The organism is Desulfofundulus salinus (assembly GCF_003627965.1).
Taxonomy (GTDB): Bacteria; Bacillota; Desulfotomaculia; order Desulfotomaculales; family Desulfovirgulaceae; genus Desulfofundulus; species Desulfofundulus salinus.
The window spans coordinates 2,108,572-2,166,242 of the sequence record NZ_RBWE01000001.1; the positions used below are offsets into that span (position 1 = coordinate 2,108,572).

General features: G+C 54.2%; 60 protein-coding genes and 1 other annotated feature (1 of these 61 running past the window's edge). Of the genes, 2 read left to right on the forward strand and 58 right to left on the reverse strand.

Going from position 1 to position 57,671, the window contains the following annotated elements; genetic code table 11:
• Positions 1-83: 83 nt before the first annotated feature.
• The 19 genes from D7024_RS10820 to D7024_RS10910 form a co-directional block, all read right to left on the reverse strand.
• Positions 84-881 (reverse strand): sporulation protein, encoded by a 798-nt coding sequence (locus D7024_RS10820; RefSeq protein WP_165859346.1) that lies wholly within the window; start codon positions 879-881, stop codon positions 84-86.
• 33 nt (positions 882-914) lie between these two features.
• Positions 915-1,154, reverse strand: a complete 240-nt coding sequence (locus tag D7024_RS14980) for an FAD-linked oxidase C-terminal domain-containing protein (protein WP_207666924.1) — start codon at positions 1,152-1,154, stop codon at positions 915-917.
• A 103-nt stretch (positions 1,155-1,257) separates the two neighbouring features.
• Positions 1,258-1,575 carry a hypothetical protein gene (locus tag D7024_RS10830; protein WP_121451818.1) on the reverse strand — a complete coding sequence of 106 codons (318 nt, stop codon included), beginning with the start codon at positions 1,573-1,575 and terminating at the stop codon, positions 1,258-1,260.
• A 756-nt stretch (positions 1,576-2,331) separates the two neighbouring features.
• Positions 2,332-5,115 (reverse strand): isoleucine--tRNA ligase, encoded by a 2,784-nt coding sequence (ileS, locus tag D7024_RS10835; RefSeq protein WP_121451819.1) that lies wholly within the window; start codon positions 5,113-5,115, stop codon positions 2,332-2,334.
• Positions 5,116-5,181: 66 nt separating this feature from the next.
• Positions 5,182-5,423 (reverse strand) — a binding site (T-box leader).
• A 175-nt stretch (positions 5,424-5,598) separates the two neighbouring features.
• Entirely contained in the window at positions 5,599-6,759 is a 1,161-nt protein-coding gene (locus D7024_RS10840; RefSeq protein WP_121451820.1) for a M20 family metallopeptidase, read from the reverse strand.
• Between the two features lie 2 nt (positions 6,760-6,761).
• Positions 6,762-7,664 (reverse strand): carbon-nitrogen hydrolase family protein, encoded by a 903-nt coding sequence (locus D7024_RS10845; RefSeq protein ID WP_279220997.1) that lies wholly within the window; start codon positions 7,662-7,664, stop codon positions 6,762-6,764.
• The gene (locus tag D7024_RS10850; protein ID WP_121451822.1) at positions 7,648-8,592 is read right to left on the reverse strand and encodes a methyl-accepting chemotaxis protein; all 945 of its coding nucleotides are present in this window, start codon (positions 8,590-8,592) and stop codon (positions 7,648-7,650) included. The genes D7024_RS10845 and D7024_RS10850 overlap by 17 nt, the downstream gene beginning before the upstream one ends.
• A gap of 140 nt (positions 8,593-8,732) precedes the next feature.
• Complete coding sequence (locus D7024_RS10855) at positions 8,733-9,167, reverse strand: acyl-CoA thioesterase (RefSeq protein WP_121451823.1); 435 nt, start codon at positions 9,165-9,167, stop codon at positions 8,733-8,735.
• A complete protein-coding gene (locus tag D7024_RS14985; RefSeq protein ID WP_435374073.1) occupies positions 9,157-9,324 on the reverse strand; it encodes a porphobilinogen synthase in 168 nt (55 codons plus the stop codon). Before D7024_RS14985 ends, D7024_RS10855 begins: the two co-directional genes overlap by 11 nt.
• A 184-nt stretch (positions 9,325-9,508) precedes the next feature.
• Positions 9,509-10,288 (reverse strand): enoyl-CoA hydratase/isomerase family protein, encoded by a 780-nt coding sequence (locus D7024_RS10865; protein ID WP_279220998.1) that lies wholly within the window; start codon positions 10,286-10,288, stop codon positions 9,509-9,511.
• A 66-nt stretch (positions 10,289-10,354) separates the two neighbouring features.
• Positions 10,355-11,197 carry a 3-hydroxybutyryl-CoA dehydrogenase gene (locus D7024_RS10870; protein WP_121451826.1) on the reverse strand — a complete coding sequence of 281 codons (843 nt, stop codon included), beginning with the start codon at positions 11,195-11,197 and terminating at the stop codon, positions 10,355-10,357.
• Between the two features lie 32 nt (positions 11,198-11,229).
• A complete protein-coding gene (locus tag D7024_RS10875; RefSeq protein WP_121451827.1) occupies positions 11,230-12,411 on the reverse strand; it encodes a thiolase family protein in 1,182 nt (393 codons plus the stop codon).
• Positions 12,412-12,545: 134 nt separating this feature from the next.
• The gene (locus D7024_RS10880; protein ID WP_207666925.1) at positions 12,546-13,871 is read right to left on the reverse strand and encodes an MFS transporter; all 1,326 of its coding nucleotides are present in this window, start codon (positions 13,869-13,871) and stop codon (positions 12,546-12,548) included.
• A 59-nt stretch (positions 13,872-13,930) separates the two neighbouring features.
• Positions 13,931-14,695: an SDR family NAD(P)-dependent oxidoreductase gene (locus D7024_RS10885; RefSeq protein WP_121451829.1), complete on the reverse strand. Its 765-nt coding sequence runs from the start codon at positions 14,693-14,695 to the stop codon at positions 13,931-13,933.
• A gap of 137 nt (positions 14,696-14,832) precedes the next feature.
• Positions 14,833-15,699, reverse strand: coding sequence for a CoA-transferase (locus D7024_RS10890; RefSeq protein WP_121451830.1), 867 nt, complete (start codon positions 15,697-15,699; stop codon positions 14,833-14,835).
• A gap of 12 nt (positions 15,700-15,711) precedes the next feature.
• Positions 15,712-16,641 carry a CoA transferase subunit A gene (locus D7024_RS10895; protein WP_121451831.1) on the reverse strand — a complete coding sequence of 310 codons (930 nt, stop codon included), beginning with the start codon at positions 16,639-16,641 and terminating at the stop codon, positions 15,712-15,714.
• A gap of 6 nt (positions 16,642-16,647) precedes the next feature.
• Positions 16,648-16,977 (reverse strand): hypothetical protein, encoded by a 330-nt coding sequence (locus D7024_RS10900; RefSeq protein WP_121451832.1) that lies wholly within the window; start codon positions 16,975-16,977, stop codon positions 16,648-16,650.
• Between the two features lie 6 nt (positions 16,978-16,983).
• Positions 16,984-18,429 (reverse strand): 4-hydroxyphenylacetate 3-hydroxylase family protein, encoded by a 1,446-nt coding sequence (locus D7024_RS10905; protein WP_165859348.1) that lies wholly within the window; start codon positions 18,427-18,429, stop codon positions 16,984-16,986.
• A gap of 290 nt (positions 18,430-18,719) precedes the next feature.
• A complete protein-coding gene (locus D7024_RS10910; RefSeq protein ID WP_243113759.1) occupies positions 18,720-20,687 on the reverse strand; it encodes a sigma-54-dependent Fis family transcriptional regulator in 1,968 nt (655 codons plus the stop codon).
• A 514-nt stretch (positions 20,688-21,201) separates the two neighbouring features.
• Here D7024_RS10910 and D7024_RS10915 point away from each other — a divergent pair.
• Positions 21,202-21,909, forward strand: coding sequence for a flavodoxin family protein (locus D7024_RS10915; protein WP_243113854.1), 708 nt, complete (start codon positions 21,202-21,204; stop codon positions 21,907-21,909).
• A 304-nt stretch (positions 21,910-22,213) separates the two neighbouring features.
• Here the strand turns inward: D7024_RS10915 and D7024_RS10920 are convergent, their stop codons facing one another.
• The 16 genes from D7024_RS10920 to D7024_RS10990 all read right to left on the reverse strand — a co-directional run bounded on the left by D7024_RS10920 (position 22,214) and on the right by D7024_RS10990 (position 35,309).
• Positions 22,214-23,920 (reverse strand): IS200/IS605 family element transposase accessory protein TnpB, encoded by a 1,707-nt coding sequence (locus D7024_RS10920; protein ID WP_121451835.1) that lies wholly within the window; start codon positions 23,918-23,920, stop codon positions 22,214-22,216.
• Positions 23,877-24,035: a hypothetical protein gene (locus tag D7024_RS15215; protein ID WP_243113760.1), complete on the reverse strand. Its 159-nt coding sequence runs from the start codon at positions 24,033-24,035 to the stop codon at positions 23,877-23,879. Before D7024_RS15215 ends, D7024_RS10920 begins: the two co-directional genes overlap by 44 nt.
• A gap of 1 nt (position 24,036) precedes the next feature.
• On the reverse strand, positions 24,037-24,549 hold the full coding sequence (locus D7024_RS10925) for an IS607 family transposase (RefSeq protein WP_243113761.1): 513 nt from the start codon (positions 24,547-24,549) through the stop codon (positions 24,037-24,039).
• Positions 24,550-24,689: 140 nt separating this feature from the next.
• Positions 24,690-24,983: a DUF167 domain-containing protein gene (locus D7024_RS10930; protein WP_121451836.1), complete on the reverse strand. Its 294-nt coding sequence runs from the start codon at positions 24,981-24,983 to the stop codon at positions 24,690-24,692.
• Positions 24,984-24,998: 15 nt separating this feature from the next.
• Positions 24,999-25,787 (reverse strand): YlmH family RNA-binding protein, encoded by a 789-nt coding sequence (locus D7024_RS10935; RefSeq protein ID WP_121451837.1) that lies wholly within the window; start codon positions 25,785-25,787, stop codon positions 24,999-25,001.
• A gap of 12 nt (positions 25,788-25,799) precedes the next feature.
• Complete coding sequence (locus D7024_RS10940; protein WP_121451838.1) at positions 25,800-26,069, reverse strand: YggT family protein; 270 nt, start codon at positions 26,067-26,069, stop codon at positions 25,800-25,802.
• A gap of 12 nt (positions 26,070-26,081) precedes the next feature.
• Entirely contained in the window at positions 26,082-26,912 is an 831-nt protein-coding gene (gene proC, locus D7024_RS10945; RefSeq protein ID WP_341466980.1) for a pyrroline-5-carboxylate reductase, read from the reverse strand.
• 5 nt (positions 26,913-26,917) lie between these two features.
• On the reverse strand, positions 26,918-27,364 hold the full coding sequence (locus D7024_RS10950) for a cell division protein SepF (protein WP_121451840.1): 447 nt from the start codon (positions 27,362-27,364) through the stop codon (positions 26,918-26,920).
• A complete protein-coding gene (locus D7024_RS10955) occupies positions 27,342-28,064 on the reverse strand; it encodes a YggS family pyridoxal phosphate-dependent enzyme (protein ID WP_121451841.1) in 723 nt (240 codons plus the stop codon). Before D7024_RS10955 ends, D7024_RS10950 begins: the two co-directional genes overlap by 23 nt.
• Positions 28,065-28,082: 18 nt before the next feature.
• Positions 28,083-29,009, reverse strand: coding sequence for a biotin/lipoyl attachment domain-containing protein (locus D7024_RS10960; RefSeq protein ID WP_121451842.1), 927 nt, complete (start codon positions 29,007-29,009; stop codon positions 28,083-28,085).
• Positions 29,010-29,120: 111 nt separating this feature from the next.
• The gene (gene phoU, locus D7024_RS10965; RefSeq protein ID WP_121451843.1) at positions 29,121-29,780 is read right to left on the reverse strand and encodes a phosphate signaling complex protein PhoU; all 660 of its coding nucleotides are present in this window, start codon (positions 29,778-29,780) and stop codon (positions 29,121-29,123) included.
• A 76-nt stretch (positions 29,781-29,856) separates the two neighbouring features.
• A complete protein-coding gene (pstB, locus tag D7024_RS10970) occupies positions 29,857-30,618 on the reverse strand; it encodes a phosphate ABC transporter ATP-binding protein PstB (RefSeq protein ID WP_121451844.1) in 762 nt (253 codons plus the stop codon).
• 95 nt (positions 30,619-30,713) lie between these two features.
• Positions 30,714-32,105, reverse strand: coding sequence for a two-component system histidine kinase PnpS (gene pnpS / locus D7024_RS10975; protein WP_121451845.1), 1,392 nt, complete (start codon positions 32,103-32,105; stop codon positions 30,714-30,716).
• A gap of 3 nt (positions 32,106-32,108) precedes the next feature.
• Positions 32,109-32,819 carry a response regulator gene (locus D7024_RS10980; protein WP_121451846.1) on the reverse strand — a complete coding sequence of 237 codons (711 nt, stop codon included), beginning with the start codon at positions 32,817-32,819 and terminating at the stop codon, positions 32,109-32,111.
• 25 nt (positions 32,820-32,844) lie between these two features.
• Positions 32,845-33,663 carry a peptidoglycan editing factor PgeF gene (pgeF, locus tag D7024_RS10985; RefSeq protein ID WP_121452548.1) on the reverse strand — a complete coding sequence of 273 codons (819 nt, stop codon included), beginning with the start codon at positions 33,661-33,663 and terminating at the stop codon, positions 32,845-32,847.
• An 83-nt stretch (positions 33,664-33,746) separates the two neighbouring features.
• Positions 33,747-35,309: an MBL fold metallo-hydrolase RNA specificity domain-containing protein gene (locus D7024_RS10990; protein ID WP_121451847.1), complete on the reverse strand. Its 1,563-nt coding sequence runs from the start codon at positions 35,307-35,309 to the stop codon at positions 33,747-33,749.
• Between the two features lie 168 nt (positions 35,310-35,477).
• Here D7024_RS10990 and D7024_RS10995 point away from each other — a divergent pair, with 168 nt between their 5' ends.
• On the forward strand, positions 35,478-35,708 hold the full coding sequence (locus tag D7024_RS10995; protein WP_121451848.1) for an FmdB family zinc ribbon protein: 231 nt from the start codon (positions 35,478-35,480) through the stop codon (positions 35,706-35,708).
• Between the two features lie 53 nt (positions 35,709-35,761).
• On the opposite strand, the gene nrdG is transcribed toward D7024_RS10995, so the two are convergent.
• The 23 genes from nrdG to D7024_RS11105 all read right to left on the reverse strand — a co-directional run.
• Entirely contained in the window at positions 35,762-36,277 is a 516-nt protein-coding gene (gene nrdG, locus D7024_RS11000; RefSeq protein ID WP_121451849.1) for an anaerobic ribonucleoside-triphosphate reductase activating protein, read from the reverse strand.
• 24 nt (positions 36,278-36,301) lie between these two features.
• Positions 36,302-38,320, reverse strand: coding sequence for an anaerobic ribonucleoside-triphosphate reductase (gene nrdD, locus D7024_RS11005; protein WP_121451850.1), 2,019 nt, complete (start codon positions 38,318-38,320; stop codon positions 36,302-36,304).
• Positions 38,321-38,428: 108 nt separating this feature from the next.
• Positions 38,429-38,884 carry a transcriptional regulator NrdR gene (gene nrdR, locus D7024_RS11010; RefSeq protein WP_121451851.1) on the reverse strand — a complete coding sequence of 152 codons (456 nt, stop codon included), beginning with the start codon at positions 38,882-38,884 and terminating at the stop codon, positions 38,429-38,431.
• Positions 38,885-39,156: 272 nt separating this feature from the next.
• On the reverse strand, positions 39,157-39,453 hold the full coding sequence (locus D7024_RS11015) for a YlmC/YmxH family sporulation protein (protein ID WP_121451852.1): 297 nt from the start codon (positions 39,451-39,453) through the stop codon (positions 39,157-39,159).
• Positions 39,454-39,534: 81 nt separating this feature from the next.
• Positions 39,535-40,410: a stage II sporulation protein R gene (gene spoIIR, locus D7024_RS11020; RefSeq protein ID WP_121451853.1), complete on the reverse strand. Its 876-nt coding sequence runs from the start codon at positions 40,408-40,410 to the stop codon at positions 39,535-39,537.
• Between the two features lie 474 nt (positions 40,411-40,884).
• Positions 40,885-41,658 (reverse strand): RNA polymerase sporulation sigma factor SigG, encoded by a 774-nt coding sequence (gene sigG, locus D7024_RS11025; protein ID WP_121451854.1) that lies wholly within the window; start codon positions 41,656-41,658, stop codon positions 40,885-40,887.
• A gap of 135 nt (positions 41,659-41,793) precedes the next feature.
• Positions 41,794-42,525, reverse strand: a complete 732-nt coding sequence (sigE, locus tag D7024_RS11030) for an RNA polymerase sporulation sigma factor SigE (protein ID WP_121451855.1) — start codon at positions 42,523-42,525, stop codon at positions 41,794-41,796.
• 37 nt (positions 42,526-42,562) lie between these two features.
• Positions 42,563-43,474, reverse strand: a complete 912-nt coding sequence (locus D7024_RS11035) for a sigma-E processing peptidase SpoIIGA (protein ID WP_121451856.1) — start codon at positions 43,472-43,474, stop codon at positions 42,563-42,565.
• Between the two features lie 161 nt (positions 43,475-43,635).
• On the reverse strand, positions 43,636-43,779 hold the full coding sequence (locus D7024_RS14845; RefSeq protein WP_165859349.1) for a hypothetical protein: 144 nt from the start codon (positions 43,777-43,779) through the stop codon (positions 43,636-43,638).
• Positions 43,780-43,879: 100 nt separating this feature from the next.
• Positions 43,880-44,932, reverse strand: coding sequence for a cell division protein FtsZ (ftsZ, locus tag D7024_RS11040; RefSeq protein WP_121451857.1), 1,053 nt, complete (start codon positions 44,930-44,932; stop codon positions 43,880-43,882).
• Positions 44,933-44,969: 37 nt separating this feature from the next.
• Entirely contained in the window at positions 44,970-46,187 is a 1,218-nt protein-coding gene (gene ftsA / locus D7024_RS11045) for a cell division protein FtsA (RefSeq protein ID WP_121451858.1), read from the reverse strand.
• A 69-nt stretch (positions 46,188-46,256) separates the two neighbouring features.
• Entirely contained in the window at positions 46,257-46,604 is a 348-nt protein-coding gene (locus D7024_RS11050) for a small basic family protein (RefSeq protein ID WP_121451859.1), read from the reverse strand.
• A 6-nt stretch (positions 46,605-46,610) separates the two neighbouring features.
• Positions 46,611-47,318, reverse strand: a complete 708-nt coding sequence (locus D7024_RS11055) for a DUF881 domain-containing protein (RefSeq protein ID WP_121451860.1) — start codon at positions 47,316-47,318, stop codon at positions 46,611-46,613.
• Entirely contained in the window at positions 47,315-48,031 is a 717-nt protein-coding gene (locus D7024_RS11060) for a DUF881 domain-containing protein (protein WP_121451861.1), read from the reverse strand. Before D7024_RS11060 ends, D7024_RS11055 begins: the two co-directional genes overlap by 4 nt.
• Before the next feature lie 17 nt (positions 48,032-48,048).
• Complete coding sequence (locus D7024_RS11065; protein ID WP_165859350.1) at positions 48,049-48,759, reverse strand: cell division protein FtsQ/DivIB; 711 nt, start codon at positions 48,757-48,759, stop codon at positions 48,049-48,051.
• Between the two features lie 198 nt (positions 48,760-48,957).
• The gene (gene murA / locus D7024_RS11070) at positions 48,958-50,211 is read right to left on the reverse strand and encodes a UDP-N-acetylglucosamine 1-carboxyvinyltransferase (RefSeq protein ID WP_121451863.1); all 1,254 of its coding nucleotides are present in this window, start codon (positions 50,209-50,211) and stop codon (positions 48,958-48,960) included.
• A gap of 15 nt (positions 50,212-50,226) precedes the next feature.
• Positions 50,227-51,138 (reverse strand): UDP-N-acetylmuramate dehydrogenase, encoded by a 912-nt coding sequence (gene murB, locus D7024_RS11075; RefSeq protein ID WP_121451864.1) that lies wholly within the window; start codon positions 51,136-51,138, stop codon positions 50,227-50,229.
• Positions 51,135-52,517 (reverse strand): UDP-N-acetylmuramate--L-alanine ligase, encoded by a 1,383-nt coding sequence (gene murC, locus D7024_RS11080; protein ID WP_121451865.1) that lies wholly within the window; start codon positions 52,515-52,517, stop codon positions 51,135-51,137. The genes murB and murC overlap by 4 nt, the downstream gene beginning before the upstream one ends.
• Before the next feature lie 149 nt (positions 52,518-52,666).
• Complete coding sequence (gene murG, locus D7024_RS11085) at positions 52,667-53,776, reverse strand: undecaprenyldiphospho-muramoylpentapeptide beta-N-acetylglucosaminyltransferase (protein WP_121451866.1); 1,110 nt, start codon at positions 53,774-53,776, stop codon at positions 52,667-52,669.
• 15 nt (positions 53,777-53,791) lie between these two features.
• Positions 53,792-54,901: a putative lipid II flippase FtsW gene (gene ftsW, locus D7024_RS11090; protein ID WP_121452549.1), complete on the reverse strand. Its 1,110-nt coding sequence runs from the start codon at positions 54,899-54,901 to the stop codon at positions 53,792-53,794.
• Between the two features lie 34 nt (positions 54,902-54,935).
• On the reverse strand, positions 54,936-56,327 hold the full coding sequence (gene murD, locus D7024_RS11095; RefSeq protein ID WP_121451867.1) for a UDP-N-acetylmuramoyl-L-alanine--D-glutamate ligase: 1,392 nt from the start codon (positions 56,325-56,327) through the stop codon (positions 54,936-54,938).
• A 44-nt stretch (positions 56,328-56,371) separates the two neighbouring features.
• Positions 56,372-57,373: a phospho-N-acetylmuramoyl-pentapeptide-transferase gene (gene mraY / locus D7024_RS11100; RefSeq protein WP_121451868.1), complete on the reverse strand. Its 1,002-nt coding sequence runs from the start codon at positions 57,371-57,373 to the stop codon at positions 56,372-56,374.
• 97 nt (positions 57,374-57,470) lie between these two features.
• A protein-coding gene (locus D7024_RS11105) for a UDP-N-acetylmuramoyl-tripeptide--D-alanyl-D-alanine ligase (RefSeq protein WP_341467003.1) crosses the window boundary here: on the reverse strand, positions 57,471-57,671 show its 3' end. It continues 1,194 nt past the right edge of the window; 201 of the gene's 1,395 nt are visible here — the last part of the coding sequence; its start codon lies beyond the right edge, outside the window; it ends in the stop codon at positions 57,471-57,473.

A 57,671-nucleotide genomic window follows, 5' to 3' on the forward strand; every position in this document is an offset into this window, starting at 1 on the left:
CGTGCCGGGGTAAAATATTTTTGCCACTGCCCTAAAACGGCCTATTCATCTCTACTTCCGAACATCGCAATTGGCTCGTATAATCAGCAACTGGGTTCCTTTCCGGTTAAGTGGCTTTTGTCCACCGGCCTCAAAGCGTCCCATAAACGCCGGATAATCCTTTCCCCAATACACTGGTGGGCCGGCGTTCCATCGGAACGGAACATTTCCTGATAGGGAATGGCCACGGTGAAATAATTGTCGGCATCAAGATTACCCAGCAGGTCAACCTTTGCCTTCATGTGAATACGTAGCCCGTCCTCTTCGTTTACAAAAATCATTTCAATGTGTTCAATGTGGCGAAAATCCGCCGGCGTGCCCGGACCGGAACAAAACTTAAACACCTGCTGCCGGGAGGTAGAGGTAAGGCCACAGGAGGCAAAACCCAAATGCCAGGATAAGGCTTCCCATACGGCAGTGATAGCCGGGGAAGGCTTTATGGTCAGTTCGATCATGCGGGTGACATCGGGGGCAAAGGCAATCACCACCTGTACACGCAAAAAACAACGGTGGTGATCACTGCTGATGGCCAGGTTCAGGGGCAGGTGCAAGGTGAAAGGTAATTCCATCGTTTCGCCCGGATGTACGGTTACTTCCCTGGCCAGTTCCATTTTGGCCGCGCTTTCCCTTTGCCGGCGACGTCCCTTCCCCCCATCCTCCCCCTCGTACCATTCCTCCAGTAATTCCAGCTGTATCCCCTTGATGCGCCGGGAAGTTCTTACCGCTTTCAAGAAAACTTCCCCTTGTACCGTGCCTCCCTGGACATACTCCAGGAACGGCAAACGCACGTCCAGGGAGAGATCGGGGAAAACTTTCCCTTTTAAGTTATTCCATAAACTCAACCCCCACCCTCCCTCCAATAAATTGGTCTCTTGCTAATTATTCGCTGTGGGAGCAAGTAATTCCTGCCCTTGGCAAACAGAAGTTAAGGCAAGATGTGCAATGGTTTCCACATCAAGGGGCAAACCGATACGCAAAAAATTTTCCACGCAGCGAATGGTCACATCGTCCATTATTTCCAGGGCTGTGGGAATAACCCCGACACCAATTATGGCGGTGATGGTCCAGGCCGCCTCTTCGACAGTAATGACACCGGGCTCCACTATGGCCAACATCTCAGCAGGGTCTATTTTAACAATGATGTCACCTAACCTTATCCTGCTTTTTTCTCAAACATCTTGAAATAAAAAACCTGCCGGGAAGGCAGGTTTAATTCGGTTAAGCCGTCACTCTGAATGAGCGGGTCGATTCCAGTGGCTCTACCAACGTAACCCGGGAGCCATGTTCGACTGCCCAGAGAATCTGAGATACGAGGCTGCCCACATCTCCTTCCCGGATAGATTTGGCCGGCAAGGCCAGGGGAAGGCAGAACTCCGGGCGATCGGCATAGCGCAGGCAGACCTGCAGGTGCAACCGCTCCCCCACGGAACGAAGCGGGGCAACGCGCGTTATCCGCCCATCCCGGGACGACAGCTCGTCCTGGACCTGAGCCAGCAGGGCATTCAGGCTAGAGTCCCACAGACCGCCGCTGTACATAAAAGACACCTCACTCCATGCTCTGGGCTTTCTTTTATTATATTAATCGAGCCATGGCGGGGTAAATTTTCTAAAGGCCAACAACATAAATGAAGCACCTAACTGACAGCAGAAAAGTTAAATGGTAAACTTTGAGGGGGCCTGGCCGCAATAGTCTCTTCTTTTGCCATTCAACCGACTTTAAAGCAGTTTAAACGGAAAAAAGCAATTTGGTTTTATTTACCATTGAAGTAGTTGCATATAACCTGATAAAAGGGTAATAATACGAACAACAGGGTCGGTAATGGCCGAGCCAAGACTGCTACAGGGTCGCAAATGGCTCTGTAGCAGTCGGCCAAAGGTTGATATCGGGTCACATTGGCTCGATATCAGCCGGCGGGCAGATCAATGGAGGTTCCGGCAGGCTCGGCAGCAGTCCGAAGGACTGCTGCCGGGTCGTAAGGGATATCCATTGATCGAGCTAAGATCAGTACAGGTGCCGGAGTATTTTTGTCGGCTACGACTAAAATAGAGAGGTCTGGTGCAGTCGAGAGATTGCATCAGGCTTCCCAGGTATCTGCACTGGTCGAGCAAAGGTCATTACGGGTTCCGTAATGGTCCGCGGTAGCCGAAAGGTTACCGTGGGCTATGCAGGGATGCGTAATGGCTGTAGCGCAGGTCATTACCGGCTCGAAAAAGAAACCCTTCTCCAATGGAGAAGGGTTTCTTATTTATAGTGCTGCAGGTTTTAAAACTGATGGTGCGCCAGTCCCGCGTTTACCCCAGTGTTCCCACGACGTCCACACAGCGGGGGCACAGGGTGGGATGCTCCTGGTGCCGGCCAACGCCGGGGTGATACATCCAGCACCGCTCACATTTTTCTCCCGGCGCCCTTTCCACCACCACCGCCAGCCCCGGGATTATTTCAGAAACCACCGCCTTTTCCGGCAGGTCCCCGGTCCACTTTTTAAGCTCCACGGCGGAGACGATGAAAATGGTAGGTAAATCCTGGACCCTGGACAGAAAATCGTACATTTCCTCCCGGGCGTACAAGATCACTGCAGCCTCCAGGGAGTTGCCGATTACTTTTTCCCGCCGGGCCGCCTCCAGGGCCCGGGTAACCTCTCCCCGCACGGCCAGCAGGCGTTCCCACCTGGACTCCAGCTCTACATCCAGGTAATCTTCGTTAACCTGGGGCATGTCGGTTAACTGTACACTTACCGGCGCATCCTTTTCTTTCGGGGCATAGCGCCAGATTTCCTCCGTGGTAAAGGCCAGAATAGGTGCAAGCAAGCGTACCAGGGCATGTAATACCTGGTAGAGCACAGTCTGGGCCGCCCGGCGTTCCGGGGATTGGGCGGAGGTGGTGTAGAGCCGGTCTTTAATCATATCCAGATACAGCGCGCTCATATCAATGGTACAGAAGTGATGAATGGTATGGAAAACCACATGGTACTCGTAATCCCTGTAGGCAGCCAGCACCCGCTCCATCATCCGGTGCAGGCGCAAAAGCGCCCAGCGATCCATCTCGGGAAGCCGGTCATAAGGTACCTGGTCGCCGGGTCCGAAGTCATACAGGTTCCCCAATAAAAACCGGCAGGTATTGCGGATCTTGCGGTAGGCTTCGGTCATTTGCTTGAGAATGTTCTGCGATACCGCCAGATCACCCCGGTAGTCGGCAGAGCTCACCCACAGGCGCAAAATATCGGCACCCATTTGATCGACAATCTTCAGGGGATCGATTACATTACCCAGGGATTTGCTCATCTTACGGCCCTGTTCATCAACCACAAAACCGTGAGTAAGCACAGCCCGGTACGGGGCCTGACCCCGCACCGCCACCGCCGTGGACAGGGAACTGTTAAACCAGCCCCGGTGCTGGTCGCTGCCTTCCAGGTAGAGATCCGCCGGCCAGCGCAGTTCCGGCCAGATGTCCGGTTGCTCCAGCACGCCCACGTGGGAAGTGCCGCTGTCAAACCAGACATCCATGATATCGGTTTCCTTGGTAAACTCGCCGGCCCCGCAGGACGGGCATTTGAACCCGGAAGGAAGCAGTTCCGCCGCTTCCCGCACAAACCAGACATCCGAACCGTGCTCCTTGAACAATCCCTGCAGGTGGGATATGGTTTCTTCGGTAATAATTTCCTTGCCGCAACCGGTGCAGTAAAAGATGGGTATGGGAACGCCCCAGGTCCGCTGCCGGGAAATGCACCAGTCGCCGCGGTTGGCCACCATATTGTAAATGCGCTCTTCTCCCCAGGCCGGGATCCAGCGCACCTGGCGGATGGCCTCCAGAGCTTTCTGGCGAAAGCCCTCAATAGAAGCAAACCATTGTTCCGTAGCCCGGAAAAAAACCGGCCTTTTACAACGCCAGCAGTGGGGGTACTGGTGGTTTATGGTATCGCTTTTAAGCAGTTTACCCCTGGCCCTTAACTCGGCAATGATGCCCTCGTTGGCGTCCGTATAAAACTGTCCGGCAAACTGCCCCGCTTCCCCGGTAAAACGCCCCCGGCCGTCAATAGGAGACAGGATGGGCAAACCGTAGCGCTGCCCCACCAGGTAGTCTTCGTGGCCGTGGCCCGGAGCAGTGTGCACGCAGCCGGTACCGGCATCCAGGGTAACGTGATCCCCTAAAATGACCAGGGAATCCCGTTCAATAAAGGGATGCCCCAGAACCACGCCCTCCAGGTCACTGCCGGCAAACTCTTCTTTAATGGTCCAATCATTGAGTCCCACAGCCCGGGCAAAAGAAGGCAGCAGTTCTTTAGCCACCACATATTCCTCTTCCCCGGAGGCCACCAGAACATAGGTAAAATCGGGATGCAGGCAAACGGCCACGTTGGCAATTAACGTCCAGGGAGTGGTAGTCCAGATGACCACCTGGCTGCCCGCCGGCAAACGCCCCTTTCCATCCTTTACGGGAAAACGAACATAGATGGACGGGGACTTTTTATCCTGATATTCCACTTCCGCCTCAGCCAGGGCCGTTTCACAGGTGGCACACCAGTAAACGGGTTTTAAGCCCTTGTAAATGTAACCCCGGCGGGCCATTTCCCCGAAGACGCCAATTTGCGCCGCCTCATAGTGGGGCATCAGGGTGAGATAGGGATGCTCCCAGTCTCCACGCACGCCCAGGCGCTTAAACTCCTGCCGCTGGACGTCCACAAATTTCAAGGCGTATTCCCTGCACTTGTGCCGGAACTCCACCGGGTGAACGGCATGCCGGTTTAACCCCAGGTTTTTAATGGCCTGCTGTTCAATGGGCAACCCGTGGGTATCCCAGCCAGGCACATAGGGGGCATCGTAGCCGGCCATGGAGTGATACTTGATTACAATATCCTTGAGCACCTTGTTCAGGGCAGTCCCCAGGTGGATGTGCCCGTTGGCGTAGGGCGGCCCGTCATGCAGAATAAACTTGGGCCGGCCGGCATTTTTTTGCTGTACGAGGCGGTAAATATTAATTTCATCCCAGAATTTTAAAATCTCCGGTTCCCGTTGGGGCAGATTGGCCCGCATGGGAAAATCGGTTTTGGGCAGGTTTAAGGTCTGGCTGTAATCCATCAGTAACCACCCCAGTTTACGTATAATAGCTCAAGTGTGTCCGGCTAAAATAGAAAAAATCCCGCCCCAAGGGACGGGATTTTCCCGCGGTACCACCCTTATAGACAGGTTAACGTTCACTAACCTGTCCCCTCGTTTTGCCGGTAACGGCGGCCAGCCGTCCGGGCCTACTAAACGGGGGTAATCCCGCCGTTCAGCCGGCGCCTCCCGGGTGATTTTCGCCATGGTTTCCTGTACCCGGTTTCCAGCTTCCCCGGGCTCTCTGCAACAGGAGGGACCTGGCTACTCGTCCCGCTCACAGGCTTTGCAACATAAGCTTTTGCAACATAAACAACAAGTATTATACACAAAAAATAGGGATCAGGTCAACATGCCTGGGCCATTCCCCAGTAGGATCTCCAAGCTTTGGTCAATGGCCTAACTTTGCTCCCACTGTTTATATGGGCCTCGCACTTCAATGCTCATCCTTGGATTCTGAATTTTTTATCTTAAGTATTCAATAGCAAAATTACAATAAAAACCTATTGCCTCAAGGAGCTTTGAAATTTCTATATACTCATTTGGCTGATGTGCCAGCCTGGCCTCTCCCGGCCCGAATATGAAGAAGGGTAGTTTTGTGGGAGGAATTAAGACTGCCGCATCAGTATAGTAGCTAACCCCCTCTATTGCAACTTCCCTCCCCAAGGTCTGGCTGGCAACTTTTTCTCCCATCTTTACAAGTTCATGGTTCATAGGGGTATCAACGGAAGGCCTATCATTTATAATTTCTACTTCAGCTTCAAGACCTTGTTCTTCCAATATGTCCTGTATGTCCCTCAGTATTTCCTGATGAGCCATTCCCGGTACAGTACGTATATCCACCGTCAGCACACACTTATCGGGAACAACATTGGTTTTTATACCGCCGGAGATTGTCCCTATATTTAACGATGGTTTACCCAATAAAGGATGCTCCATGAATCTGAAATTATATCGTTGTAGTTCGTTAATCAAAGTGTTCATCATCAGGATGGCGTTTTTCCCTTCCTCAGGCATAGAGCCATGGGCGGTCTTACCGTAGGTAGTTATCTTTAACCACAAGGCCCCTTTCTCCGCAACATAAATATTGTTATTGCTAGGTTCACCAATTATTACTGCCCCTACTTTATTCAAAACACCGCCCTGCAGGAGACGCTTGGCGCCCACGCTATCCACCTCTTCGCCAGCGGTGCCGGCCACAATGAGATCTCCAGCCAGTTCAACCCCTGCTGCTTTGAGTATACCGGCAGCCATGATCATAGCCACTAAGCCGCCCTTCATATCAGCGGCTCCCCGCCCGTAAACCCTATCCCCAATAATTTGACCAGACAGTGGATCATATTCCCATCCCACGTCCCCCGTAGGAACAGTATCCAGATGGCCGTTATATAAAAGTGCCGGTTTATCCCCTCGCCCCTTCAGTACTCCTACTACATTGGCACGATTTTTTTCTAGGGACTCGACCATAACTTCTAGACCCATCATCCTCATCTGTTCGGCTAGGTACAGAGCTAGGGGTTCTTCATTTCCGGGAGGGTTTACGGTATTTATTTGTATAGATTTTACCAGAACATCGAGTATTTTTCCCTGGTCCATGTATTCACTAGCCGAAATGTGCGAAAACATTTTTATACCTCCATACTTTTTAGATTTAACATGTCAACAAAGCATGCCTTTGACAATTCCCTCAAGACGAGGAACCTTTTCAGATCTCTGAGATAAGGGATTCTTCTACGTTGCTCTGTTATCTCAGCCAGATCCACAGTGGCAACAATTGCCTCATCATCGTTTTTAGCCTCCATTAAAACCTTACCCTGTGGGTTCACTATCCGAGAGTGACCGGCAAACTGGGTATCCTTTTCCTGACCAGATCTATTGGCGGCAATTAAAAACAACCCGTTTTCCAGCGCTCTGGAACGGGTAGCAAGATCCCACGCATACAACCTGGGTAATCCAAAGGCCGACGGATAAAGGAGCATATCTGCCCCCTTTAAAGTAAGGATGCGAGCACTTTCGGGGAACCCTACCTCATAACATATCTGTATTCCGACCCTACCAAAGGGAGTAGGAAAAACCGGGTATTCCTCGCCACAGGCCCACCGCAGTTGCTCCCTATCCCAGAGGTGAACTTTGCGATAAGTGCCGATTAGCCCCTCGGGGCCAATTAAAAAAGCCGTATTATAAACTACTCCCCTCTTTACACCCACTTCCATGATGGTACCAGCCAAGAAAACCTTCTTTTCCCGAGCATACTTTCCTAATTGTTCTACAGCGTAACCCGGTATGGTCTCGGCAAGGGCAAGATCTTCTTCTTCAACACGGTAACCTGTTAAAAAAAGCTCAGGCAAAATAATAAGCTCTGCCCCCTTGCTCCGGGCATCATCAATCAAAGTTAATGCTTTTTGCAGGTTCTTTTCTTTATTTCCCGGGAAACATTTCATTTGTACCGCTGCTACCGTTATCGGATTGGTGCTCAAATTCTCATCCCCCTCTTTACCTATTAAAGTATTCGCCTTAACGAACCAGTTCATTAGCCTGCTTTTTTAAAACTACTGTCAAATTGCTCAGTTCATTAACTGCAGCACTTATCTCTTGAGTTGAGGCAGCCTGCTGTTGAGCCGCCGCCGATATTTGTTCAATCGCGTGCGTCAAATCCAGAATAGAGCGTTGTATTTCCTGCAGTGCTTGCATAACTTCTTTTGCCGAACGCTGTGTATTTTGAGAAAGGTTACGTATTTCCCCTGCTACTACATTAAAGCCACGTCCTGCATCACCTACCCGAGCTGCTTCAATAGCCGCGTTTAAACCCAGCATGTGAGTCTCCTCGGCAATATCCCGTATTAGGTTCACTATGCTATCTGTTTTTCTGACTTCATCCTTGAGAGCTTGAGCAGTACTATTCAAGTTTTCCGTAGTGGCCGCCAACTCCTCTGTAGTAGCGGAAAGATTAGTTATAGCCGTTGCAATAGTGTTAACCTGGTCTTCCATCTTCTCCGCCGCTGCCATCAGATCTTCCTGGCGGTCAATGGGAGAGGTTATGGCCAGCGCACCAACTACTTTACCCGTAGCGGGGTCAGTTATAGGATATGCTATGCCAATATACGGAATACCGTAAACTTCTTTTCCCACACGCATGACAACCCTTTGCCTTTTTTTCAAAGCCAGAGCTGTTGCACTCCCCTCTCCAAAGGCATCTCCCGCCTTTAAAGGAAGGCGAACGCTACCGTGGTTACAGTATATGCACTGTTCCAGGTTCGAAACATATAAACCAACTTCCTCGCCCAAAAGCCCCTTGATAAAGGGTGCCAGCTCCAGCGCATAGGAAAGGAGGTCACGTGATGGTAATGATAGCGAGCCTTCATTTTTTTCTTCAACGGAAACATGTGAAAAATTCTCTTCTATTAAACGTTCTGCTTCTTGTGTTTTAGGTGCCTGTTTATAGAAAAATGAGAAAAACATAAATGGAAGCACCCTCCCTCTGAAAAAATAAAAGCACGGCCGCCGGAGATGGTTAACCTTTGCTTCCCGCGGCGGATAGTACCATTCTTCTTTGTATAACGCTAGTTGGAAAAATGAAACAGGCTGGAAGAAAGTCAAGACTATTTTGTTGTTAAGCCATCAAACTTTTCTACTGCAGCACGGAAGAAATCAGGCACCGGTTCTGCAGTTCGTGCTGTGGGATTATAGTTTACATAAACTGTTTGCCCTTTAAGCACTAAAACACCTGAATCTTTCTTATAGATCTCAAAGTCCACAGTATAACTTTTATTACCAATATTAGAAACACGAACCCCTATTTCCAGAACTTCATCAAAAAAGGCGGGTGCCTTGAATTCGAGGCATGTTTTTACCAAGGCCATATCCATTTTACCTTCCTGGGCCATTTGCTTGTAATCAAAACCAAGGTAGCGAAAATATTCCGTAATAGCCACGTCCAAATAAGTCAAGTAGTGGGCGTTAAAAACAATCCCCTGTGCGTCAACTTCGGAATAGCGAACCCGGAGTTGATGGAAAAAGCGAAAGTCAGAACGCATAAATTTTGGTTCCTCCCGGAATGCCTCGCGCGCGTTTTTGGGGGGCCATTTGGTAGGAGCGGCGGTCTCCAAATTTGGGTGCAGAATCAGCCGCTTCTCGGAAGAGGCCGTAGAAGGCCGAAGCGTACTTTAACTGTGTAAGACATGATAGCGACATCTTGAAATTATGCAAACTATAATCCTGCAACACGCTCCGCAGAAACAGTACCCGATTTCTTCAGAACTGCCGTGGAAAGTTTCGAAAACCTGCCTCAGTAATCACGTCAAACACCTCCCATTAAAAGGGATCCGCTCCCTATTTGGAGGGCGGATCCCTTTTTACTTCTAAAAGTAGTTGAACCTCAAACACCTCTAAATTGAGGTGACCGCTTCTCCAGGAAAGCTCTGGCCCCTTCTTTCTGGTCCTCCGTTGCACAAAGGCTACCAAAGAATTCTGCCTCTGCTTCCAGCCCTTTGTCCAGCGGCAAATCCAAACCACGGTTGATGGCCTCCTTGGCCGCCCGTACAGCCAGCGGGGCTTTACCGTCAATGACGGCCGCCACCCTTAAAGCCTCTTCCAGGGCCCTTCCCTCAGGCACCACCCGATCCACCAGCCCGATACGCAGCGCCTCTTCCGCTAAGAGCGTTTCACCGGTAAAGATCAGTTCCTTGGCTTTACCCGGGCCCACCAGGCGCGCCAGGCGCTGGGTACCACCATAGCCGGGGATCAGTCCCAAATTCACTTCGGGCTGTCCCAGACGGGCATTGGCTGCCGCTATCCGGATATCACAAACCATAGCCAACTCCAGCCCGCCGCCCAGGGCATAGCCGTTAACGGCCGCAATTACCGGACAGGGGAGGAAAGCCAGTTCCTCGAAAATAACCTGCCCCTCCCTGGCCAGCTCCCGACCACTGACGGGATCAAGTTCTAGAAAACGGGTGATGTCCGCTCCGGCCACGAAAGATTTTGGCCCATTACCGGTAACGACCACCGCCCGGACGTCACCTGCTTCTATTTGCTGCCGCAGCCTTTGAATTGCTTCCCTAAGTTCTTTTAATAACGCTGCGCTCAGGGCATTCACTGGCGGGTTATCTAACCGGATAATTGCCGTTCGTCCTGCATATTCAAGGTGAACAGGCACGATTTATCACCTCACAAGTCTTAAGTGCAAGCAGGGGTAACCTTTCCCATAAACCGCCCCGGAAGTTTAATACGTATAAAAGCCCTTACCGGTCTTCCGTCCCAGGTACCCGGCGCGGACGAGCTTTCTCAGTAGAGGACAGGGACGGTACTTGGCATCGCTGAATTCGGCGTACAGAGTTTCCATCACTGCCAGGCATACATCGATGCCGATCATGTCCGCCAGGGCCAGGGGACCTATGGGGTGGTTGGCACCCAACTTCATGGCCGTGTCGATATCTTCGGCACTGGCCACACCTTCCATAAGGATGTACGCGGCTTCATTGATCATGGGTACCAGCATGCGGTTCACAATGAAACCGGGCGCCTCATTAACGGCCACGGCGGTTTTGCCCAGTTTTTCCACCATAACCTTGATGGTGGCAAAGGTTTCCTCGCTGGTAGCGGACCCCTTGACAACCTCCACCAGTTGCATGACCGGTGCCGGGTTAAAGAAGTGCATACCGATGACCTTTTCCGGCCGGGAAGTAGCAGCGGCCAGAGCACTAATACTTAAAGCCGAGGTGTTGCTGGCCAGAATGGCCTCTTTCCTTATGGTACGGTCCAGTTCCCGGAACACGTTTATTTTTAATTCCAGGTTTTCAATAACCGCTTCTATAACCAGATCAACATCAGCCCCGTCAGCCATATTGGTGGTAGTTTTTATTCGTCCCAGAATAGCTTCTTTATCCGCGGCCGCCATCTTCCCCTTTTCCACCTGACGGGCCAGGTTTTTCTCAATTAGAGACAGGCCCTTTTGTACAAAACGATCCTCCACATCGCACAACACAACGGGAAACCCGGCCTGGGCCACCACCTGGGCTATACCCGACCCCATGGTGCCGGCTCCCAGAACCAATACCTTCTCCATGGTAGTTTTTCCCCCCTCTTTTGTTTCTCCCTTCAGGCAAGCATTTCGACGACCGTGGCCATGGCCGGGCCGCCACCCACGCACAGGGAAGCCACCCCGTAGCGTGCGCCCCGGCGGCGTAGTTCGGACAGAAGGGTGACGATAATCCGGACCCCGGTGCACCCCACCGGATGACCCAAAGCAATACCGGAACCGTTGGCATTTACACGCTCCATGTCCAGCTTCAATTCCCGGTTTACGGCCAGGAATTGAGCGGCAAAGGCCTCGTTGATCTCAAAGTAGTCGATGTCTTCCAGTTGCAGCCCCGCATACTTCAATGCCCTGGGAATGGCATAGGCCGGCCCGATGCCCATGATCTCGGGAGCCACACCAAAAGAAGCGGTAGCAATAATTTTTGCCAGGGGTTTTACGCCCAGCTCCCGGGCTTTTGATTCAGCCATCAGGATAAGTGCTGCCGCAGCGTCATTGATCCCGCTGGCATTACCGGCCGTTACGGTTCCCCCCTCTTTGAATACAGGTCGGAGTTTTGAAAGAGCATCCAGGGAAGTGTCTGGCCGGGGATGTTCGTCGGTGTCTATCACCACAGTTCCCTTCCTGGTCTTGACCTCTACGGGGACGATTTCCTTTTTAAATTTTCCTTCCCGGATGGCGGCTACGGCGCGCTGGTGGCTTAACAGGGCCAGTTCGTCCTGTTCCTGACGGGTGATACCGTATCTTTCCGCCAGATTCTCGGCGGTCACCCCCATATGGTAACCGTGGAATGCATCATGCAGCGCATCGTATAGCAGGGCATCCTCTACTCGCCCGGGACCCATCCGGTATCCCGTACGCACCCCCATCAGCAGGTAAGGCACCTGGGACATGCTTTCCATACCCACTACCAGGCTAATACTGGATTTCCCGAGCATAATCTGCTGGGCTGCAACCTCCACCGCACGCATACCGGAGGCACACTGCTGTTCCACGGTAACCGCGGCAGCCTCCACCGGAATTCCGCACTTTAACTGCACCTGCCGGGCCGGGTTGCCCTTTACACCTTCCTTGTACACCATCCCGCCCACTACATCCTCCACCTGTTCGGGGCTAACCCCGGCACGCTCCATGGCCGCCCGGGCTGCGATTACCCCCAGATCTACCGCTGAAACATCTTTCAAGCTACCCAGAAAATCACCAATAGGGGTCCGGGCCGCACCTACAATGACGACACTTTCCACTGCTTACCCTCCTTGGTATACTGACAGAATTTCTTTTAAGGCAATCTTGTCCTGCCGGCTTTACACCTGGAACGGGTAAATGACGGCGGGGTGATGACTTTTAGCGTCATCACCCGCCATGCGTCGTACATTACTTATGCCTTTACTGTGGATTCGGATTTCGGTAGGGTAGCGGTCAGTGGTTTCTCACTCAGGAAAAGGGTAAGCACGGCAGCAATCACGGCCATGGCTGAAAAGAAGATAAATACGTTTGTATAAGAAGCCCCTCCGCCAGCCTTCTCCACCACCAGATAACCGGCAATGAGTGGAGCCACAAAGGAACCGAACTGGCCAAACCCGTTAGAAATTCCTACCGCACTGCCCACAACCTCTCGCGGGTAACGGATCTGCGGATAGGCGTAAACCGCCCCAAAGCTCAAGTTTACAAAGAATCCCATCAGCGCCAGCATGGCCACGATCATGGATACGTTTCCTTTGGGAATCATCCCAATGTACAACAGAACCGGAATGCTTACAAGATAGGAGATTAGCAGTACAGGACGGGTCTTGTTCTTAAATACATTATCGGTGAGCCAGCCGCCCAGAATCATGGCCACAAAGGCTACGGCATAGGGTAGGGAAACCAGGGCACCCATAGTTTTCAGGCTAAAACCATGCTGTTCATAAAGGAAGGAGGAAATCCATGTGGTGCTGCCCCAATAGATTGCCAGGTTCATGAACAGGACAATGCAATACATCCAGAAGTACACGTCCCTGGCCACAACAGTTAGCCCACCTTTAGAATCACCCTTTACGGACTCCGACACCACACCAGCTTCAATGTAGTCGGCCTCCGCCTGGGTCATCCGGCCCCGCCGGACCATTTCTTCCGGCTTATCAGCCACAAAGTACCAGAGCAACAGGATACCGATAATCCCCGGAACGGCCAGCCAGAAGAACACCGGTCGCCAGCTCCCGTAAAAAGCAGCCACCCATGTGATGATTATCGGAATAATAGCGGGCCCCACAGCCCACGAGGTGGAGAAGAATCCAGCAGCCCGACCTTTTTCCACTTTAGGAAACCAGTTGGCAATGGCTTTATGAGAAGGAGAGAAATGGTGACCTTCGAAGAAACCCAGTCCTAATCGAACAAGGATGAAGTGGGTGAAATTACGAATGAACCCCGTGACAAAGGTAACGGCAGTGAAGGTAGTGATAGCAATATACATCACCTTCTTTGGCCCAATGCGGTCGGCAAGCCACCCGCCGGTAAACTGAGCAATCGCATAGGCGAAGAAAAACAGGGATGCACCAAGACCGGCCTGGGCAGCCGTCAGTCCCAGATCGCTCCGGATAAGTGGCAGAAACGTCAGTACCGCAATACGGTCAAAGTAGTTAATAATATAGACAAGCCAAAGAACAATAAGTACTATCCACCGGTACCGGGATACCTTGCCCAAAACATTTTTTGCGGTTTCCACAGGCTTAAACCTCCTTTGTTGCTGGATGAATAATGGCAACATTCTGAATCCGTTTTTTGTTACTGGGCCGTCCACCCCCCGTCAATGACCAGGCACTGGCCAGTCATATAACTGGCGGCATCGGAAGCCATGAAGACCACCGCTCCGGCCATGTCTTCAATCCGTCCGAGCCGGCGCATGGGAATATTCCTGAGCAGGTGGTTATAAATCTTTTCGTTCTTCAAATCAGCCTCATTCATGGGAGTAATGACATAGCCTGGACAGAGGGCATTGACACTGATGTTGTATTTGGCCCATTCCAGTGCCAATGCCCTGGTCATCTGGATGACACCACCCTTGGCCACGCAATAGGGCAGCACCTGGCGTTCGCCCACCAGTCCAAGGATGGAGGCTACGTTGATGATTCGACCGCCGCCCTGCTTGATCATCTGCCGGCCCACGGCCTGGGCAACAAAAAAGACCGCCCGCTGGTCAAGGGCCACCACCCGCTCAAAATCCGCTTCCGTCAGGTCTTCTGCCCTCTTCGTAATGGCAGTACCGGCGTTGTTCACCAGGATATCAATCCTGCCATATTCCGCCACGGTCCTTTCCACCAGTTTCTGCACCTGATCATTTTGGGTTACATCGGTGGCGACACCTATAGCCCGGCGGCCCATGCCACGAATTTCATCGGCCACACGGTCACAATCGGCCTGATTCCGACTGACTATAACCAGATCCGCTCCGGCCCCGGCCAGCGCCAGCGCAATACCGTAGCCAATACCCTTGGTGGATCCCGTAACCAGGGCCACTCTACCGTTTAAACCAAACGTGGGAAATTTCATGCTCCTCTTCCTCTCTCAAGGTATAATCAACGATGCACAAAAGAATCTCCCCACAATTCATACACGCACTTCCCATCCGCACATTAAACTTAACCGGCACCCGAGTAGAAGTACTCCCTGAAGGCCCGCCGGGCTAATTAAAAGAGCTGCTGCAGTTCCTCCAGGGAACCTTCCAGAAGTTGAATGTAGCTCTCGAAGGTAAGGTTTTTGAGGCCGTTGTTGGTATAGATACCGGCCCGGTCTATAATGCGAATGATGCGCAGCTGTTCCTCAGTGGGAGGAGGCGTAACTTTGACTTCCGGAGCTACCTTAAGATCCCAGGAAACATTGGCCCGCACCTCTTCCACACTCACTCCGGGGTGAACGCTGTCCAGATAGGCCTCTTTGGTTTCCGGATCAAACCGGAAGATACATTTATTGGTAATGATGGCTACCGGACCTCCACCCGGCAGACCTGCTTTTTTACGAGAATTGTAACCGTCCAGGTACCCGGGAGAGGTGATGTAATCGACCCGCTCCAGGAAGCGTCTCTTTTCCAGGGGGATGGTGATGACGGTTCGGTGGGCTGAACTCGCAATGTCGTTGGCTCCGCCGCTTCCCGGCAACCTGGAGGCAGGATGGTAGTAATCCCCACTGCCAAAAATGGCCGTGCTATTCAAGTTACCATACTTATCCACCTGGGCACCACCGACCATCCCCACATCAAAGTAACCCCGTTGCTGATCGGCAAAGAGCCGCCATAATGAGGTGGTGCAAATGGCATTTTCCACACATGCGTTATCCCCAATACCCAGCACTATACGGTAAGGCATAGGGCCAACGCTTCCTGACTCCATGGCCATGATAAGATTCGGTGCGTGGGTGAGCTTAGCCACCAGGGCCCCTAACAGAGGCACCCCCACACCGACAAACACCACGTCGCCGTCCCGAAGCTCCCGGGCAGCTGCCGCCACCAGCAGTTCCGGCAAGTTATAATCCCGGGCGAAATTTTGACTCTCTGCCATTCTGTTCCCCCCTTAGCAGCTGATGTGGGTAAACCTTCTTTCAACGCGCCGTAACCTTTCCAATCTATCCCAGCCCACCTTTTCCATATACCCCTCCCAGCTATCCACACCAAAACACCATTCGTCCAGCCACTTTTCAAAGCCCTCGCGGGTCCGGAAAGCTGCCAGTTGTTGTACATGAAAGGGAATATCATAAGCGTAGTAGTAAGGCATGTTCCAGGGATGACAGGCGAAAGGCACTTCTACCACAGCATCCACGGTATACTCCGGCGCAATGGTTAGATTGGGATGACGGCGCACTTCATCAGTAGAAACTATCTCTTCACAGGTGATAATGACTTTTTTTGCCGCCCTTACCAAATTCTCGGCATTAGAGGAGAAACCAAACATCTGTGCGTTACCCCTTTTATCAGACCGGCTGACGTGGACAATGGCTACATCCGGTCTGGCTGCCGGTACCAGAGCCACCTTTTCTCCCGTGTAGGGATCATCCATGGTTTTAATTCGCGCATTGTATTTCGGCAGATCTGAACCCAGCAAGGATTTGGTAGGCAAGAAGGGTACGTTCATGGCCCCCGCCAAAAACCTCAAGCCAATAGTAAAATTAGAATAATCCTCCACCTCTATTGGATGTGGAATTCCCTTTTCCACGGCCCGGCGGAAATTGTAGGCCAAACCTGCCACGGCGTAGGAGCACCATGCAATTTCCATCCGTTTTAAGACTCCCGCCCCCACCAGCAGGTCTCCAGCCTCGCAGGGACTGTCCCCAATGAGGGTAAGATTTCTCTTGCCCTGTCTTATGATCTCGTAGGCATGAGCTACGCACTGGATGCCACCCATCCCGCCAAAGGCAATAGTATCTCCATCTTCTACGAAAGTAGCGATGGCTTCTTTCAGGGTCATACGTTTATCCGTTTTCTTCTTGGTGTTCATAAATTCCATTCCCTACTATCCCCCTTTCCTGGTACCGAAGACTTCAAGCCCCTCATCCAGACAAGCCTCCAGCAAATTTTCCGCTGGATGACCGGTTGGTACATGCCATTCCCGCACTTCATCGGCGGCAATCTCTATGCGGGGGCCATTAAAGGGCGGCCGGGTGGCACAGTCGGACGGGCAAGCACTTACCACCAGCAGGACGTCATAGGTCTGGTCATTCCAAGGAACCACCTTCAGTTCCGGAAGCCGGCTCTGTAATTTACGAACCAGAGCCGGGCCGTCCTCCTGCGGGTTACAGTGCCCGCAGTACTTTACACCCGCCTTCAGCTTACCTGTCGCCAAGGCGGATCATTCCTTTTCCGGTATACCGGCCAGGATCCTGGCCAGTTTCTTCTTCTGCTCCAGGTTCCCCTGACGCATGATCATTACACGCTGCGCCTGGGGAGAACCGGCTCCGTGCATACTTTCGGCCAGGGCGGTACCGCCGGTCATGTTTTCAATCAGCCGGGCAATCCGGATCCGGTCCTCCGTCGGGACACTGGCCACACCCCGGAAATATTTCTCTACATAGGGACCAACTTCTGGACAGCGAAGATCCTGCTCCGAGGGCAAAGTGGCAATAAAACCGCCCGCAATATCGTGGCTGAGACGACAAATCTCATAGATAAACCGCGTAACGTTTAGCTTGGTGATGTTAGCCAGCAATGGATCGACAAAATAGGCGCCGGAAGGGGTGGGCCTGCCTTCGGCGGAACAGGCAATGGAACCGGCATAAAGAGTTTCCGTTAGATGGATCATCTCCGTGAGCTTATCCCGCACATGGGATGCTTTGGCAACGCCATTATAGTCCGCGATAAGTGCCGTAGCCCCAATAATCACGTCACTTACGCCACCTTTACAGCCCCCGTAATTCTGCCGGTGGTATGAGGCAAAACGCTCCACCAGGGTACCGGCAAACTGCCACTCGCCACACATAAACACACGCTCCCATGGAACAAAGACATTTTCCAGAACGGTCAGTGCCTCACCTCCCACTATACCATAACGGGCATTCCCCTGGTCAATCTGACCGTTCTTACGGGAGTCATTGGTCTGCCGTCCAAAGACGTGAATGACACCGGGAGCATCTACCGGAATAGCACAGGCTACGGCATACCGGGCGTCCTCGGCCGTCATGGCTGTGGTGGGCATGATGAGCATTTCGTGGGAGTTCACAATTCCTGTCTGGTGGGCTTTGGCTCCGCGAAGCACGATGCCCTTTTCGTTCTTTTCAACTACGTGAACGTAGAGGTCTGGATCCGCCTGCTGGGATGGTCGTAGGCTGCGATCCCCCTTGGGATCGGTCATGGAACCGGCAACCATAATGTCCGTATCCTGAACGTATAAAAGGTACTCTTTGAAACGTTCGTGATAGTTGGTTCCCAGGTTCTGGTCCATTTCATAGGTAACGGAATACAACGCATTAAGACCATCGAACCCCACACACCGCTGGAAACAGGTACCTGTACGCCGGGCAATCATGCGCAGCATTTTGACCTTTTTTACAAGGTCTTCTGTGCTTTGGTGAATGTGGGTAAACCGACTGATCCGCTTACCGGTAAGGTGAGAAACAGCCGTCACCAGGTCTTCGGTTACTGGATCATGGGCCATGTCATAAGTTACGGCTGCCGCGTTGATGTGGGGCCGGAATAACGGGTTATCAACCAGGTCTGTTACCTGCTCCCCGAAAGCGTATACCTTTGTTTTAAGCCTGCGCAGGCTTTCGATGTACTCGGAGCCTGTTTTCATGACCATAATCTCCTCCTTATTTTCTTGCCGGGATAGACCTTGTTATCCTTTATCAGGCAAGTCCTATGCCAGCCCACCAGTTCGACACATCTGTCCTCCCTGATCCCGAAAACCAAAAGCAAAAGAGGCGTTCAGGTCATACGCCTCCTTTGCTTAACACCCTGGCTTAACCGGATAAATGTTTTAAATCGCTACAGCGTAGCGTTTCGCTACAATACATTCCTGTCCTGGGCACTCAATCAGAGGGGGTTAAATTCGAGGAAATAACCAACTCACAATTGATTTGTCCGGTTATATTAATCCCGATCGCAACGCAATCCGTATTTGGCCATCCTCCGGTACAGGGTAGTCCGGGCTATGCCCAACTGGTTCGCCACCCGTGAGAGATTACCCTTATTTTCCTCGAGCAATTTCAAAATTACCTGCTTTTCGTAGTCCGGTACTGGTAAAAGATCCTTTCGTGCCTGCAGGTTGTTTTGGACCCTGCGGATTTCCTCCGGCAGGTGTTCCGGTCGCAACGTCGGACCACCGGCAAGGTGCAGGGCCCTCTCCACCACATTTTGCAGCTCACGGACATTGCCGGGCCATGGATAGGCTTTAACGAGGGGCCAAACCCTCTCATCCACCGAAAGGACATGTTTTCCCATTCGCTTACCCAACCGCTCCAGGAAATGCCACAGGAGAAGTTCAATATCTCCTTGGCGTTCTCTGAGAGGAATCAGTCGGATGGTAACCACGTTCAAGCGGTAATACAGGTCCCGCCGGAAGTTTCCCCGTTCCACCTCTGCAGCCAGGTCCCGGTTGGTAGCCGCAATGACACGTACATTGACAGGCAATACCGTAGAACCGCCAATACGGGTAATGGCCTTTTGCTCCAGTACCCTGAGAAGGGTAGTTTGCAATTCCAGAGGCATATCCCCAATTTCATCCAGAAAAATGGTCCCCCCGTCTGCCAGTTCGAATTTACCGGGACTCCCTCCCTTCCTGGCGCCGGTGAAGGCACCTTCCGTATAGCCAAAAAGTTCGCTCCCGATCAGGTCCCGGGGAATGGCTCCACAGTTAATGGCCACAAAGGGGCCCTTCGCCCGTTGACTGGCGTTATGAATGGCTTGAGCCAGGATATCTTTACCGGTGCCACTCTCCCCCAGCAGCAATACCGTGGAGTCACTGCTCGCTGCCGCACGGGCAAGGCGCAAGGATTCTCGGAACTTGGGGTCCTCACCCACCATATCGTCAAAGGTGAGCCTGGCCACTGCCCCGCTCATTCTTTGAGTCAACTTCCGGGCGCGGGTAATTTCATTCAGGACCATAACGATACCCTCACATTGCCCGTCGTTTCCACGAATGGGCCGGGAGGTCACGGTTAGCTTTACGGTCCCGAAAGGTGTGGTCACATCCAGTTCCCGGTCGGTGATAAATTTCTGCCCGCTTACAATTGCTTCCCAATCCGCCCCCTCACCACCCAGGACCTTCCGGACGTCCACCCCCACCGCTCTTTCTTTTTTTGTACCTAAAAGGCGAACAGCCTCTTGATTCATATGGATTACTCTTTGACAGCAGTCCGTGGCCAGGATTCCTTCCGAAATTGATTCCATCAGGGCCTCCCGAACCCGGTTGGCCAGGTCCCGCTCCCGCCAGGCCCTTTTCATGGCCATTTGCCGTTCAATGGCATCCGCACCTGCCACCACCATTCCCAGTGTATGGGGATGGACCTTTTCAAAGGACCCGGTCATATCCAATACACCAATCAGATTGCCATCCGGATCATGAATGGGTGCCGCAGAACAGGTCCACCGGTGGGAACAGATGCAATAGTGTTCGTAGCTGAAAATTTGTAATGGTTGATTCATAATAAGTGCAGTGCCAACGCTATTTGTACCGGCGCTAAGTTCGCTCCAATCGGCTCCTGGTATAAAATTCCCTTTTGCAATAGCTTGAACCACTTCTGGATCACCAATTACTTCCAGCAAATAACCTTCACAGTCTGCGACTGCAACCACAAAACCCGACCCGGCAACAAACCTGTATAAGGTTTCCATTACCGGGCGAGCAATTTCCAGCCACTCCCTATTTTTTTCACGGCGCGCCGCCAGAGCTTCCGGATCCAGTACGGTGGGAACCACCTTTTGATAAGGGTTAACACCGGCGCGCCGACAGCGTTCCCACGACTCCCGCACGATAGGCCTGAGCATTTGTAAGCCATCTTCGTTCCCAGCAACAAAGGCATGCCAGGCAGCCCGCAATTCCTTCTGAACCGGTGCCACGACTGGTGCACCCCTTTAAAGTTTTTCAATTGTTCTTATCAGTATTATTCAACAACGTATTTGGAATCACCTTTTTATTTTCGCTTTACTTATGTTGAGCCAATTGCGATGTTCGGAAGTAGAGATGAATAGGCCGTTTTAGGGCAGTGGCAAAAATATTTTACCCCGGCACGTGCCTTGGAAAACGTCCCTGTCTGGTATGGGCTTTAGCCTCCCAGAGGGTAAAAATGTTGACAACGCAAATAGCTCTTATGTTAGTAAAATATTGATTCAAATTGCGAAAAATGGTACATTAACCTGGAGGTTAACTATTGGTTAATAGCCTAAAAGCAATTCCACCAATATTTCGGAGGTGCCTAAAAATGGCCACCATACTTGGTATCTGCTGTTCCCGGCGTCCCCTGGGAAATAGTGAGGTGCTCTTACGGGAAGCCCTGGACGCGGCGCAAAAACCGGCACGGCCGTAACTTTTTTACGCCTGCCGGACCTGCGGTTCGAACCCTGCCGGGGTTGCCTGGCCTGTGTCTACAAGGGGTCCTGTGCCATCAAAAATGACAACCTGGGGGCTTTGCTGGAGAAAATCCTGGAGGCCGACGGGTTAATCATCGCCGCACCCACCTACCTTTTGGGCCCGGCAGGCATAGTCAAGCTGGTAACGGATCGGGCCCTCAGCCTCTCCCCCCACCTGGAAGAGCTGGCCGGTCGCACCAGGGTGGCCGCCACCATCAGTGTAGCCGGCAACAGAAAGTGGAACCCGCTGGGGGTAGAACTTCTAAACCTTTTCCCACTGGCCTACGGCTACCGGGTCATCGACTACCTGGAAGCGTATGCTCCCGGGCCGGGGGAGGTGCTGCTGGAACAGACAAACGTTGCCCGGGCCCGCGAGTTGGGCCGGCGGGTAGCCCGGGCCCTATCCGGAGAAATCGAGGCGCGTCCTCCGGAAGAGCAGCAATGCGGCAACTGCTACGGTCGCGCCTTTCGCCTCAGTGGGCAGGACAGGGTTACCTGTGTGGTATGTAATACCACAGGACGGCTGGTTCCAGATGAGAGCGGCCTGCGCTTCGTACCTGACCCGCCGGGCCCCCATGGCCATTTCTGGACGGCAGAACATCGCCGCCACCATCTGAATGACTGGATTGTTCCCAGCCGCGACCGTTATTTAGCCCGGCGGGAGCAGATCAAGAAACAGCTGACCAGGTATGAACGTAAGTGGAAGAGGTGATGCGCCTGGTTCAAAAAACCTAACAATTCCTGATACATTGTACCATTCCTTGTTAAGCGGCCTCCCCATGACCAGGTTTTCGCTCCTTTCCGGATTGGATTTGCCCGCCCCTGGGGGCAGGCTGCAGCGACAGGGAGACCTCGGCCCCGGGAGTCCCACCCGGACGGGAGATGGAAAAATCCTGCTCCAAACGGGCGCAAGGACGTGAGGCCCTTACGTGGACCGCCTGGAGGGAGGTTAACTCCGCCCCCCGCGACCTGTCAGGTACGGCCTACCGGTTTGTCCGAACACCGGCTAAACGGGGTCACCTACTCAGCAAAACCAGCTCCTTCAAGTCGTGCCAGACAGAATAAAACGATTCCTGCTTGTAACGGGTCAGCCCGTTGTGGACAAGAATCTTTTTGTCCAGCCACTTGAAGAGCCGCCTCACCTTTCGGGTCATCCCTTTTCCTTCCCCAGGTAAGGAATCTACCTTTCGGTTCAGCTTCTCTTTGACAGCTTGAATTTTTTGCTTCAGTTCACCGGTAATTCGTTCCTTGAAACCAATCGCCCGGCGGGCTATAGTTAATGCTGCAGCGTGGTGGATAATTACCCCGTACCGCTCCATGTACTTGTAATAGCCGATGGCGGACGTGTGCGCCGGCCAGACAAGTTTTATACCGACGCCTTCCCTGAATGCCCTCCGTACAACGGCCTCGACTATCTTCTTGAACGGAAAGTTGGCCGCCATGCGGTTGAATCTCCTGTCCGTGTCCAGCCGGTCCTTCCCGAAGTCCAGGTCCTCCAATGCGATGGGCTTGCCCAGAGCTTTTGCAATGTCCACCACCACTTTGGCCAGCACGCCTATTAAATATGTGCGCCGATACCCGCGGCTATAAGCTAGTTCAGGCACCTTGATGTAAAGAAAACCGTTCGGGTGTACTGTCACCTGAAACTCTCCGTCAAATTTGTGTAGGGCTTTCGGATATAGCACGTTGAAACCCTCATGCCAGGATTCGGGCTGACCGAAATAATTGACATTGGCCAGGGCCACACCGTCCGAGTTGGTATCCATCCCCAAGTAACCACGGTTGGGGTTGGTCACTAAAACGGGTGCTGTAACAACAAAGGTAATGTGTGCCCTGTACCGCCCATCTCTACCCCTGATCAGTTCCACAGTGTAGGGCGCGCCCGACAGTAGCAGTTCCCACACCTTCAACCGGTGCTTCTCCGGCAGCCAGAGCTTTCCCTCTACCCGGGGCGCCCTGGCCATCACCGGCCTGCCCTTCTTGTCTGTCCCTTTCTGCTCGGACAGGTGAGAAATGGTTACTGACAGGGAAAAATCTCCGTTCCGATAGCATATCTTGATGTTAGGGTTGCCGCCTTTGGTTTCGTCGCCGCGGGCAAAAAGCCGGTTCTGCCGGGCTTGCCTCCATTCTTCTTTTGTGGCTCTACCCTTACAGACTCGCTTCCACAAAGAACGGCCCCCAAAAACTACGGCAGATATGGTGCCGTTACTTTGATGGGTCTTCAGCTCATCCAGCTTATCACTCAGTTTTTTGACCCGCACTTTGCGGCCGCGTACGGCGCGTTTGGCTTTCTCGATTTTTACCGGGTCGTTTGCTTTAACCGCTTTGTCCAGGTCTTTTTCCGCCCGGCCAAGTTTCTTCCTGGCACGGGCCAGCTTCGTTTCCGTCTCTTCGATTTCCAATGCCAGAAGTTCCTTCTGCGATTCAATAACGGCCTTTGCCTTCAATACGGCATCGTCACAAAAACGGGAGTTTATGCTAAATAACCCCTGACCTTCCCTTTTGAGCTCTTTACGGGAACGGCCTTCCAGCAGCCGGTTGAACGCCCAGCGGGTACAGGCGCAAAAAAGGCGCATCTCTGTGTCCAGAGGCGTTTCGTCTTCCTTGCCGTAAAGGTCGGGATGATAGTCCCAGAATAAGGGGAACCATTCGCCGCATACGGTGTACTTTATGCCATCGTCAGATTCGGTAAGTTTCTTTTTGTTCTTTTCCCGTTTTTTCATCCCGCTCCACTCCCGCTATCAGCTCCCGAAACCCCTGCCTGACCTTCTTGCCTCCCCTGGCGCCGTACAAACGGGCCGAAAAGGTCGTGACTATGGCCAGAAGATCCCGGACCAACTCAGTATAAGCGTCCTCCGGCTCTTTTTCCGCGATGGTGATTATTTCTACGCCGCAGTACCTTAAATGGCGTTCGAATATACTCATAACCAAACCGGGCCAGCCGGTCGGGATATTCGATGATGAGCTTTTTATACTCGCCCTGCTCGGCCAGCTTGAGCACGTTGGCTAAACCGCGGCGCTTCTGGTTCAGGCCGCTGGCTACGTCCGTGAATTCCGCCCTGATGGTAAAACCGTTTTCCCGGGCGTACTGCCGCAACCGTTCCATCTGACGGTCCAGATTGCCCGCGTCGGCCTGCTTTTTTGTGGACACCCGAGCGTATAGCACAACTGTCTCTCGTCCGTCAGTCAATTGACCGGACTGCAGAAGCCTATTGAGTTCGTCCATAGAGTACCGGCGCTGGCCTCCGGGCAGACGGACGGGCTTGATTAAGCCGCGCTTTTCCCAGTTGCGCAGGCTGTTGGGGTGAACGCCTAATTTCTTTGCCGCTTTGTTGATGGTTAATAGTTCCATATTTTTATGGCAACTGTTTTGTTATGTTTTGTCAATATTTGTTGACCTGTTGGTAGCTGCTACAAACCTCCTTAACACGGTGCATTACCTCTTCCACTCTTTTAAAGAATGAAGCTTTTGGTTGATGTGATTAGCCAAGCCTATCTTTGGGCTGACATCAAAGAGCGCACCTTTTCGACAGAAATCCCCTGCACCCGCACCAGCTTGTTACGCCCGGCATGTCCGGTCACGATTTCCACCCGTGCCCTGGGCACTCCCAGCAGCCGGGCAAAAAAATCCCGGCAGGCTTCGTTGGCCTCCCCTTCCACCGGGGGCGCCGTTAAACGGACCTTCAGGGCGTCTTCAAAAATCCCGGCCAGTTCATTTCTGGCCGCCCGGGGCTGAACGCGCACTTTAAAGACCACTGCTCCCTTTTCTTCCCGCAGGAAGATCATCAACCCGTCACCCCATTAAACATACCGGTGCAAAATAACCGCCAGGCGGCCGCTTTTAGTGGTTCCCGTAACCCGGGTTACCTCCACCCGACCGCGTCCCCGGGCGGAAATTATGTCCCCTTCCCGCACCGGACGGGAAAGCTCACTGCAGACCTGCCAGTTCAGGCTAACCCGCTGGGCGGTAATCTCCCGGGCCATGCGTGTGCGGGAAGTGCCAAAACCGGCGGCGGCCACCACGTCCAGGCGCAGGGAAGGTACGGTGGCCTTGATTTCCCGGACCCGTCGGGGAGGAGGGCAGAGTTGCTCCCTGGCAATCTGGTGTACGGTCACGGGGATGCGGCCCACACGGGTAAGCTGGGACTGGATAAAGGGAGCTATTTCGCCGGTGACCACCACCTGGGCCTGGTCGTGATGCAGGAGGATGTCCCCAATTTTCCCCCGGCGCAAGCCGAGGGCCAGCAGAGCCCCAAGAAAATCCCTGTGGCTGAGTCCCTGATCTTCAAAGGAACCCTGGATGGACAAAAATGCCAGATCCCATTCCTCTTCCCGGGGATCGAGATAATCGGGATAAATAAGAATACGCACCCGCTCGGCACCGGGGTAACCACCATCACTTTGTACGGCCAGATCGGGCACTTTTTCCAAAGCCTTAAGCACCAGATTTGCATGATGGGGATCAAGGAAATCCGTTACCCGCGGTTGGCGGATACGCAAAACTCCCTGCACCAGGTCACAAACCCGGGCCAGCAGTTCTTTTTCCTCCTGGGTTTGGGCACGGGACAGCAGAAACTCTTTATCCAGCACACCCTCACTCCTTTAGACATGGAACCCTAACACCCGGATTACATTCAGCACCAGCTGGCGTAGTAATTCCAGGGCAAAGAAGGCTACCAGGGGTGAAAAATCCAGCATCCCCACGGGAGGGATAAAGCGCCTGAAGAAACCCAGAACCGGTTCGGTAATCTCATAAACAAAACGAATCAGTGGGTGGTAGGGGTTATGCCGCACAAAGGATAAGATGATACGGATAAAGATCAGCCAGTCATAAACCTGAAAGGCCACGTTAATAATGCGTTCCAGACTCATAATGCTCTCCTTTTATTTTAATGCACTGGACATTTCCCGGGAGCGACGGGTAGCTTCTTCCACCGCACGCATCATGGTTACGCGCAGTCCCCCTTCTTCCAGGGCATAGACACCGGCAATGGCCGTCCCCCCTGGCGTGGTAACCATGTTTTTCAGGCGGCCGGGATGCTCGCCGGTTTCTAAAACCATCCGGGCCGATCCCAGCATGGTCTGGGCGCTGAGTAAAAGAGCCACATCCCGGGGCAGGCCCACCCGTACTCCGGCGTCAGCCAGGGCCTCCAGAATAACATACATATAAGCAGGCCCGCTACCACTTAGACCCGTTACTGCGTCCATAAGCTCTTCCGGTACTTCCACCGCCCGACCGACGGCACTGAAAATAGCCATGGCCCGCTCCCGATCCCGGGCACCGGCGTGGGTACCGAGACACAGGGCACTGGCTCCGGATCCCAAAAGGCAGGGCGTGTTGGGCATTACGCGGATTACCGGCACCGGGTGGGTCAGAAAACTTTCCATGAACTGGATGGCAATACCGGCGGCAATGGAGATTAGAGTCTGATGGGGCTGGAACAGGGCTCCCGTCTCCTCCAGAACCTCTTCCACTACCTGAGGTTTGACTGCCAGAATAACCACATCCGATTCTTTTACCAGCTCACTGTTATTTGCTCTGGTATGTACACCCAGCTCCCGGTGCAAAAACTCCAGCCTTTCCCGGCGGGTATCGCTTACATACAGGTTTTGGGTCTGGACACCGCTTTTAATCAATCCTGTGAGCAAGGCCTGGGCCATGGCCCCGCCTCCCAGGCAACCAATTGTAAGCCCTGTTAATGGCAAAAGGAACACCCCCGTTACTGCTCTATCCAGGAGAAAATCCCCCGCTCCCCAAATTCTTTAATGTCGCCGGCTATATCCATATTACTGGGTACAAAGAGAAAAATGCCGTTACCTACCTTTTGCATGCTCCCGTTCAGGGCGTATGTAGCACCGCTGACAAAATCCACCACGCGCCTGGCCAGTTCGCTCTCAGCCCGCTCCAGATTAACCACCACCGGCCGGCGGTTTTTTAAATGCTCCGCTATGCTCTGTACGTCCTCAAAGGCCCTGGGTTCGGCCACAATGACCCGCACCTGGCGCTGGGCGTGTAAACTAAAGACCTGCCCTTTGCGCTTGACCTGGGGTACGGTTTCTTCATCCCGGAACCGTTCTTCCCGGAAGCGCTCCTTTTCCTCTTCTTCCACCGGCTCTTCTTCAAAGCCTATAAAACCAAGGACCTTATCCACCAGTTTTTTCGCCATGGTTATCCCTCCTTGGGTTTTGTCTTGGTCCAAAAATGGCGCTACCTACCCGAATTATATTTGCCCCTTCTTCTACAGCCACCGTAAAATCGTTGCTCATGCCCATAGACAGGAAATCCAGCGGTATCCCCGGCAGCTCCTGTTTCAACCAGCCGACCATTTGATACAATTCTCGAAAAACCGGCCTTACCTCTTCGGGATCCGGGACCAGGGGAGCAATGGTCATTAATCCACGCACGCAGATACCGGGAAGCTCCGCCACCCCGGCAATAAAGTTCCTCACCTCCGCGGGGGGTAAACCGTATTTGGTTTGTTCCCCGGATATATTTACCTGCACCAGCACTTCCACCGTTAAACCCTGTTCCTGTGCCCGGCGGCTGATTTCCCGGGCCAGGCGCCAGCTATCCAGGGAATGGATCAGCCGGACCTTATCCACAATATATTTAACCTTATTGGTTTGTAAATGGCCGATAAGGTGCCATTCCACATCAACCGGCAGCTGGGGGTGTTTGACCACCAGTTCCTGTACCCGGTTCTCCCCAAAGGCATTTATTCCTGCTGCCAGCGCTTCCCGCATAATGTCGACGGAAACATTTTTGGTCACTGCTACCAGCTTAACCGAGCCAGGATCCCGGCCGGCCTTTTTAGCCGCTTTTGTGACCTGCTCAATTACATGAGAAAGGTTTTCCCTGACTCCCAATATCTTTCCCCCCAGCTCTCATTCCAGCCTGTCTCCCTCCCGGACCCAGAAAGGGTTGGTCACATAACGGATACGGGTAGATAGACCCTGGCCGGAAATGACCACCCGTCCTGACGTTTCGCCCAGAACCTGAACGGGCATCCAGGTGGCCCGGCGCCGGGAAATAACATAGATACCGGGTTGCCCGCCCCGCTCCACAACCGCCCGGGGAGGAACCATAAAACCGGCCACTTCTCCCGCCACCAGCTCCAGCTGGACATGGCGCTGGTGGACCAGAACGCCTGGATAAGCGGGTAAAAGAAAGAGCATTTCCTCGCCGGTAATTTTCTCTAAACGCATACGTATCTGCTGTCCCTGCCACAGGGCAACCACTGACTGCCCGGTGGTCCACTTTGCGGGAATAGCTGGTTCCCATGGGATGCGACACCAGTACCACATCCCGGACAGGTTATCCACCAGCTTACCTACCGGCTGCCCTTTTTCCACCCGGTCACCCGTAGCGGGGGAAGAGGACTTTGCCCCCAGTTTTTCCACGGCTTCCATTTCTAATGCATTTCCAGGTCGTAAAACCCTTTCCATTCCATCAATATGGTTGCAAAAAACTCCCCCCCGGGGTGCATAGACAACCACCTTTTCCTCACCGGTACCGCTATTGACCAGCAGAACTTCGGCCACCGCCGCCCCGGCCCGCACCCGCTGCCCATCACCCACCAGCAACCTTAACTGACCCCGCCCGGGTGAAGATAACAGTTGCTCCTCTTTAATCAGCCAGCCGGAAGTGGTAATGGTGCGGGAAATTTGGCCCTCCTCCAACCATTCGATCTTGACCATGCGGCTCTCGACCAGGTACCAGGCCCGGTTGGCCAGCCACCAGAGGAAAAAAAGAACCACCAGGGAAAGAATAACCCGGGGGAAATATCTACTGTCCCTGAACAGGGAGATCAACCCCCGTCATGTGGCACCATCAAGCAGTGATACGTAACTTGTCCTATTCGACGGTTCACGGTACAAATCCTGCGATAAAAGCGCCGGGAACCGGGCGCCTGGTTAAAAAAATTAGTTCAGCTCCCGGCGTTCACCCGTGACCAGATAGATAACCGCTTCCCCGATGTTGGTAGCGTGATCGGCAATCCTTTCCAAATAGCGACTGACATAAAGAAGGTAGGCTGACTGCATCACCGTTTTGGGATTCTCCATCATGCCGTTGATCAGTTCCCGGAACACTTTGGCAAAGATATAATCCACTTCATCATCCAGGGCACACATCTCCCTGGCCTTTTGGACATCACCGTTAACATAGGCGTCCAGTCCATCTTTGACCATCTGCTGGGCCAGCCGTCCCATTTGGGGGATATATTCCAGGCATTTTACCGTCAAAGGCTGCCCGCTTAAACACATGGTGGCCCGGGCAATGTCCACCGCATGATCGGCCATCCGCTCCAGGCTCAAGAGGATTTTGATCCCGGTGATGGCCACCCGCAAATCCCGGGCAATGGGTTGCTGGGTGGCAATTAACTTGACGCATTTATCTTCAATTTCCAGATAAAGTTCGTCTATCATCTCATCGCCCATGATTACCTGGGCCGCCCCGGCCACGTCGAGCTTGACCAGGGATTGCACCGCATCATAAATGGCCTGTTCCACCAGACTGGCCATGCGCAGGATATCCTGCTGGAGCTCGGCCAGTGCTTTATCAAAGGAAGAACGGGGACTCACCGTCATCCCTCCCTAAAGAGTCGTTTGCTTTCATCCTATGCGCCACCAGTTACGGGGGACCGGCCAGAGCGAATTATTAACCGAACCGGCCGGTAATGTAATCTTCGGTTCGCTGATCTTTAGGACGGGTAAAGATTTCATCGGTCGTCCCCCATTCCACCAGTTCGCCGTTTAAAAAATAAGCGGTAATGTCTGAAACCCGGGCGGCCTGCTGCATATTATGGGTCACAATCACAATGGTGTAATCTTTTTTTAGCACCTGGATTAGTTCTTCTATTTTAAGGGTGGAAATGGGATCCAGAGCAGAACTGGGTTCGTCCATCAGTAACACTTCCGGTTCTACCGCCAGGAGACGGGCAATGCACAGGCGTTGCTGCTGGCCCCCGGAAAGGCCCAGGGCCGATTTAAATAAGCGGTCCTGCACCTCATCCCACAGGGCCGCGTCCCGCAGGCTCCTTTCCACAATTTCGTCCAACAGCCGTTTATTCTTGATACCGTGAACCCTTGGACCGTAAGCCACGTTATCATAAACCGACATGGGAAAGGGGTTCGGACGCTGGAAGACCATCCCGACCCGTTTGCGCAGGTAAACCACATCCACATCGGGGGCGTAGATATCCTGACCGTCCAGTAAAACCGTTCCCTCTATCCGTACTCCCTCAATAAGATCGTTCATCCGGTTTAAAGTACGCAAAAAGGTTGACTTACCGCAACCGGAAGGACCAATAAGGGCAGTGATTTTGTTGGCCTTTATGTCCAAATTAATATTTTTTAGGGCGTGAAAATCTTTATAATAAAGGTTCAGATCTTTAACGGCAATTTTTACGTAGTCCTCCATCGGGCACCCCCCTGAAAATATCCTCTCTTTTTATCATTGTGGCCCATTCTAACAAAGGAATGTTAATCGTGGTTAACAAAAAGGTTAATTTTTGATTAAGGAGACGCCGGTTCAGCCAGGGGCAGGGTGAAGTAAAACAAACTTCCCTTGCCAGGGGTGCTTTCCACCTCAATCTTGCCGCCATGGGCGCGGATAATATGTTTCACAATGGCTAGGCCGATGCCAAAACCCCCCAGTTCCCGGGAACGGGCCTTATCCACGCGGTAGAAACGTTCAAAAATACGGGGCAGGCTTTCGGCAGGAATGCCAATGCCCGTGTCTTCTACCTCTACCCGCAACTCATCCTCCAGCACCATGGCCCGAATGGTTATGCTACCCCGGGGCGGTGTATATTTAATGGCGTTGTCCAGCAAATTAATTAACACCTGAGCCAGCATATCGGGATCCCCATATACGCTGGGCAAATCCCGGGGCACTTCCAGGGAAAGGGTGAGCTCTTTCTCCTTTGCCTGCGGGCGAAACAGGGAGGCCACACGGTTGATGATGTCTACCATATTCACCGGCTGCCAGCGGTGCACCACCCGCCGTTCCTCAATCTTGGAGAGATCCAGCAAATCATCAACCAGGCGGCTCAGGCGTTCGGTTTCCTGGCCCATTATTTCCAAGAACTGGCGGGTAGTTTTAGGATCATTCATGGCCCCATCCAGAAGGGTTTCCAAAAAACCCTTGATGGAAGTGAGGGGAGTACGCAATTCATGGGAAACATTGGCCACAAACTCCGTGCGCATCTGTTCCAGCTTTTTGCGTTCGGTGACATCCCGCAGGACGACCACCACTCCCCCGGTTTCCCGTCCGGAGCCTTTTAAAGGGGTGGCATGGAGGCGGAAAATGCGGGGGTCGGGGCCGGCCCCGAAAATTTTCACTTCCTCGCTGGTGGGTTTTTGCGTCTCCAGCGCCTTGCACAAAAGGCGCTCCACGTCATAGTTGCGAATAACTCCCAGGATTTTTTTCCCAAGACAGGTTTCCTGCCGCAGGTCAAATATTTCCTGGACCACCGGGTTTATGAGCAGCACCCGCCCCTCCCGGTCCAGGGCAATTACCCCGTCGGCCATGCTGTCCAGAATGGCGCGGGCCCGGTTCCTTTCCTCGGTGATCAGGGCAATAGTGCTCCGCAGTTGACGGGCCATGTCATTAATGCTGCGGGCCAGTTCCCCTATTTCATCCTGTGTATAAATACGCAGTTCCCGGTCCAGGTTGCCCCGGGCCATATCCCTGGCCGCAGCAATGATTTCATTCAACGGTCCGATGACCCTTTGGTATAAAAGCCAGGCCAGTATTACCGATAGGGGCAGGATAATAAATAAAGCGCCGACCACGCTCAGTTTTTTAGCGGCATACAGTTGCAAAAGGGCAAAAAAGATGACCATTAAGAAAAAATAACTGACCACCGGCCGCCAGGAAATACCCCGCAGGAAATTAAGCTTCACCCCTTAAGGCACCTCCCGGAAGCGATAACCCACCCCACGCACCGTTTCAATATACTGGGGCGCGTTAGGCACCTGTTCCAGCTTTTGACGGATATGACGGATATGCACATCCACCGTCCGGGAGTCCCCGGCATAATCGTAACCCCAGATTTGTTCCAGCAGGTATTCACGGGAAAAAACTTTTCCCGGCTCACTGGCCAGAAAACGCAGCAATTCAAATTCCTTTGGGGTTAGGTCCTGCTTAATGCCGTCCACGGTAACCAGGAAACGATCCTGGTCAATCACCAGCCGCCCGCGAACCAGCCTTCCCCCCGAGGGGCGAGCACCCCTGCCTTCGCCTTCCACGGACGCCCGGCGCAACCGGGCTTTGACCCGCGCCACCAGCTCCCGCGGGCTAAAAGGCTTGGTCACGTAGTCGTCGGCTCCCATTTCCAGACCCAGGACCTTATCCAGCTCCTCCCCCCGGGCACTGATCATGATCACCGGAATATGCCGGGTTTCGGCCTCCTGTTGTAAGGCGCGACAGACCGCCAGGCCATCCTGTCCCGGTAACATGACATCCAGGAGGATCAGGTCGGGCCGCTGGGAGCGCGCCATTTCGATGGCGGTATTCCCGTCAGTGGCGGCTATTACCTGGTAACCTTCCTTTTCCAGGTTATAGCGGATCAACTCCACAATATGCTCTTCATCATCCACAACCAGGATTTTAGCCATTTATTCGCCTCCTTTAAGCGACCGGTTAAGTTAACATGATCAGAGCCGCCATCCTCCCGGTACGGCCGCCACTCCCCCGGTAGGAAAAAAAGAGGTCCTGCCGGCAACAGGTGCACACACCAGCTACAAAAATGTTTTCCGGCCCAAGGCCAGCTTCCACCAGAACGCGCCGGTTAGCCTCCCAAAGATCCAGCTGCCATTTGCCGGACGGATTAGGAACAAATAGATCCTGCCAGAAGGGAAAGTGATCTTTAAACCGGTCAACTACGGGAGCATCCACTTCATAGCAACAGGGTCCAATGGAGGGGCCAATACCAGCCAGACAATCCCCGGGGCGGCTGCCAAAGAACCGGCCCATGGCCTCCACCGTTTTGGCCGCAATGCCAAGGTACGTCCCCTTCCAACCGGCATGGGCCAGACCCACCACCCGCCGGACCGGATCCAGAAGGAAAACCGGCACGCAATCGGCATAGTAGCTGGACAGGGGTACCAGGGGTTCCCCGGTAATCAGGGCATCGGTGGCGGGCAGGGCATCTTCCGCCGTCCGGGCCCCCCGGCCGCGGTGAGCCTTCCCGACCACCGCCACCCGGTCCCCGTGGACCTGCTGGCCGGCCACCAGGTGTCCGGGGTTCATTTCTAAAGCCCGGCAGGCCCGCTCCCGGTTGGTCAGCACATGGGCCTGGTCATCACCCACATGAAAGGCCATATTTAAAGTAGCGTATTCCCCGGTGCTGACACCGCCATGACGGGTGGTAAAGCCATGGCTCACCAAACCGGTGTCCAGGAAGGCTTCCCAGAGCAGGTACTTAACCGTCCCTCCTTCTTTCCACAGGTAGCCGGGCACGGAAATCAATCCCTCCCAAAAAATCGGGAAAATCCCCGATTACACCATAATTATATCGGTACGCCTTGTTTTAGGCAATGTATTTAACTGGCCTGCTTTTGAATGGATGCCAGCAGGGCGTTCAAATGGTCCAGCTGTTCCACAATCTCCTGGTAATGCCCCCTGCCCAGACCACTGGCCAGCACATCCTGCAAACGGGCCGCCACCGCGGCATAGGCCCGGCGCAACTCCTCCTCGCCAACCGGTGAAGCCGGGGTAAGCTGCACTTCTTCCTCAAGCACGGGAATGTGCACGGAATAACCGTAACGGCGGGCAATATCCTGCGCCAGAACATTCATGGAAGAAGGTTCCCCGTGCACCAGGAAAACCCGGGTAGGGGGTTTTTGCAAGTGTCCCAACCATTCCAGCAATTCTTCTTTATCCGCATGGGCAGAAAAACTATCGATACTTCTGATGGCAGCCCGTACGGCCACTTCTTCCCCGTGAATGCGCACGTATTTTGCCCCGTCTTTTATCTTGCGGCCCTTGGTTCCAGGAGCCTGGTAACCAACAAAAAGAACGGTGCATTCGGGACGCCACAGGTTGTGGCGCAGGTGGTGCTTGATCCGGCCGGCCTCGCACATGCCGCTGGCCGCTATGATGATGGCCCCGCTTTTAATTTTATTTAAAGCCATGGATTCTTCGGTGGTGCGGGTAAACTCCAGACCGGCCATGCTCAGGGGATTATTCCCCCGGGCTATAAGTTCCCGGGTCTCCTGGTCAAAATAAGGGGTATACTTTTTGAAAACTTCCGTGGCCGCCACGGCCATGGGGCTGTCAATATAAATCTTCATGGGCGGGAAACGGTTATTGATGATCAGGAGATTGAGATCATAAATCAAATCCTGGGTGCGTTCCACGGCAAAAGCGGGAATGATTAAATTGCCGCCCTTGCGATAGGTCTCCCAGACAACATCGTGGAGTAAATTTAAATGATCTCCCTGGTCCGGGTGCAGGCGGTCGCCATAGGTGGACTCGATGAACACATAATCGGCATGGTCGATGGACGAGGGATCTTTAAGGAAGGGCTTGTTCTTTTTCCCTAAATCGCCGGTAAAAACCAGTTTAGTTTCTTGCTGCCCCTCCCTCACCGTAAGCTCCACCATGGCCGAGCCAAGGATGTGTCCCGCTTCCAAAAAGCGTACGCTGATCTCTTTGGTAAGATTCACCGTCTGGCCGTAATCGACTGGTTGAAAAAAATTCATGGCCCGGTTGGCGTCTTCAACGTTATAAATTGGTTCTATGAGCGGACGGTTGGCCCGGGCAGCCTTGCGGTTAAGCCTTTCTACCTCCATTTCCTGGATATGCCCGCTGTCGGGCAACATGACTGCACAGAGATCAATGGTAGCCGGGGTGGCCAGCACCTTGCCCCGAAAACCATGTTTCACCAGCTTGGGAATTAAGCCGCTGTGATCAATATGGGCGTGGGTAAGCAAAACGTAATCTATGCTAAGGGGTGACACAGGGAAAGGCCGGTAGTTGCGCTCCCTTAACGCCCGCGGCCCCTGAAACATGCCGCAATCCACCATCAACCGGTTGGGCCCCACTTCTAAAAGGTAGCAGGAGCCCGTAACCGTTTGGGCAGCTCCCAGAAAACGAACGCGCATGTAACCCCTCCTAATTACTGCAACTTAGATTTTTATTAATTCCCTTTCAACGAGGACAATCCCTTCTAACACAGTGAAAAAGGTCTTCCTTGACAGGTGCCGGTCCGCGGCGTAAGCTAAAAATAGCCGGGAAGTCCCGGCTGTGAATGGGGAAAGGGGTGTTACGGAATGCCTATTTATGAATTTCGCTGCAACACCTGCGGTCACCGCTTTGAAAAATTATGCTCACTGGGAGAAAGTGGTGAGCATCAGGTATGCCCGGTATGCCAGGCCACCGGCGCAAACCGGGTGATGAGCAGCTTTGCCTCCCTGGGCAACCGGGATGCCGGCGGTAGCAGCAGTGGTGGCAGCAGCTGCGGCGGGTGCGCCGGGAAAAGCTGCGCTACCTGCGGACATTGAAAAAGGGGTTTTCAAACCCCTTTTTCGCTATATGGGGGCCGGAATTCCGTCCATTATCCAATCCTACCCCATGAAGCGATGACCACCCGGCCGCAGGCAAGGGAGGCGGGTACATCAATAATGCGCTGGTTGCTGGAACCGCGGAAGGGCAGTGCCGGATCCCTTTTTTCCTGGATATAGGGACCGTCCACAATATAATCGGAAAGCTCCAGAAGCTCTTTTACCGCCCCATCCCTTTTGGCGAGCTCAAGGAGTTCCTCCCAGGTATAGCCCGTATAAGTAGTCACATCCCGGCCCAGGGCGCGAACCTGCCGGGCCAGATAAGCCAGGGCACCGGCCTGGGCAAAGGGCTCGCCCCCGGAAAGGGTTATCCCTTTTAAAAGGGGGTTTTTCTTTACCATGGCCAGAACTTCTTCCACCTCAACCGAGGTACCTCCGGCCGGATCCCAGGTATGGGGATTATGGCAGCCAGGACAGCGATGGGGGCAACCCTGGGCAAAGACCACCAGCCGCAGGCCCGGCCCGTCCACCACACTTTCCTTAATTATCCCGGCTACACGTAACAGCATAAATACCTCTCCTCGATAAAGCATCTAACTCAAGCTGTGGGGCAAACGGTCGTTTAATTCCGCCACCTTGCTATCGTTGAAGCGGTCCACGGTGGAAAGGTAACCGGTAATCCGCCGCACCCGCCGGATGGCTGCCGACCCGCAACGGGGGCAGTTGTTTTCGTTGATTACGCCCATTAAGTTGCAGCTGGTACAGAAATCCACCGGGAAATTAATGGCCGCATAACCCATATCGCTGGCCGCCATGTGGCGGATAAGCGCTTCCACCGCCTCGGGGTTATGTACCGGCGGTGAGGCCATTTCCACATAGCTGATATGCCCGGCATTGCAGTATTTATGATAGGGCCCCTCCAGGCTGATCTTCTCAAAGCTGTTGATGGGATAGTATACCGGAATATGGAAGGAGTTGGTGTAGTATTCCCGGTCCGTCACCCCGGGAATAATTCCGAACTCCCGCTGGTCTATCTGCACAAAGCGCCCGGAAAGACCTTCAGCCGGCGTGGCCAGCAGTGTATAGTTCAGGTCATATTCCTCGCAGGCCTCATCAATACGCCGGCGCATAAAGGCCACGATCTCCTGCCCCAGGGCCTGGGATTCCTCGCTTTGGCCGTGATGCCGCCCGGTTAAAGCCACCAGGGCTTCGGCCAGGCCGATAAAACCAACTGCCAGGGTGCCGTTGACAATGGCCGGCTCGATACAATCGTCCTCCTTCAGCCCCTCCGAACCCAGGTAAATACCCTGCCCCATGACAAAGGGCATGTCCTTGACCTTGAGCCTGGCCTGCACCCGGAAACGATGGTAAAGCTGCCTGATTGCCAGGTCCATAACCTCCGACAAAAGCCCATAGAACCGCTTGAGATTTCGCTCGGCCTTTATGCCCAGCCGGGGCAGGTTGATGGTGGTGAAGGACAGGTTCCCCCTACCCGGCGTGACCTCCGGGCCCCGCCTGTTGGCCATCACCCGGCTGCGGCAGCCCATATAGGCCACCTGATCCCCGTAAGGACGGTTGAAAGAAGAATCCATAAAGGCAAAGGAAGGATTCAGCCGTTTGCTGGCTACCCGAATGGCTAACTGGAACAAATCATAATTCGGATCCCCGGGTTCAAAGTTGACCCCCTTCTGTACACGGAAAATGATATTGGGGAAAATGGGGTTTTCTCCCCGTCCCAGCCCGGCTTCGTAGGCTAAAAGCAAGTTGCGGGTTACCTTGCGCCCGGCCTCGGAAGTATCGGTGCCCAGGTTGATGCTGGAAAACGGCACCTGGCTCCCCGCCCGGGAGTGCATGGAGTTGAGGTTGTACACCAGGGCTTCCATGGCCTGGAATGTCTCGTTCTCATCGGCATCTTCCACAAAAGGAGCCATTTGCCGGTCAAAAAAGGGGAAGGACTGTCCGCCGAACATATCGTTCTGTGAACTCTGCAAAATGATTGCCGCCAGGGCCGTGGCCGAAGTGGGCCGTTTCGGGGGCCGGATATACCCGTGACCGGTATTAAAGCCTTCGGTTAAGAGCCTGTCCAGGGGCAGCTGCAGGCAGTTCAAGGTTTTGGCGTACCAGTCAAGATCGTGAATGTGGATGTCTCCCCGCATATGGGCATTGGAAAAATCCTCGTCCAGAAGGCGGGTGAGATAATACTTCTTGCTGGCTGCGCTGGCAATCTGCAACATTTTGGCCGAGGGGGAATTGCCCACATTGGCATTTTCCCGGTTGGTTTCCGCCAGGATTTCCCCCACCGCATCCATTAAATCACCCTTGGCTTCCCGGATGCGGGTCCGTTTGTCCCGGTAGAGGATGTAGGCCTTGGCCGTGCGGGCATGACCGGCTTCAATGAGCACCTTTTCCACCACGTCCTGGACATCTTCCACGCCGAAGACCTGGCCGTTGTACTTCTTCTTAAGCATCTTGAGGACCTCAATGGTGAGCTCCATGGCCGTCTGGCGGTCCTCACCCCCTACCGCCCGGGCGGCCTTAAAGATGGCATCAGTAATTTTGGTCTCATCAAAGGGCACTTCCCGCCCATCCCGTTTGCGGATAACCTTGAACAAGTCGGTAGCCTCCTCTAACTAAGGTCTGGATAACATCCGGCGGTCCTAGCTTTTTATGTAAAAGATCTAGCGTTACAATTCCAGCTGCTATAACTTAAAGCTAAACTTTTACGGCGTTTCGGATAAGCGCTGGATTTCCCGCAAAAATTCCTGCACATCCCGGAACTCCCGGTATACTGAAGCAAAGCGCACATAAGCTACTTCATCCAGGACACGCAGCCGTTCCATAATCATTTCGCCGATTTGCCGGCTGGAAACCTCCAGCTCCGCTGTGCTGCGCAATGTTCGCTCCACCTCGTCCACCAGGGCCTCCAGGGTGACCATGGACACGGGACGCTTTTGACAGGCCTTCACCAGCCCGGCCAGAAGTTTATTGCGGTTAAAAACCTCCCGCCGGCCGTCCTTTTTTACCACCACCAGGGGAAGCTCATCCACCCGCTCGTAGGTGGTAAACCGCCGGGCGCATCCCGCGCATTCCCTCCGGCGGCGGATGGAATACCCGTCCTCCGCCGAGCGGGAATCCAGCACCCGGCTTTCCGAAAAACCGCAAAAGGGACAGCGCACGCTGCTTCACCACTCTTTCCCACCACAGGCCCTGGGGATAAAGCATCACTTTTCTTCACATATATAGTACAGCTGGCTCAGACATTATACTATATATAGGGGCAAAACAAAAACATGAAAAGGGTACCCCTCGCGAAACCATAAACGATTTCCTCCTTCTTTGTCCGCCAGAGGCACCCTTTTCATATTTTTTCCGCTGCGGGTGATGCTTGTCCTATTTTTTAGTCCAGAACGAGACTACCTGGACAAGACACGGGTAGTTTCGGAGGTTCTTAGAAATAACGTTCTTTCCCGTTGCCCGGAAAACCACCTTCGGGCCGCACGTCGGTAACATCCCGCAGATCGATTAGAATTACATCCAGGCCGATTTTTTTAATTTTGTGCCAGGGAACCACAATTTCCTCTTCCCGACCAAATAACCCTAAAAGGCGATTTCCCTGACCGGGGAGAATAATGGCGCTGATGCGCCCCTGTTCCAGGTCAATGTCAATATCCTTAATCGGCCCCATACGGCGCCCGTCGGCAATGTTAATTACTTCCCGCATGCGTAAATCTGATACCTTTACCATCGCCTGCACCCCCTGGGATATTATATGCCGCCAGAAGAGCAGGCTGAACCGCCAGGTTAAGGCGGAAATAAATATCAGCAGTTACTCCGCAGTTCGGCTACTCCAGAAACGATCCAACCAGCCCTGCACACCGGCGAAGAAGTCCAGAATGCGGAAGCGAAATTCCACGGGCGTGCCGTCGGAGGAATTCGCTCTTAATACGACACCCTCGTCTTCACCGGCCCGGTGGACGGGAGCCAGGGTGGCTACGGCGGGGGGCCCGGTCCATTTAAAAGCCGGCTGCGCTTTTGAACCCGTCGCGGCATCCAGTTCCCCTTCTCTGCTTTCATCCGCCGGGGACAAAGGTTTTTGCTCCGGCTTTTTTTCAGCCGGATCATGCTTCACCCCGGGGTCCGGCCGGGGCGGGTTTTCCCGTTCGCCGGCACAAGGTCCGGCAGAATTGTGAAGCTCTACAAAACATAGGGGCGGGAACAACACGCACCACCAGTTCGCCCCGGCACCCCGGCCGATGACCACCCTCACCGCTTCATATTCACCGGCGGGCAGGGTCAGGTCATGAACTTCTCCCGGGTTGGCATTAGCCACGCGATAGGTTTTCGCCGGAAACCGGTAGTGACCCAGGGAAACGGTGACAGGGTAATCCGCCCCGGCATTGCGGATTGCCTGCCTGGCTAGTTGCTCCATGTAATCCAGGTTGGCCCGGGCGATGATCCTGGCTTCTTCAATATTGCGGGCCTGCTGGAAGCTAGGGGTCATGGCCTGGATAAGCACATCCCGCACCCGGTATTTCAGCGCCTGGTCGGCAGGCGAGTCACTGTTGGCAATGACATGGAAGCGGATCAGGTGATCGGGACGGTAAGGGTTAACCATGGCAGCCCTGTGCCAGCCCCAGCCAGCCAGCAGCGCCACCGCCAGCACGCCCGCAACCCAAAAGCCGATCCGCCTTTGCGAGAGCATTTTCTCGTTCCCCCATTACTTAACTTGCAAAATATTTGTTCTACCCCTAGTTTTACCCGTATTTCGACAACTTAAACCTGAAGTAATGGAGGCACAGAAAAGCGAAAGCGCCGGTAAGTTTTGTCCCCCGGGAGCGGCCAGAAGGGACAACACCGGCGGCAGAAAGAAACGTCAAAAACAAAACCTATAGTAAATGTTCAGTAAAACCGCTTTGTTACTACAAAGGCACGGCGTTGTTTATAACGAACGATTTTGCGGAACGCCGGTAACAACACCCGGTGAACCCAGCACTCACCGGCAAAGATGCTTCATTCCAAGGCAAATGCAAAATGCAGTAGAAAATTTGGCCTTTGCAGTATGGCTTATTCAGTGAGTGCTGGGCGGCCCGAAGCGAACCGCGGTGTTGTCGGCGCGGAGCATATGAGTGAGCGGAACAACGCCGTGCCTTAAGCGGCTTAACCAAACATTTACAACCTATAAATACTTGCGCATGTTATTTAAAGCGGCTTTTTCCAGGCGGGATACCTGGGCCTGGGAAATGCCGATTTCTTCCGCCACCTCCATCTGGGTTTTCCCCTCGTAAAAACGCAAGGTGAGAATCAGTTTTTCCCGATCGCTCAACTTTCTCAAGGCATCCCTGATGGCGATGCCTTCCAGCCAGTTATGGTCGTGGTTCTTTTCGTCCTTAATCTGGTCCATGACAAAGATGGGGTCCCCGCCGTCATGATAGATGGGTTCAAACAGGGAAATGGGTTCCTGGATGGCATCCAGGGCAAAAACTATTTCTTCCCGGGGCAGCTTCAATTCGCCGGCAATTTCATTGATAGACGGTTCCCGGGAATACTTGTTGACCAGGTTGTCTCTCACCTGCAGGGCTTTGTAGGCAATATCCCTTAAAGAGCGGCTTACGCGAATGGAATTGTTATCCCTTAAATAACGGCGTATTTCACCAATGATCATGGGAACGGCGTAGGTGGAAAACTTAACGTTCTGGGAGAGGTCAAAATTATCGATCGCCTTCATCAATCCGATGCAACCTACCTGAAAGAGGTCGTCCACATATTCACCGCGGTTGGTAAACCGCTGGATTACCGAAAGGACCAAGCGCAGGTTACCGTTAATCAACTGGGTTCGGGCTTCCTGGTCTCCGTTGTGCATTGCTTCGAACAACTGGCGCATCTGGGCCCCCGTTAGCAGGGGGAGTTTCGAGGTGTTCACACCACTGATCTCTACCTTGTTCACCAGCATGGAAGACCGCCCACCTCTTTTCAAGTTTTTATGCGTTTGGCCATAACCTCATTATTACCCCGGCCTATGACGTTTATACATGACCATTCCGCCGGACAAAAAAAGCCCCGGCGGACTTTGGGGCTCTTAGCCATCCTATTCCAGCCGGTGCATTTCTTTCTTGAGCCGCTTGATAATCCTCTTTTCCAACCGTGAAATGTAAGACTGGGAAATACCCAGTAAATCGGCCACCTCCTTCTGAGTCTTTTCCACCCCGTTGTTCAAACCGAAACGCAGTTCCATAATCTTGCGTTCCCGGCCGCTCAATTTGTTCAGGGCCATATACAAAAGCTTTTTATCTATCTCATCTTCAATGTACTTGTAGATAATATCGTTTTCTGTACCCAGCACGTCGGAGAGCAATAACTCGTTGCCCTCCCAGTCAATGTTCAGGGGTTCGTCAAAGGATACCTCGGCCCTGGTTTTATTGTTGCGGCGCAGGTACATGAGAATTTCGTTTTCAATGCACCGGGAAGCATAGGTGGCCAGCTTGATTTTTTTTGTGGGGTCAAAGGTGTTTACCGCCTTAATCAGCCCAATGGTTCCAATGGAAACAAGGTCCTCTATCCCCACGCCGGTATTTTCAAACTTGCGGGCTATATACACCACCAAACGAAGGTTGCGTTCAATGAGCACGGTGCGTACGGCGTTGTCCCCGGCCTCCAGCTTGTTAATCAAAAAGGATTCTTCATCGGTGGAAAGGGGTGGCGGGAGTGCCTCACTGCTGCCTACATAATGGATTTCCCTCTGGTAGCCCAACCAGGCCGCCAGCCTGATCAGTAGCAAGCGGCAATGCCACTTCAGTTGCACAATTCTCGGCAAAGACATACTTTCCCACCCCACCTTGAAATTGCTCCCCGACCCGTCAGGCTGCCCTGACCAGTGCCGGAGGCACCAGTGCCTGGTAATTTCCCAACGAATGCCTGTAAATACCTACGACCACCTGATGAACCCCGGTACTACCACCTTTTTGGAGAATTTCCACCCGGTCCGGACGAATACCAATCAACATCCCCTGCTCCTGGCCCACGGAGCGAAAGGGAATCAAACAGAGGCGGACCGCCCAGTCGGTTCCGGCCAGGGCTGCCAGCAGGGAAGGGTCGCCGGAATCCTCCGGTTCCTCGAAAATTTGCCGCACCGCCGGGGGCAATATGGGCAGCAAGGCGGTGTACTCCACAACAATCACCGGGTGACCGGTAAGAGGGTCCCTTAAACTGTTACCCGTATCCACCAGGCCACTTACCTCTACCCGCCCCCCTTCCACTTCCACCACCAGGGTCACCCGGTGGCCCTGCTGCTCCAGCCGCAAATGCAACAACAGGACCAGTACACGCCCTCCCCCTACCAGGGTTAAAAGAGCCAGCAACAGGCCGGGCCAAAAATAACGCTGGATGATGCGCAATATCTGGTTTACGGCGGAAGCAAAATCGCTACTGGAATAAAGAAAATAAATAAAACCCAGCCAGATGCCTCCCAGGGCAAAAGATGATAGGTAAAAAAAACCCAGACAGGCGAGCAGTCTCCGCAGGGGCAAAGGAGCAAAGGCTCCCACGACCATTAAGCATGAAAAGAAAATTTTCAAAGGCAAACTAAATAACTGGTTAAAGCCTGGAACAAAAAAGAACAAAGCGTATACACTGCCCAGGGCACTGGATAATACCAGCCGGAATAAAGTTGTCCTCACCTGTGATAGTCGCCCGGCCGTCCATAATAGAATATAGTTGAAGAGCAAATTGCCTGCCAGGACCTGATCCACATAGACGACGTAGCCGGTCATCAAGCCCACTCCCACCTGGCCATGCACAGCCCTCTACCATTATATGGCCGCCTCCAAACCTTTATGACAACCCTACAGATGAATACGCAAAAATACAACGGGTACGCAAAAATAAAAGTCTGGTCTTATTATACAATACCAGACTGGTAAAATATGTCAGTTTATGTTTCCCAGGCTTTCTTTTTTCTCTTATTCTCCGGCCCCCGTTCGGGATCAACAAGACGCTGGGTGCCCCTGATGCGGTTAAGATCTTTCTTGCGATTTCCCTTCACTTCCACTGTTTTCTCGTGCTCCGGATGCTCCACTGTCCATCTCCTCCCTCCCCCTTATTTTGCACTAAAACAAAAAAGCCATGTCTTTAAGACCGGCTTTTGTAAAAAAATTTGCTTAAAAACTTATTGCACACTAATTGCGGCGGCGTAAAAAGGCCGGAATGTCCAGGTCGTCGTGGCTGGTGAAGGGCTTAATTTCTAACTCATCTTTAGCCCGTTCTTTTTTAACCACTTTTTGATCAAAACCGGTAGCAATGACCGTTACCCGCACTTCATCTTCCATGCGCTCATCGATGACCGCACCAAAAATGATGTTGGCTTCGGGATCAGCGGCCTGGGAGATAATTTCCGCCGCCTCATTTACCTCAAAGAGACCCAGGGAGGTACCGCCGGTAATGTTTAACAGTACGCCCCTGGCCCCTTCGATGGAGGTTTCCAGCAACGGGCTGGAAATGGCCATGCGGGCCGCCTCGGTAGCCCGGTTCTCACCGCTGGCCACCCCGATACCCATGAGGGCGGAACCGGTATCCTTCATGATTGTCTTCACATCGGCAAAATCCAGGTTGATCAAACCGGGAACGGCAATCAGGTCCGAAATGCCCTGCACGCCCTGGCGCAGAACATCGTCAGCTATGCGAAAAGCCTCTACAATGGAGGTATGCTTGTCAATAACCTGCAACAGGCGATCGTTGGGAATGGTGATCAGGGTATCCACCTTGCCCTTCAGGTTCTGAATACCCATCTCTGCCTGGTTCATCCTCTTTCTTCCTTCAAAGGTAAAAGGCTTGGTCACCACCCCTACAGTCAAAGCACCCAGCTCCTTGGCCACCTCGGCCACCACCGGCGCCGCCCCGGTACCGGTACCGCCACCCATACCGGCAGTAACAAAAACCATGTCTGCCCCCTTCAAGGCCTGGATGATATCATCCCGGCTCTCCTCGGCCGCCTTCTGCCCAATCTCCGGATTGGCACCGGCACCCAGCCCTTTGGTTAACTTGGCCCCGATCTGGATTTTGTTGCTTGTTTGGGCCAGCTGGAGGGCCTGGGCATCGGTGTTAACAGCAATGAACTCCACTCCCCGCAAACCGGCCATAATCATCCGGTTAACGGCGTTGTTACCTGCCCCTCCCACTCCGATGACCTTAATATTGGCAAACTGGTTGTTTTCAAGCTCAAAGTCAAGCATGAATTATCCCCCTCTATGGTTTCTCAAGCAAAATACTTTAACCGTCAGTACCGCTTCCATGAGGGTAACTCCGGCGTAAATGGGCAAAAATTTGTCTTACACCCCGCGGCTCGAACCGGAACTCCCCGGCTGCCACCGCCAGCCTGTAGTTTTCCCGCCTGGCTACCCATGCTGCCATATGCCTGGCCAAAAAACGGGCAGCCTGCCAGTCCGGTTCCGTTGTAGCAACCCGGACGGGCAATTGCAAAACCCGAGAGGCCAGATCGGGCAATCCTTTTAAACAGGAGCCCCCGCCGGCGAGTATAACCCCTCCGGGCAACGCCTTCCCCCGGGCGAGCCTGTCAATGTTTTGCTTAATTAGATCCAGAATCTCCAGCACTCTTGATTCGATAATCTGCCTGATAGTAGCCAGGCTGGCCCGCCTGGAGGCCAGGCCGCCCATGGAAGGTAATTCCACAAATACTGCTTCTTGTGGAAGGAGGCCGATCTCGCGTTTCACCTTTTCGGCCGCATCCAGGGAAGTCCTCACTCCAATAGCCAGGTCGCTGGTAATATGTTCCCCACCCACGGGAATAACGGTCATATCCACCAGGGTCCCACCTTTGAAAACCGTGACGGCCGTAGTTCCACCACCTAAATCCACCAGAGCCGCGCCAAGTTCCCTCTCGACGGTACTCAAAACTCCCTGCGCCACTACCAGTGGGTTTAAAACAACCTCCACCACCCGGAGTCCCGCCGCTTCTACCGCGGTAACCAACTGATCTACAATTTGACTATCTACAGTTACCACCCGTGCTTCCAGGGATAGTTTGGAACCCGTACGTCCGACGGGATTATCCCTCCGGGGCACACCGTCAATCATAAATTCCACTGGCACTACTTGCAAAACCCGCCTTCCGGCAGGAACTTCCACTTGCCTCAGAATTTGTATCAGGTCAGCCACATCACCGGTGGTAATTTTTCCGCCGTGACCAATAGTTATATCGGCATGTCTGGTGAGCACATTTACGCCATGGCCGGAAAAACCCACGCAAACAGTGCCGATCCTGCATCCGGTAGCCTCCTGGGCCATCTCCACGGCCCGCCGCACCGCCTGGGCTACCCCTTCCAGGTCAATGACTATACCCTTGCGCATGCCCAGGGATGGGCACCAGCCCACTCCGGCCACCCGTTCGGGATCGGCAACCCGGGCCACCACCGCCACCATACTGGACGTACCCACATCCAGGCCGGCAACAACTTCCTTTCCAGTCAAGCGGGGCACCCCCCTACCAGTTACTAAAAATGTAAAATTCAACGCTAGCCGTTCTTTTCCCTTTAAACTTTATTTTAATTTTTTAAACAGATGGCGCCGGATAATGGCCAGGTTTTGAAACAGCCGCACCCCGAAGGCCACCACGGCGGCTAAATAAAGATCGATCCCCAGGCGTTCTCCAATGAAGGCCAGACCGGCGGCCAGCAGGGCATTGCTGAAGAAACCGGAAATAAAGACGGTGTTATCAAACTGGTCCTCCATGGCTGCCCGGATGCCTCCAAAAACCGAGTCCAGGGCCGCCAGGGCCGCCACGGAAAGATACTTGGCGTAAACCTGTGGCAACACCAGGGGGATATTCAGCCCCAGCAGCACTCCCAAAACCAAACCGGCAACAGCCAGCCAGATACCCAACCACATTTTTTCTCACCCTTTTACCACTGGTTTGGCATAGTGAAACTCCGTCGTGCGGGAATAACCCGGGATGGTAAGCCGGTCATAGGGCTGAATTTTTACCTGGACCCCCAGATCCTGTAAATACTCCACCAGTCCGCCGGGGATCTCCAGGGCGCTTTTTAAATTGTCCGGCTTGCCAATGGCCAGGATATGATAGGGCGGTACTACTCTAGTCAAGTTAACATTAATAAAGGGGGCGGCCCAGCGGATTTCGGTGTGGGCCACTATGCGCTGGCCGTTAATGGAAAGGGCCTCGGCCCCCGCACCCCGCAGTTCATTGATCACCCGCAAGAGGTCCTCGTCCCGGATGGCATAAAGGCTCACGGGCCCCCGTCCACCGGCCTGCTGGGGAGGATTGTCCAGGGTTACCTCAATCCCGGGTCCGGTAACGGGAACCAAACCGGCCAGCAACCTGGCTTTGGCCAGCTCATCCTTGAGGGCCTTCTCTGCCTCGGTTTGCCCCCGGGTAACCTGCTCCAGTTTAAGGCTTAAGTCATTGGCCTCGGCCTCAAGTTTGCTCTTATCCTTTTCCAGCTGGCGCAGTTCCAGGGCCAGCTCCTGTGCACGGCCGGCCGGAATACCCTGTTCAATGTGCCTGGTAACCCGGAACTGGAAAACAATCAGCACACCCAAAACCAGGGCCACCAATCCGAGGGATAGATAGGTGGACAGCTTCATTGTTTTCCTCCCTCCTCCAGTGGGCGGGCATATTCAAAGCGCACCCCTCCCGTGTAGGCCGGCACGGTTAGTTGCGCCACTTTTCTAACCTCCACCTGGATACCCCAAAAGCGCAGCTGCTCCACTACCCCACCCCGCATCTGCAGGGAATTAATTAAATTGTCGGGATTACCAATGGCGGAGATGATAAAAGGGGGGGTCAGGCGCTGATTGCGGTTGGTTAAAATGGTCGGGCCGATACAGCGTATTTCACTGGTGGCCAGCATGCGCTGCCCGTTGATGGCTATGGCCTCGGCCCCGGCAGCCTTTAACTCGTTGATAATTTTTAGCACATCCTCATCGTGCAAAACATAAAGGTTTGGATTTTGGCCCGGCTGCAAAACCTGGTTGCTGTCATTTAAAGTTACTTCTACCCCCGGCCCGGTAACCTCTACCAGGCCGGCTGTAATACGCACCCGGTTCAGCTCTTCTTTTAACGCATTTAAGCGGGGATCGGCCGCCACTTCATCCAGGCGGGCCCGCAGGTCACTTACCCGTCTCTGGAGATCATCCCGATCCTTTTTAGCTTGATTAACCTGGGCAGCCAGGGTTTGCGTTTGCTTAACGGGGGGCGTTTCCTGGATATCCTTGGTCAAACGAAACTGCACCGCCAGCATCAGACCCATGACCAGCCCCACCAGGACCAACGCCCAGTGAAATCCCCTGATTTTCACGGTCATGCCCCCCAATTTTATCTGGCATATTTGACTACTGGAACACCGGTGAGATCTACATAAGCTATTTTCTGACCGCGTATCTGCTCCAGAACCTGCAGGAGCACACTGGCCTTTCTGTTGATATCCACAGGAGCACCCAGGCGGCATTCCACCCCGTCAAGGGTATACAGCACCACCTGACCCTGACCATTAACGTGTATTTCGGAAAGTTTCTTGAGCAGTGACCCGGGCAACTGATTGATCACCTGCAGGGCGGTACCCAGTTTCGCATCCCGGATCACCTGCCCCGGGACAGGGGTGGGAACAACCGCCCCCGTTACCACCGGCAGGGAACCGGCCACCCCGCTTTCCTGCAGGCATACCCCTTCCCGGTCCACCTGCATGAAACCGTCTTTGACGGGAAGCAAGGCCACCGCTTGTCTTTCCTCTACCGCAATCACTATACGGGACGGGAACTCGCGGGCTAGGTGGACATCTTTGATGAGCGGCACGGTGCGGATCCGGACTTCAGACTCTTTTAAATTAACCTTGAAAATATTTGTGCCGGCGGTGATCCCGGAAAGCTCCACAATTTTTTTATCCGGCAGCGAGCTGTTGCCGGTAACTTCAATCTGGCGTACCTCGAACAGGGGCGAACCCAGGAGGATAAAGGCGGCCAGCAGGACCACAAAGGCAAATAAAATCCTTTCGGCAAGATATTTTCCGGTATGCCGCGGTATGCCCAACCTCACCACTCCTAATATTTTGTCCTGGAACCGGCAGAATTGATGCCCGCGGATACCTGGCATCCCTTGTATGCGGCCAGCCCGCCGGCTGGCCCAAATAAGCGATTAATACCCGGTTTTCCCGTTCCCGGATTATTATACCAAAATATTATAGCAACCGGAAAAACTTGTCCACCCAAAAACTAAAAAAGAACCATATCAAATGGATACTCTCACAATTCTGGCCCCCAGGGCGGCATATTTTTGTTCCAGTCTTTCGTAGCCCCGGTCGATATGCTCCACACCTTCAACCACCGTACCGTTTTCTGCAACCAGGGCCGCCAGGACCAGGGCGGCGCCCGCCCGCAGATCCGTGGCCATCACCGGTGCCCCGGTGAGCCTTTCTACCCCCTTGACGATGGCCGTCTGCCCCTCCACCTTGATGTCGGCACCCATCCGCCGCAGTTCGCTCACATGCTTAAAACGGTTTTCAAAAACGGTTTCGGTAATTACGCTGGTTCCTTCGGCCAGGCAGGCCAGGGCCATCATCTGGGGCTGCATATCGGTGGGAAAGCCTGGATGGGGCAACGTTTTGATATCTACTGCCCGCGGCCGCCCCTGGGCCACCAACCGCACATATTCATCGCCCGTCTCCACCAGGAAGCCCATTTCCTTCAACTTGGCCAGCACGGGCTCCACGTGTTCGGGAATGACGTTGGTTACCGTGACATCTCCGCCAGTAATGGCGGCGGCTACCAGGTGGGTGCCCGCTTCAATGCGATCGGGAATCACCGCGTGTTCCACCGAATAGAGGTGTTTGACCCCTTCGACGCGGATCACATCCGTACCCGCGCCCTTAATGCGCGCTCCCATCCGGTTCAAAAAGTTCTGCAGGTCCACAATCTCCGGCTCCCTGGCAGCATTGCGGATGATGGTGGTGCCCCTGGCCAGCACGGCAGCCATCATAATGTTTTCGGTGGCGCCCACACTGGGAACATCCAGGTGGATTTCGGCGCCCACCAGTTTATCAGCTTCCACGGTAATATAGCCAAATTTTTCCTCAATCCTGGCCCCCAGGGCCTTGAGCCCCTTCAGGTGGAGGTTCATAGGCCGGGAACCGATGTTGCAGCCTCCTGGATAAGAGATTTTCACCCGGCGAAAGCGCCCCAAAAGAGGCCCCAGCACCAGGTTGGACGCCCGCATCCGGCGCATTAAATCTTCCCCTACCTCCAGGGATTGTATATGGGTGGCGTCAACCCTGATGGAATCCCCTTCCCTGTTCACCCGGGCACCCAGGTATTCCAGGACATCGCACATGGTCGCTACGTCCTTTAACGCCGGCACCTGCTGGATTACGTTGGGTGTCCCGTGCAAGAGACAGGCGGCCAGGATCGGTAGGGTAGCGTTCTTGCTGCCGCTGGCCCGCACGGTGCCCCGCAGGGGATTACCGCCCGTAATGAAAAACCTGACCATGCTGTCACCCCCGCCTCAATCCTCACCGAGAACCTGTACCTCCAGAGTTAGAGTTATCCCGAAGCGCTCGTGAACCAGTTGCTGTACCCGGTGGATCAGGATTTGCACATCCCGGGCGGTAGCCCTCCCCAAATTGACAATGAAATTGGCGTGGACCAAAGATACCTGGGCATCACCCTGGCGCATACCCTTGCACCCGGCCTGTTCAATTAACCAGCCGGCCGTTTTGCCGGGAGGATTTTTAAAGACGCTGCCGGCACTGGGGTAGGACAGGGGCTGGGAAGCCCGGCGGCGGGCGAGATACTGCTCCATATCGGCCCGGATCAGGTCGGCGTCCCGGGCCACGCCCCGGCAGGTCACCTCCAGCACCACCAGCGAACTGCCCAGCAAATTGCTGGTGCGGTAACCAAAACCCAACTCGCCGGCGTTCCGGCGTTCCAGCTCACCGGATGAATCCATAACTATAACTTCCTGCACCAGGTCGGCCATGGATGAACCGTTGGCGCCGGCATTCATTACCACCGCCCCGCCTACCGTTCCGGGAATGCCGGTGGCAAATTCCAAACCGCCCACGCCGCTCTTCTGGGCTACGGACGCCAGCACACCCAGCATTGTCCCGGCCCCTGCGATCAAGGTTGTTTTTCGTACCTGGACCTGACCGAAGGCACGGCCAATTTTCACAACTATGCCGCGGATGCCACCATCCTTTACCAGAAGGTTGGAACCGTTGCCAATAAAATAAAGGGGGAGGCCACGGCCGTGTACCCAGGTAACCAGCCGGGCCAGTTCCTTCACTCCCGCCGGTTCCACAAAAATATCTGCCGGGCCACCGATACGCCAGGTGGTATGGCGGGCCATGGGCTCATTGGCCTTCACCTGTCCGGGTAACAGGGCATTTAATTCTTTAAAACCGGCCGGCAAATTCATGCTGTTTTCTCCCTTAACCTTTTTACCAGTTCAATACCACAGAGCCAGACATTTCCCGCACCCATGGTTAAAATCAAATCGCCGGGCAGGGCAATGGCAGCCAGGTAATTGACTATTTGTTCCCTGGTCGGCAGATAAACCACTGGTGGGCGGCCATGGTTTTTAATGGCCTGGACAATCAGCTGGGCGTTGACCCCTTCTATGGGTTGCTCCCCGGCACTGTAGATCTCATTGACTATAACCAGATCGGCTTCGCCAAAGGCCTCCCCAAACTGTTCCTTTAATAAGGCCGTCCGGGTGTAGCGATGAGGCTGAAAGACGACGATCAGGCGCTTTGGCTCCGTCTGGCGGGCCGCCTGCAAGGTAGCCTTTATTTCACTGGGATGGTGGGCATAGTCATCCACCACCCGCACATTCCCCACTTCACCCAGCAGTTCAAACCTTCTCCTGGCCCCCCGGAACTCTTTGAGTATCTGAGCGATGAGCTGAAAATCAAGACCGATCCAGCGGGCTGCAGTCACTACGGCCAGGGCGTTTAACATATTATGTTTCCCAAGGACGGAAAGTTCCAGGGTGCCCAGGTGCTGATCATGATAATACACTTCACCGCGGGAACGTTCACCGTCCAGGGATAAATGGCGGAGCACATAGTCGGCACCGGAACTCTCGATGCCGTAGGTGACCACCGGTCGGTCTAAATCCTGCAACACTTCCCGTACATTGGGATCGTCGGTACAGGCAATGACCAGCCCGTGTTCCGGCACTTTGCCCATAAACTGCCGGAAAGCCTTTTTAATTTCCGCCACCGAACCGTAATGGTCCAGGTGATCATCTTCAATATTGGTCACGATCACTGCCAGCGGACTCAACTTTAAAAAGGACCCGTCACTTTCATCGGCTTCAGCTACCAGATATTCCCCCCGACCCAGCTTGGCGTTTCCGCCAATATCGTTCAATTCACCTCCGATGACAATGGTCGGGTCAAGTCCGCTCCTTTCCAGTACCAGGGCCAGCATGGAGGTGGTGGTGGTTTTGCCATGTGCCCCGGCAACGGCAATACCCTTTTGCCGCTGCATCAACCAGGCCAGCAGATCCCCACGATGCATCACCGGGATGCCCTTTTCCCGGGCTGCCAGCAATTCGGCGTTATCCGGTTTAATCGCCGAGGAAATCACCACCAGCTGCGCAGCATCCAGGTTCTGGGGGGCGTGCCCCACGTGGCAGACGGCCCCCCGGGACTCCAGCCTGCGGGTGGTATCAGTGGAGGAAAGATCCGAACCGCTAATCTTATAACCCAGATCCAAAAGAATGCTGGCCAGGCCACTCATACCAGCCCCGCCAATACCGATAAAATGTACCCGCCGGGGTATTACCTGCAAGGACTTCAACTCCTTTCCCGGTTACAGCTCCTGGCAAACGTGACGGCTTCGCGATACACCATATACTATGCCCGGTCTAAAAAAGGTGTGCCATTCCCGGGCTTGTCCGGCCGTGCTACCTGGTTCACGAAGGGCAGTAGCCACCGTTTTTACCGGGCCAGGTTGTCTATTAGCTCAAGTATTTCATCCAGGGCCTGGGAACGTCCCAGGCGGCGGCTGGCCCCGGCCATCGCCTTCAGTTTTGCCGGCTGCGCCAGAAGCCGGGCCAGCTTTTCAGCCAGCAAAGGCCCCGTTAACTCCCGATCCCGGATGACCAGAGCGGCACCTTCTTTCTCCAGGGAACGGGCATTGTATTCCTGGTGATTCCCGGTAGCATAGGGGTAGGGAATGAGGATGGCCGGCAACCCTACCACCGTCAACTCTGCCAGGGTGGCTGCCCCGGCACGACAGATGGCAAGGTCGGTCGCCGCCAGTGCCCGGGGCATTTCGTCAAGATAAGGTACAAGGATAATATTGCCATTTTCGGATATACTTAAACCCGCCTCCCTGGCTCGGGCGCAAAACTCCTCATATTGGCCGGGACCGGTTACATGGAGGAAGTATACCCCATTCCGGTCCCCAAACTGCTTTAAAACCTCGATCATGGCCAGGTTGATCGCCCTGGCCCCTTGACTACCCCCAAAGGAGAGGACGAGCCGGGCATCTTCAGGGATACCCATGGCCCGCCTGGCCTCGTCCCGCCGCCAGGCCAGCACCTCCGGACGCACCGGTAGCCCGGTAACTTTAACCCGGGCTTTACGGGGAAAATATTTCCGGGCGTCGTCAAAGGTTAACGCCACCTGGCTGACAAAACGGGACAGCAGCCGGTTGGTCAAACCGGGCAGGGCATTTTGCTCGTGGATCAGGGTGGGAATACCCAGCAGAACGGCGGCCAGAACCACCGGCCCGCACACATACCCCCCGGTACCTACTACCACCCGCGGCTTGAAATCGGCCAGAATCTGCCGGGCCAAAAGAACCCCCCGGGCTGCCTGCCAGAACACCAGCAGGTTCCGCGGGGACAGGCTGCGCTTTAAACCGGTTACCGGGATGGAACGAAAGGGCAGATTTGCTTTCGGCACCAGGTCGGCCTCCAGACCACCGGCCCGGCCGATGTAAAGCACCTGGGCTTCAGGGTATTTGGCCAACAGTCCCCGGGCAATGGCCAGGGCGGGGTAAATATGCCCTCCCGTACCACCCCCGGTTACCACAAAATGCAAATGCTCCACCTCCCGTCATTTGGGAGCACTGTAGCGGGATATGTTCAGCAATACCCCTACCCCCAGCAGGGTGAACACCAGGGATGTTCCCCCAAAGCTGATAAAGGGCAGGGTAATGCCGGTTACCGGCAGGGAGCTGGTGACCACGCCGATATTAATGATTGCCTGGATACCCACGCCGGAAACAATCCCGGCGGCAAGCAGGCTGCCAAAGGGATCGGGAGAGGTAATGGCCACCTTCAATCCCCGCCAGATGAACAAAATGAACAATAGGATAACCAGGCAGGCGCCGATAAAACCCAGCTCTTCTCCGATCACGGCAAAGATAAAGTCCGTCTGTCTCTCGGGGAGGTAAAGGAACTTGGAATGGCGACCCTGCCCCAGGCCGGTGCCCAAAAGGCCACCGGAACCAAGGGACATGAGGGAATTCAAAATATGCCACCCCGAGCCCGAGGGGTCCTTCTCCGGATCCAGAAAGGCTAAGAATCTCCTCAGGCGGTAAGGCTCCATCCAGATGGCCAGGGCCAGGGCTCCCGTTCCCAAAAAACCCAGGGCGCCCAGGTGCACCAGGGAAGCACCGGCCGCAAAAAGCATCAACACGATGGTACCGGCCAGGGTAACGGCCGTACCCAGGTCCGGCTGCATGAGAATCAGCCCCGCCGCCAAACCCATTATCACCAGGTACGGCAACATTCCCCGGCGAAAATTGGTAATCCGTTCGGGCCGCCGGGAAAGGCCGTAGGCAGTGAAGACCACCAGGCAAAGCTTGGCAAACTCCGAAGGCTGAAAACTCAAGGGACCCAGGTTCAACCAGCGCTGGGCTCCCAGCTTGGAAACGCCAACCCCCGGAATAAGTACAGCAATCAGCAGGGCAAAGGCCAGGACCAAAAGCGCTCCCGCCCACCTTTTCAAATGCCAGTAGTCATAATTTATCATTACAAACATAGCCGTGAGGCCGATGATGGCCCAGATGGACTGGCGGATCAGAAAATGAAAAGGGTTGTTAAAGGGCGGAAACATGGCGTAGTAGTAACTGGAACTAAAAACCATCACTATGCCCACGCTTAAAAGCATGAGTACGGTAAGGAAGAGGATAAAATCCGGTGGCCGCCTGCGTAAGCGCATGGGAGTCTCCCTACCTTCCCGGTAAGGTAAATGTTCAGCAAAACCGTTCACTGCCCCCGGCCATTTCCCGTATGATCAGCTCATGTACCAGCTTTTTAAACATTTCCCCGCGCTCCTCGTAACTTTTGAACATGTCCCAGCTGGCGCAGGCCGGGGAAAGCAGGACCACTTCCCCCGGTCGGGCTGCCCGGTAGGCTTGAAACACTGCATCTCGAAAGTCCTGGGCCCGGATAATTTCCCCGACCCCGGCCGCCCTGGCGGCCGCTTCAATTTCCCGGGCACACTCTCCCAGCACCACCAGCACCCTTACTTTCTCCTTTACCAGGCGGGCAAAGGTGGTAAAATCGTTACCCTTGTTTCTGCCCCCCGCCAGTAAAACGATGGGCTGATCATAGGCCTCCAGGGCTTTTATGCTGGCCTCGGGATTGGTGCCCTTGGAATCGTTGATATATTTCACGCCGTTGATCTCGACGACAAATTCCAGGCGGTGGGGGACGCCGGAGAAGTGGTGCAGCGTAGCGGCCAGCTGCGCTTCCCTGATTCCCAGCACCCAGGCGCAGGCAACGGCGGCCAGGGCGTTTTCCAGGTTGTGGGCGCCCGGAATACGCAGGGCGCTTGCCGGTAAAACGGGATGAACCGCCTCCCCTTCCCTGACCGCTATATAGCCGTTGTGCACGATTACCCCATCTTCCAGATTATGCCGCCGGCTGAAAAATATAACCTTTCCGGGGCATACGGATGCTAAATCCCTGGTCAGGGGATCGTCGTAATTTAAAACCGTGTAATCGTCCCCGGCCTGGTTGGCAAAAATGCGCGCCTTTGCCGCCACATAGCCCTCCATATTGCCGTGCCGGTCCAGGTGGTCGGGGGTTATGTTTAAGATGGCGGCCACCCGGGGACGGAAAGACCGCGTGGTCTCCAGTTGAAAGCTGCTGACCTCCAAAACAATCAGGTCGTTTGGTCCATATTTTTCCACTTCCGTAATCAGGGGCTGGCCGATATTACCGGCCACCAGGGTCTTGATCCCGGCGTCGGCAAAAATTTGACCTACCAGGCTGGTGGTGGTGGTTTTACCGTTGGTGCCGGTAATGGCTACTATGGGTGCCCTGGCCAGGCCGTAAGCCAGCTCCAGCTCACCCGTCACCGGAATACCCAGCTCCCGGGCCCGGGCTGCCGGCGGAATGGTGAGGGGTACCCCTGGGCTGATTACCACCAGGTCAAAGCTGCCCTCCTCCACCTCCGGGTAGCGGCCAAGCACCAGCTCCACCTCCGGCGGCAAGAAGGATGAAAGGGGCGGATCAAAGGAAGCAGCCTCCTTCCGATCGGTTAAGACCACCCGCGCCCCCTTACCCGCTAGAAAACGGCTCACCGCCACCCCGCTTTTACCTGCTCCGATAACCAGAACCTTTTGTCCTTCAAATGCCAAGTCCCTTACCTTCCTTCTTAAACAAGTAATGTCCTTTAAAAAAGCTAACCCAGTTGATACAGCCCGGCCAGCCCCAGGAGGGCCAGGACCAGGGTAACCCCCCAGAAGGTATAGACCACCCGCTGTTCACTCCAGCCACCCAGCTCAAAGTGGTGGTGCAGGGGGCTCATCCGGAATACCCTCCGGCCGAAGAGCTGGAAGGAAATGACCTGGATGATTACCGACAGGGCCTCCAGTACATAGACGCCCCCAATAACCAGCAGGAATAACTCGCTCCTGGTCAATACCGCCGCCGCCCCCAGGGCCCCTCCCAGGGCCAGGGAGCCGGTGTCGCCCATGAATATCCGGGCCGGATGGTGATTGTAGACCAGAAAACCCAGGCAGCCACCCATCAGGGCGGCCATGATGATGGCAACCCCCAACTGATCCATTAAGAGGGCAATAAGCACAAGAGCCGCGGCCACCGGTACGGTTACTCCGGCGGCCAGGCCGTCCAGGCCATCGGTGAGATTCACCGCGTTGGCCGTACCCACCACTACCAGCACGGCAAACAAAAGAAAACCCCAGGTTCCCAGCTCCAGGGTTAATCCCCCGGGAACAAAAAAACCGCTAAAAGGGATTACCAGATCCGTCCCCCGGCCAAAGGTAGAAACAGCCAGCAAGGCGAGCAACACACTTAAGATCACCTGACCGAAAAGCTTTTCCCGGGCCCGCAGGCCCAGGGATCTCTTCAAAGCCACCTTAATGTAGTCGTCTAAAAAACCAATCAACCCGAATCCCAGGGTAACCCCCAGCACCAAAAGGCCCTCCGGAAAACGGTGAGCCAGCCAGAACCCGGCCACGGTTGTTCCGGCCAGGAACATGATTCCGCCCATGGTGGGAGTACCGCCTTTAGAAAGGTGAGTGGCCGGCCCATCGTCGCGGATACTCTGACCGAACTTAAGACGGCGCAAAAGGGGTATGGTCAGGGGTCCTAAAAGAAGGGTGACGGCCAGAGAAGTAAGCAAAGCTTTGCTTAAAAGAAGCCATAAATCATTAGTCCCCATCCGGTACCACCTGCGGCGGATTCCCTCCTTTTTCGGAAGTTAGAGGTACATGCCGGGCGCCGGTCGTTCCGCGCCGCCATAGCCAACTGTTGCCAGCTTATGTGTCCTGGTGCAAAAAGGTGTTTTGTCCCTGAACCAGGGCCTGCACAATCCCTTCCATGCGCATGCCCCGGGAACCCTTAATCAGCACCACATCCCCGGGTCGGGCCAGATCCTTCAATATTTCTACGGCCCCGCCGTTGGATGCGCACCGGAAGATGCGCCCGCCGGGCATTCCGGCCGCCAGCGCTCCGTCGGC

Bases quoted from the DNA above. Each gene is read 5' to 3' on its own strand.
- D7024_RS14980 (WP_207666924.1), bottom strand. From the start codon at position 1,154: ATGTTGGCCATAGTGGAGCCCGGTGTCATTACTGTCGAAGAGGCGGCC.
- D7024_RS10830 (WP_121451818.1), bottom strand. From the start codon at position 1,575: ATGTACAGCGGCGGTCTGTGGGACTCTAGCCTGAATGCCCTGCTGGCT.
- ileS (WP_121451819.1), bottom strand. From the start codon at position 5,115: ATGGATTACAGCCAGACCTTAAACCTGCCCAAAACCGATTTTCCCATG.
- D7024_RS10840 (WP_121451820.1), bottom strand. From the start codon at position 6,759: ATGTTTTCGCACATTTCGGCTAGTGAATACATGGACCAGGGAAAAATA.
- D7024_RS10845 (WP_279220997.1), bottom strand. From the start codon at position 7,664: ATGAACTGGTTCGTTAAGGCGAATACTTTAATAGGTAAAGAGGGGGAT.
- D7024_RS10850 (WP_121451822.1), bottom strand. From the start codon at position 8,592: ATGTTTTTCTCATTTTTCTATAAACAGGCACCTAAAACACAAGAAGCA.
- D7024_RS10855 (WP_121451823.1), bottom strand. From the start codon at position 9,167: ATGCGTTCTGACTTTCGCTTTTTCCATCAACTCCGGGTTCGCTATTCC.
- D7024_RS14985 (WP_435374073.1), bottom strand. From the start codon at position 9,324: ATGTCGCTATCATGTCTTACACAGTTAAAGTACGCTTCGGCCTTCTAC.
- D7024_RS10870 (WP_121451826.1), bottom strand. From the start codon at position 11,197: ATGGAGAAGGTATTGGTTCTGGGAGCCGGCACCATGGGGTCGGGTATA.
- D7024_RS10885 (WP_121451829.1), bottom strand. From the start codon at position 14,695: ATGAAATTTCCCACGTTTGGTTTAAACGGTAGAGTGGCCCTGGTTACG.
- D7024_RS10890 (WP_121451830.1), bottom strand. From the start codon at position 15,699: ATGGCAGAGAGTCAAAATTTCGCCCGGGATTATAACTTGCCGGAACTG.
- D7024_RS10895 (WP_121451831.1), bottom strand. From the start codon at position 16,641: ATGGAATTTATGAACACCAAGAAGAAAACGGATAAACGTATGACCCTG.
- D7024_RS10905 (WP_165859348.1), bottom strand. From the start codon at position 18,429: ATGGTCATGAAAACAGGCTCCGAGTACATCGAAAGCCTGCGCAGGCTT.
- D7024_RS10920 (WP_121451835.1), bottom strand. From the start codon at position 23,920: ATGAAAAAACGGGAAAAGAACAAAAAGAAACTTACCGAATCTGACGAT.
- D7024_RS10925 (WP_243113761.1), bottom strand. From the start codon at position 24,549: ATGGAACTATTAACCATCAACAAAGCGGCAAAGAAATTAGGCGTTCAC.
- D7024_RS10930 (WP_121451836.1), bottom strand. From the start codon at position 24,983: ATGATCTTCCTGCGGGAAGAAAAGGGAGCAGTGGTCTTTAAAGTGCGC.
- D7024_RS10940 (WP_121451838.1), bottom strand. From the start codon at position 26,069: ATGAGTCTGGAACGCATTATTAACGTGGCCTTTCAGGTTTATGACTGG.
- D7024_RS10950 (WP_121451840.1), bottom strand. From the start codon at position 27,364: ATGGCGAAAAAACTGGTGGATAAGGTCCTTGGTTTTATAGGCTTTGAA.
- pstB (WP_121451844.1), bottom strand. From the start codon at position 30,618: ATGGAGGACTACGTAAAAATTGCCGTTAAAGATCTGAACCTTTATTAT.
- D7024_RS10980 (WP_121451846.1), bottom strand. From the start codon at position 32,819: ATGGCTAAAATCCTGGTTGTGGATGATGAAGAGCATATTGTGGAGTTG.
- D7024_RS10990 (WP_121451847.1), bottom strand. From the start codon at position 35,309: ATGCGCGTTCGTTTTCTGGGAGCTGCCCAAACGGTTACGGGCTCCTGC.
- D7024_RS10995 (WP_121451848.1), top strand. From the start codon at position 35,478: ATGCCTATTTATGAATTTCGCTGCAACACCTGCGGTCACCGCTTTGAA.
- nrdG (WP_121451849.1), bottom strand. From the start codon at position 36,277: ATGCTGTTACGTGTAGCCGGGATAATTAAGGAAAGTGTGGTGGACGGG.
- D7024_RS11015 (WP_121451852.1), bottom strand. From the start codon at position 39,453: ATGGTAAAGGTATCAGATTTACGCATGCGGGAAGTAATTAACATTGCC.
- spoIIR (WP_121451853.1), bottom strand. From the start codon at position 40,410: ATGCTCTCGCAAAGGCGGATCGGCTTTTGGGTTGCGGGCGTGCTGGCG.
- sigG (WP_121451854.1), bottom strand. From the start codon at position 41,658: ATGCTGGTGAACAAGGTAGAGATCAGTGGTGTGAACACCTCGAAACTC.
- sigE (WP_121451855.1), bottom strand. From the start codon at position 42,525: ATGTCTTTGCCGAGAATTGTGCAACTGAAGTGGCATTGCCGCTTGCTA.
- D7024_RS11035 (WP_121451856.1), bottom strand. From the start codon at position 43,474: ATGACCGGCTACGTCGTCTATGTGGATCAGGTCCTGGCAGGCAATTTG.
- ftsZ (WP_121451857.1), bottom strand. From the start codon at position 44,932: ATGCTTGACTTTGAGCTTGAAAACAACCAGTTTGCCAATATTAAGGTC.
- D7024_RS11050 (WP_121451859.1), bottom strand. From the start codon at position 46,604: ATGTGGTTGGGTATCTGGCTGGCTGTTGCCGGTTTGGTTTTGGGAGTG.
- D7024_RS11055 (WP_121451860.1), bottom strand. From the start codon at position 47,318: ATGAAGCTGTCCACCTATCTATCCCTCGGATTGGTGGCCCTGGTTTTG.
- murA (WP_121451863.1), bottom strand. From the start codon at position 50,211: ATGGTCAGGTTTTTCATTACGGGCGGTAATCCCCTGCGGGGCACCGTG.
- murB (WP_121451864.1), bottom strand. From the start codon at position 51,138: ATGAATTTGCCGGCCGGTTTTAAAGAATTAAATGCCCTGTTACCCGGA.
- ftsW (WP_121452549.1), bottom strand. From the start codon at position 54,901: ATGCGCTTACGCAGGCGGCCACCGGATTTTATCCTCTTCCTTACCGTA.
- mraY (WP_121451868.1), bottom strand. From the start codon at position 57,373: ATGGGGACTAATGATTTATGGCTTCTTTTAAGCAAAGCTTTGCTTACT.